53 protein-coding genes and 1 tRNA gene (2 of these 54 only partly in view) are annotated in these 57,671 nt (G+C 54.0%); 32 read left to right on the top strand and 22 right to left on the bottom strand.

Translation table 11 applies throughout. The features are described 5' to 3' along the window. A protein-coding gene (locus EAW52_RS10465; RefSeq protein ID WP_010794666.1) for a MarR family transcriptional regulator crosses the window boundary here: on the bottom strand, positions 1–135 show its start. The gene continues 309 nt to the left of window position 1, outside the view; only the first 135 of its 444 coding nucleotides appear in the window; the start codon lies at positions 133–135; the stop codon falls past the left edge of the window. 117 nt (positions 136–252) lie between these two features. Continuing rightward, the gene (gene recQ / locus EAW52_RS10460) at positions 253–2,388 is read right to left on the bottom strand and encodes a DNA helicase RecQ (RefSeq protein ID WP_122042349.1); all 2,136 of its coding nucleotides are present in this window, start codon (positions 2,386–2,388) and stop codon (positions 253–255) included. Positions 2,389–2,717: 329 nt separating this feature from the next. On the opposite strand from recQ, the gene EAW52_RS10455 reads away from it, so the two are divergent. The 4 genes from EAW52_RS10455 to EAW52_RS10440 all read left to right on the top strand — a co-directional run bounded on the left by EAW52_RS10455 (position 2,718) and on the right by EAW52_RS10440 (position 8,864). Further along, complete coding sequence (locus EAW52_RS10455; RefSeq protein WP_010794668.1) at positions 2,718–3,302, top strand: YecA family protein; 585 nt, start codon at positions 2,718–2,720, stop codon at positions 3,300–3,302. Positions 3,303–3,317: 15 nt separating this feature from the next. Continuing rightward, entirely contained in the window at positions 3,318–3,719 is a 402-nt protein-coding gene (locus EAW52_RS10450; protein ID WP_019367029.1) for a YbaN family protein, read from the top strand. Positions 3,720–4,399: 680 nt separating this feature from the next. Next, on the top strand, positions 4,400–7,315 hold the full coding sequence (locus EAW52_RS10445) for a ribonucleoside-diphosphate reductase subunit alpha (protein WP_019367028.1): 2,916 nt from the start codon (positions 4,400–4,402) through the stop codon (positions 7,313–7,315). A gap of 304 nt (positions 7,316–7,619) precedes the next feature. Then, on the top strand, positions 7,620–8,864 hold the full coding sequence (locus EAW52_RS10440; protein WP_019367027.1) for a ribonucleotide-diphosphate reductase subunit beta: 1,245 nt from the start codon (positions 7,620–7,622) through the stop codon (positions 8,862–8,864). 1,091 nt (positions 8,865–9,955) lie between these two features. On the opposite strand, the gene EAW52_RS10430 is transcribed toward EAW52_RS10440, so the two are convergent. After that, on the bottom strand, positions 9,956–13,822 hold the full coding sequence (locus EAW52_RS10430) for a DUF3427 domain-containing protein (protein WP_218567926.1): 3,867 nt from the start codon (positions 13,820–13,822) through the stop codon (positions 9,956–9,958). Between the two features lie 299 nt (positions 13,823–14,121). Here EAW52_RS10430 and EAW52_RS10425 point away from each other — a divergent pair, with 299 nt between their 5' ends. Then, positions 14,122–15,372: a serine hydrolase gene (locus tag EAW52_RS10425; RefSeq protein WP_122044770.1), complete on the top strand. Its 1,251-nt coding sequence runs from the start codon at positions 14,122–14,124 to the stop codon at positions 15,370–15,372. 76 nt (positions 15,373–15,448) lie between these two features. Here the strand turns inward: EAW52_RS10425 and EAW52_RS10420 are convergent, their stop codons facing one another. Next, complete coding sequence (locus tag EAW52_RS10420) at positions 15,449–15,859, bottom strand: septal ring lytic transglycosylase RlpA family protein (protein WP_122042347.1); 411 nt, start codon at positions 15,857–15,859, stop codon at positions 15,449–15,451. A gap of 315 nt (positions 15,860–16,174) precedes the next feature. On the opposite strand from EAW52_RS10420, the gene EAW52_RS10415 reads away from it, so the two are divergent. Next, entirely contained in the window at positions 16,175–18,583 is a 2,409-nt protein-coding gene (locus EAW52_RS10415) for a helicase-related protein (RefSeq protein ID WP_122042346.1), read from the top strand. Between the two features lie 46 nt (positions 18,584–18,629). Here EAW52_RS10415 and EAW52_RS10410 read toward each other — a convergent pair whose 3' ends face one another. From EAW52_RS10410 to EAW52_RS10395, 4 genes are all read right to left on the bottom strand, one after another. Continuing rightward, the gene (locus tag EAW52_RS10410) at positions 18,630–19,820 is read right to left on the bottom strand and encodes a sugar transporter (RefSeq protein WP_122042345.1); all 1,191 of its coding nucleotides are present in this window, start codon (positions 19,818–19,820) and stop codon (positions 18,630–18,632) included. A 1,160-nt stretch (positions 19,821–20,980) separates the two neighbouring features. Continuing rightward, positions 20,981–21,985 carry a DUF2167 domain-containing protein gene (locus EAW52_RS10405; RefSeq protein ID WP_122042344.1) on the bottom strand — a complete coding sequence of 335 codons (1,005 nt, stop codon included), beginning with the start codon at positions 21,983–21,985 and terminating at the stop codon, positions 20,981–20,983. A 375-nt stretch (positions 21,986–22,360) separates the two neighbouring features. Beyond that, on the bottom strand, positions 22,361–22,546 hold the full coding sequence (locus EAW52_RS10400; protein ID WP_019367020.1) for a hypothetical protein: 186 nt from the start codon (positions 22,544–22,546) through the stop codon (positions 22,361–22,363). 202 nt (positions 22,547–22,748) lie between these two features. Further along, on the bottom strand, positions 22,749–23,633 hold the full coding sequence (locus EAW52_RS10395) for a LysR family transcriptional regulator (RefSeq protein WP_122042343.1): 885 nt from the start codon (positions 23,631–23,633) through the stop codon (positions 22,749–22,751). Between the two features lie 88 nt (positions 23,634–23,721). Here EAW52_RS10395 and EAW52_RS10390 point away from each other — a divergent pair, with 88 nt between their 5' ends. The 7 genes from EAW52_RS10390 (at position 23,722) to EAW52_RS10360 (ending at position 30,647) form a co-directional block, all read left to right on the top strand. Then, positions 23,722–24,183, top strand: coding sequence for a multidrug/biocide efflux PACE transporter (locus tag EAW52_RS10390; protein ID WP_122042342.1), 462 nt, complete (start codon positions 23,722–23,724; stop codon positions 24,181–24,183). Between the two features lie 207 nt (positions 24,184–24,390). Then, positions 24,391–24,813: a GFA family protein gene (locus EAW52_RS10385; protein WP_122042341.1), complete on the top strand. Its 423-nt coding sequence runs from the start codon at positions 24,391–24,393 to the stop codon at positions 24,811–24,813. Between the two features lie 120 nt (positions 24,814–24,933). Further along, positions 24,934–25,389 (top strand): CBS domain-containing protein, encoded by a 456-nt coding sequence (locus EAW52_RS10380; protein WP_010794683.1) that lies wholly within the window; start codon positions 24,934–24,936, stop codon positions 25,387–25,389. A gap of 250 nt (positions 25,390–25,639) precedes the next feature. Next, a complete protein-coding gene (locus EAW52_RS10375) occupies positions 25,640–27,247 on the top strand; it encodes an MFS transporter (RefSeq protein ID WP_122042340.1) in 1,608 nt (535 codons plus the stop codon). 6 nt (positions 27,248–27,253) lie between these two features. Then, on the top strand, positions 27,254–28,471 hold the full coding sequence (locus tag EAW52_RS10370; protein WP_122042339.1) for an HlyD family secretion protein: 1,218 nt from the start codon (positions 27,254–27,256) through the stop codon (positions 28,469–28,471). Then, the gene (locus tag EAW52_RS10365; protein ID WP_122042338.1) at positions 28,468–29,850 is read left to right on the top strand and encodes an efflux transporter outer membrane subunit; all 1,383 of its coding nucleotides are present in this window, start codon (positions 28,468–28,470) and stop codon (positions 29,848–29,850) included. The genes EAW52_RS10370 and EAW52_RS10365 overlap by 4 nt, the downstream gene beginning before the upstream one ends. 92 nt (positions 29,851–29,942) lie before the next feature. Then, on the top strand, positions 29,943–30,647 hold the full coding sequence (locus tag EAW52_RS10360; protein WP_074824271.1) for a YebC/PmpR family DNA-binding transcriptional regulator: 705 nt from the start codon (positions 29,943–29,945) through the stop codon (positions 30,645–30,647). Positions 30,648–30,701: 54 nt separating this feature from the next. Here the strand turns inward: EAW52_RS10360 and EAW52_RS10355 are convergent, their stop codons facing one another. The 3 genes from EAW52_RS10355 to dcp all read right to left on the bottom strand — a co-directional run bounded on the left by EAW52_RS10355 (position 30,702) and on the right by dcp (position 34,307). After that, complete coding sequence (locus tag EAW52_RS10355; RefSeq protein ID WP_122044769.1) at positions 30,702–30,968, bottom strand: hypothetical protein; 267 nt, start codon at positions 30,966–30,968, stop codon at positions 30,702–30,704. Between the two features lie 140 nt (positions 30,969–31,108). Beyond that, a complete protein-coding gene (locus EAW52_RS10350) occupies positions 31,109–31,945 on the bottom strand; it encodes an inositol monophosphatase (RefSeq protein WP_122042337.1) in 837 nt (278 codons plus the stop codon). A 172-nt stretch (positions 31,946–32,117) separates the two neighbouring features. Next, positions 32,118–34,307 carry a peptidyl-dipeptidase Dcp gene (gene dcp / locus EAW52_RS10345; protein ID WP_122042336.1) on the bottom strand — a complete coding sequence of 730 codons (2,190 nt, stop codon included), beginning with the start codon at positions 34,305–34,307 and terminating at the stop codon, positions 32,118–32,120. Between the two features lie 266 nt (positions 34,308–34,573). Between dcp and EAW52_RS10340 the strand changes: the two genes are divergently transcribed. The 9 genes from EAW52_RS10340 to EAW52_RS10300 all read left to right on the top strand — a co-directional run bounded on the left by EAW52_RS10340 (position 34,574) and on the right by EAW52_RS10300 (position 41,269). Further along, a complete protein-coding gene (locus EAW52_RS10340) occupies positions 34,574–35,080 on the top strand; it encodes a GNAT family N-acetyltransferase (RefSeq protein ID WP_122042335.1) in 507 nt (168 codons plus the stop codon). 102 nt (positions 35,081–35,182) lie between these two features. After that, a complete protein-coding gene (locus EAW52_RS10335) occupies positions 35,183–36,778 on the top strand; it encodes an ABC transporter substrate-binding protein (protein ID WP_122042334.1) in 1,596 nt (531 codons plus the stop codon). Positions 36,779–36,876: 98 nt separating this feature from the next. Further along, entirely contained in the window at positions 36,877–37,077 is a 201-nt protein-coding gene (locus EAW52_RS10330) for a hypothetical protein (protein ID WP_122042333.1), read from the top strand. A 23-nt stretch (positions 37,078–37,100) separates the two neighbouring features. Then, on the top strand, positions 37,101–37,520 hold the full coding sequence (locus EAW52_RS10325; protein ID WP_122042332.1) for a GNAT family N-acetyltransferase: 420 nt from the start codon (positions 37,101–37,103) through the stop codon (positions 37,518–37,520). Between the two features lie 196 nt (positions 37,521–37,716). Continuing rightward, a complete protein-coding gene (locus tag EAW52_RS26175) occupies positions 37,717–38,331 on the top strand; it encodes a hypothetical protein (RefSeq protein WP_177411901.1) in 615 nt (204 codons plus the stop codon). A 222-nt stretch (positions 38,332–38,553) separates the two neighbouring features. After that, the gene (locus EAW52_RS10315) at positions 38,554–38,985 is read left to right on the top strand and encodes a nuclear transport factor 2 family protein (protein ID WP_010794696.1); all 432 of its coding nucleotides are present in this window, start codon (positions 38,554–38,556) and stop codon (positions 38,983–38,985) included. A gap of 89 nt (positions 38,986–39,074) precedes the next feature. Further along, entirely contained in the window at positions 39,075–39,812 is a 738-nt protein-coding gene (locus EAW52_RS10310; protein ID WP_372238913.1) for a DUF72 domain-containing protein, read from the top strand. Positions 39,813–39,926: 114 nt separating this feature from the next. Beyond that, positions 39,927–40,475 (top strand): non-canonical purine NTP pyrophosphatase, encoded by a 549-nt coding sequence (locus EAW52_RS10305; protein ID WP_074824241.1) that lies wholly within the window; start codon positions 39,927–39,929, stop codon positions 40,473–40,475. A gap of 2 nt (positions 40,476–40,477) precedes the next feature. Next, positions 40,478–41,269, top strand: coding sequence for an SIR2 family protein (locus EAW52_RS10300; RefSeq protein ID WP_122042331.1), 792 nt, complete (start codon positions 40,478–40,480; stop codon positions 41,267–41,269). Positions 41,270–41,294: 25 nt separating this feature from the next. Here the strand turns inward: EAW52_RS10300 and EAW52_RS10295 are convergent, their stop codons facing one another. Then, the gene (locus EAW52_RS10295) at positions 41,295–42,008 is read right to left on the bottom strand and encodes a glutathione S-transferase N-terminal domain-containing protein (RefSeq protein ID WP_122042330.1); all 714 of its coding nucleotides are present in this window, start codon (positions 42,006–42,008) and stop codon (positions 41,295–41,297) included. Positions 42,009–42,223: 215 nt separating this feature from the next. Between EAW52_RS10295 and EAW52_RS10290 the strand changes: the two genes are divergently transcribed. Continuing rightward, positions 42,224–42,460 carry a DUF2171 domain-containing protein gene (locus EAW52_RS10290; RefSeq protein WP_122042329.1) on the top strand — a complete coding sequence of 79 codons (237 nt, stop codon included), beginning with the start codon at positions 42,224–42,226 and terminating at the stop codon, positions 42,458–42,460. Positions 42,461–42,526: 66 nt separating this feature from the next. Here the strand turns inward: EAW52_RS10290 and EAW52_RS10285 are convergent, their stop codons facing one another. Further along, the gene (locus tag EAW52_RS10285; RefSeq protein ID WP_074824231.1) at positions 42,527–42,781 is read right to left on the bottom strand and encodes a DUF2789 domain-containing protein; all 255 of its coding nucleotides are present in this window, start codon (positions 42,779–42,781) and stop codon (positions 42,527–42,529) included. Between the two features lie 225 nt (positions 42,782–43,006). Between EAW52_RS10285 and EAW52_RS10280 the strand changes: the two genes are divergently transcribed. Continuing rightward, a complete protein-coding gene (locus EAW52_RS10280; RefSeq protein ID WP_122042328.1) occupies positions 43,007–43,531 on the top strand; it encodes a hypothetical protein in 525 nt (174 codons plus the stop codon). Here the strand turns inward: EAW52_RS10280 and EAW52_RS10275 are convergent. Further along, positions 43,491–44,387 carry a bestrophin family protein gene (locus EAW52_RS10275; protein ID WP_122042327.1) on the bottom strand — a complete coding sequence of 299 codons (897 nt, stop codon included), beginning with the start codon at positions 44,385–44,387 and terminating at the stop codon, positions 43,491–43,493. The two genes, EAW52_RS10280 and EAW52_RS10275, sit on opposite strands and share 41 nt — an antisense overlap. 411 nt (positions 44,388–44,798) lie before the next feature. On the opposite strand from EAW52_RS10275, the gene EAW52_RS10270 reads away from it, so the two are divergent. Together EAW52_RS10270 and EAW52_RS10265 are read left to right on the top strand one after the other, a co-directional pair. Next, entirely contained in the window at positions 44,799–47,234 is a 2,436-nt protein-coding gene (locus EAW52_RS10270) for a membrane-bound PQQ-dependent dehydrogenase, glucose/quinate/shikimate family (protein ID WP_122042326.1), read from the top strand. A gap of 445 nt (positions 47,235–47,679) precedes the next feature. After that, positions 47,680–47,892 carry a cold-shock protein gene (locus EAW52_RS10265; RefSeq protein WP_010794706.1) on the top strand — a complete coding sequence of 71 codons (213 nt, stop codon included), beginning with the start codon at positions 47,680–47,682 and terminating at the stop codon, positions 47,890–47,892. A 67-nt stretch (positions 47,893–47,959) separates the two neighbouring features. On the opposite strand, the gene EAW52_RS10260 is transcribed toward EAW52_RS10265, so the two are convergent. Further along, a complete protein-coding gene (locus EAW52_RS10260) occupies positions 47,960–48,190 on the bottom strand; it encodes a hypothetical protein (RefSeq protein ID WP_122042325.1) in 231 nt (76 codons plus the stop codon). Positions 48,191–48,339: 149 nt separating this feature from the next. After that, positions 48,340–48,681 carry an I78 family peptidase inhibitor gene (locus EAW52_RS10255; protein WP_010794708.1) on the bottom strand — a complete coding sequence of 114 codons (342 nt, stop codon included), beginning with the start codon at positions 48,679–48,681 and terminating at the stop codon, positions 48,340–48,342. A 529-nt stretch (positions 48,682–49,210) separates the two neighbouring features. Between EAW52_RS10255 and EAW52_RS10250 the strand changes: the two genes are divergently transcribed. The 4 genes from EAW52_RS10250 (at position 49,211) to EAW52_RS10235 (ending at position 51,405) form a co-directional block, all read left to right on the top strand. After that, positions 49,211–49,447, top strand: coding sequence for a hypothetical protein (locus tag EAW52_RS10250; RefSeq protein WP_122042324.1), 237 nt, complete (start codon positions 49,211–49,213; stop codon positions 49,445–49,447). A gap of 418 nt (positions 49,448–49,865) precedes the next feature. After that, positions 49,866–50,099: a hypothetical protein gene (locus EAW52_RS10245; protein WP_122042323.1), complete on the top strand. Its 234-nt coding sequence runs from the start codon at positions 49,866–49,868 to the stop codon at positions 50,097–50,099. A gap of 133 nt (positions 50,100–50,232) precedes the next feature. Further along, complete coding sequence (locus EAW52_RS10240) at positions 50,233–50,547, top strand: hypothetical protein (RefSeq protein ID WP_122042322.1); 315 nt, start codon at positions 50,233–50,235, stop codon at positions 50,545–50,547. Positions 50,548–50,712: 165 nt separating this feature from the next. Beyond that, a complete protein-coding gene (locus EAW52_RS10235) occupies positions 50,713–51,405 on the top strand; it encodes an endonuclease (protein ID WP_122042321.1) in 693 nt (230 codons plus the stop codon). A 65-nt stretch (positions 51,406–51,470) separates the two neighbouring features. Here EAW52_RS10235 and EAW52_RS25910 read toward each other — a convergent pair whose 3' ends face one another. From EAW52_RS25910 to EAW52_RS10210, 6 genes are all read right to left on the bottom strand, one after another. Then, a complete protein-coding gene (locus EAW52_RS25910; RefSeq protein ID WP_073450168.1) occupies positions 51,471–51,692 on the bottom strand; it encodes a hypothetical protein in 222 nt (73 codons plus the stop codon). A gap of 385 nt (positions 51,693–52,077) precedes the next feature. Then, positions 52,078–52,425: a hypothetical protein gene (locus tag EAW52_RS10230; protein WP_074824211.1), complete on the bottom strand. Its 348-nt coding sequence runs from the start codon at positions 52,423–52,425 to the stop codon at positions 52,078–52,080. Between the two features lie 164 nt (positions 52,426–52,589). Further along, a tRNA-Val gene (locus EAW52_RS10225) sits at positions 52,590–52,666 on the bottom strand. A 602-nt stretch (positions 52,667–53,268) separates the two neighbouring features. Beyond that, complete coding sequence (locus EAW52_RS10220; RefSeq protein WP_019366989.1) at positions 53,269–53,784, bottom strand: DUF2937 family protein; 516 nt, start codon at positions 53,782–53,784, stop codon at positions 53,269–53,271. A 43-nt stretch (positions 53,785–53,827) separates the two neighbouring features. Beyond that, positions 53,828–54,601: a class II glutamine amidotransferase gene (locus tag EAW52_RS10215; RefSeq protein ID WP_010794718.1), complete on the bottom strand. Its 774-nt coding sequence runs from the start codon at positions 54,599–54,601 to the stop codon at positions 53,828–53,830. A 246-nt stretch (positions 54,602–54,847) separates the two neighbouring features. Continuing rightward, entirely contained in the window at positions 54,848–55,315 is a 468-nt protein-coding gene (locus EAW52_RS10210; protein WP_256680819.1) for an MFS transporter, read from the bottom strand. Positions 55,316–55,445: 130 nt separating this feature from the next. Between EAW52_RS10210 and EAW52_RS10205 the strand changes: the two genes are divergently transcribed. Then, positions 55,446–57,467: a S9 family peptidase gene (locus EAW52_RS10205; RefSeq protein ID WP_122042319.1), complete on the top strand. Its 2,022-nt coding sequence runs from the start codon at positions 55,446–55,448 to the stop codon at positions 57,465–57,467. Between the two features lie 135 nt (positions 57,468–57,602). Then, on the top strand, positions 57,603–57,671 hold the beginning of the coding sequence (locus EAW52_RS10200; RefSeq protein WP_074824199.1) for an SRPBCC family protein. 690 nt of this gene lie beyond the right edge of the window; only the first 69 of its 759 coding nucleotides appear in the window; it begins with the start codon at positions 57,603–57,605; its stop codon lies off the right edge, out of view.

The raw sequence follows: 57,671 nt of genomic DNA, 5'->3' as shown, positions 1-57,671 counted from the left end.
TGCAAGGGTCAGCAAGACTTGCCAGCGCGCCTGGGATAAACCCAGATGGCTCAGACGGCGATCAAGCTCTGCCCGCCAGGCACGCGAAACATGGAAAAGCTGGCGACCAAAGAGATGGGGATCGTTTTGCGGCATGGACCAATGACCTTATCGTTTTGACGGTTATTATTGTTTAGCTATTAAACAGCCTACAATCTAGTTTTGGTAGTGAATTTATCCCCGCAATCAGTACATTTGGCAGCTTATCTCTCTTTACTCTGCGAGCTCTGCAGCCAGTGCAGCCCTTATGCAGTACAAAACACCGACAGGCACCTGGTCAGCGAATCGATCCGCCAGCGCTGCTGCTGGAGGCAAGTCGCCCTCTTCCTCCAAAAACGCATCCTGGATTTCGCCTACAAGATCATCGGGCAGCTCAAGCGCTTGCTCCAGTGAAAGCTGCTGTCGTGCAATGGCCTCCGCCAGAATGCTGTAAACATTTTTCTCAGAGCAGGAAAGCTGCCGTGAGATTTGCGGAGGCGTCATACCCGCACGGACCAGGGTAATGACCTCATGACGAACATCGGCAACAGGCTCCAGTGCTGCTGGGGCGTCTGTCAGCACGTCAAGAAAAGCCTGGCCATACCGTTCAAGCTTCCTCGCGCCCACACCACTGATACGCCCCATATCGTGCAAGGTCCGTGGCTGTCCCCGCAACATTTCCAACAAGGTTGCATCCGGGAAAATGACATAAGGAGGCACTCCGTGCTCTTCTGCCAGTTTTCGACGCAGCGTACGCAGGGCCTCCCACTGCTGACGCTCTTCAGAGCGTACCAACTGGCTGGCTGCGCTGGGGCCGGAATTGTTACCGCGTGTACGCTGCGGCTTGGGATCACGGCGTAGCTCGAGCGTCGTTTCCCCACGCAGAAGCGGACGGCATGCCTCCGTTAGGCGAAGACCACCAAAGCCGTCTACATCCACGTCAGCGAAACCACGTGCAACCAGCTGACGAAAGAGGGTTCGCCATTCATCTTCAGCCAGCGATTTACCAAGGCCGAAAACAGCCAGACGCTCATGCCCCAGACTTTTGATCTTGTCATTTTCCCGCCCCAGCAGGATATCGACCAAATGCCCTACGCCATACCGCTGACCGCTTCTATAGATGGCTGACAATGCCTGCCGAGCCGGCTGGGTGGCATCCCAGGTTTCGACACCGTCTACGCAGTTATCACAATGCCCACAGGGCTCAGGCAATGTTTCATCGAAATAGGCCAGCAGTACCTGCCGGCGGCAGCGTGTCTCTTCGCACAATGCCAGCATGGCTTCGAGTTTGTTGCGTTCTACGCGCTTATGACGCTCATCCCCTTCGGAGCTTTGCATCATCTGGCGAAGCAGCAGGACATCCTGCAATCCATAAGCCATCCAGGCATCAGAGGGCAAACCATCCCGCCCTGCTCGTCCAGTCTCCTGGTAATACGCTTCCAGACTCTTGGGCAGATCCAGGTGCGCGACAAAGCGAACGTTCGGCTTGTCGATGCCCATGCCAAAGGCAATAGTCGCGACCATGATGAGTCCTTCTTCGTTGAGGAAACGTTTCTGGTTAAACGCACGCAGCTCGTTGGAAAGCCCTGCATGGTAAGGCAAGGCGGGAAAACCCTGCGCAGAAAGGTACTCAGCTACCTCCTCGACCTTTTTACGCGACATGCAGTAAACAATGCCCGCATCACCCCGATGCTGCGTCAGAAACGACAACAACTGCTTGCGAGGCTGCTCCTTAGGAACAATACGGTAGAAAATGTTGGGTCGGTCAAAACTGGATAGAAACTGCTCGGCATTCTGCAGATGCAATCGCTGAATCATTTCATCCCGGGTACGCATGTCTGCCGTAGCGGTCAAGGCAATGCGTGGCACATCGGGAAACTGCTCTGCCAATTGGCCAAGCTGCAGATACTCTGGCCTAAAATCGTGCCCCCACTGGGAAACGCAGTGCGCCTCGTCGATGGCGAATAGTGCAATGTTGCCGAGTCGCTGCAGGAAATTCAGCATGCGCGGCTGCACCAGACGCTCCGGCGCCAGGTACAAGAGCTTGATCTCGCCGCGCTCAAGCCGTGCAGCAATGTCGCGCTGTGCCTCGGGCGAAAGCGTCGAATTGAGCGCGACCGCTGGCACGCCTAGTTCATCCAGCGTCGCAACCTGATCATCCATCAAGGCGATCAGTGGCGAGACGACAACGGTCAGCCCCTCACGCAACAAGGCGGGTACCTGATAACACAGGGATTTGCCGCCACCTGTAGGCATGAGCACCAGCGCATCTCCGCCGTTGGCAACGCGCTCGATGATCCGGGCCTGATTGCCACGGAACGCGTCATAACCAAAGACGTCTTTAAGAATACGCAAAGCTTGATCGAACATGCTGCCTCCATTTGATGGCGCGCATTATACGGGCACTGACAAGAAACGCCCGGTTATCCGTCACTCAGTGCCCAAGGCTGTAACAAAGCCCTGATAGAAGGGCCAGATTGGCTAGATTAATGACGTGCCTTTTGCCGCGGCGCACCGGCTCGTCTACAATCGGCTTCGTTGAGGCAGTTGCAGAACGTGACACCATGCACGTCGTCCGTGTGGCTTTCCCGAGTTCAGCATGTGAACAATATGGAACCCAATAGGCGATTTGCGGGAACATCATCGTAACGCGACTGCCTTTATCGTATATCCAGCCCGTTTTCCGAGGTAAGTAACCGATGTCCTTCGCTGAACAACTGTCCCGTCTCCGTGAGTTTCTTGATGCGGACGACCTGCATGAGGAAGCGCTCGACTATATCGCAGCGCACGGTTATCTAACCGCTCTGGCCATTTGCCCGGAAGACGTACCCGAGCGTGAATGGATCGATGCCCTTTTCGCCGAGCCGCCGCATTACACCAGCGATGCACAGCGCGAAGAAATCGAATCCACGCTTGTCCAGCTCAAGGCGCATATCCTGCGCATACTGGGCAGCGATGAGGAGCTTGAGCTTCCATGCGACCTGGAGCTAGGCGACGATCCGGATGACTCCGACCTGCGCGGCTGGTGTATCGGATTCATGGAAGGCGTCTTCCTGCGTGAAGCCGTCTGGTTCGAGCAGGCCGAGGAAGAAGTCAGCGAGCTGCTGTTGCCCATCATGGTTGGTTCAGGCCTTTTCGAAGAACAGGCTGAATTCAGCGATATCGCTGAAGACCCTGAACTGGTCGACAACATGGTTTCGCAGATTCCGGAAATCCTGACGCAGCTGTTCCTGCTGTGCCATGCCCCTGAAGAAAAGCCAGCGTTGCTAAAGCCTCGTCACTGAGGCTCTCAACATCGAATGCCTGAACGAGATGTACGCGTCAGCCGGCGGCCCTGGGTCCGTTATAGCCTGCTGACGCTGGGCTGGGTCAGTGTTGCCTTGGGCGTGATTGGCATTTTTCTGCCTCTTCTACCAACCACCCCTTTTCTCCTCCTTGCAGCGGGCTGCTTTATGCGCAGCTCGGAGCGCTTCTATGGCTGGCTGGTCAACCATCCTCGGCTAGGCCCCTGGATCAAGGATTATCTGGAAGGTGAAGGGATTCCGCTCAAGGGAAAAATCTACGCCATTTTCACCATGTGGATCAGCATTGGGATCTCCAGCTGGCTAGTACCCTATTTCTGGGCACGCGTGTTCCTGGTGGTCAGCTCGGCCTGCGTGACAATCTACATCCTTCGTCAGAAGACTCGTCCCGTCCCTTAGCGGGACTCATTTTATTGCTCTTAAAGAAGCGTTTTTCTACTTGACTTATCTTACTTATCTCTATCGCATCCAGTCATAAAAGCACCACTACATATAGTGTTAACGTTTGAACGAAATTTCATTTACCTGCTCTGACGAAAAGATGCGGAAAACGCGACTGACGGCGAACCTCAGAAGCCATGCGACCTGCGTCGACATATCCCAAAATTACCCACTTTTTATCCACAGGCTGTGGCGTTTTATCAACTTGCAAAGCAGCCGCTAGCGCATTATCTTGTACCTCGCTTTAACGAACATCCCTATATATTGGGGTTCGCCGAGCAACCGGACACTAGACAAAGTAAAACTTGTCAACCCGTCAAGCGTTCAGCCTCCGGTTGGTCGAAGCTCTTTTTCAATGACGATTGACGCAGCTTCGGAGACCAGCCAACCCGCTATTCCTCCCCGAAGCCCATACAGCCCCTACCACTACATGATGTGGTTAGCCGCCGGCTGGTATTGAATCGTTTTTTGAGCCTTTAACGCTTTATGGCTCATGTTTGAGTGATTAACGGGCCTGGCCATAAGCCGTGTCTGGTGTGAGCGTTTTGCAAAGCCAACCCGGCGCCGTTTTGCAAAACGCTTAAAGATAGGAGCCGTAGAGGCTCCATCGTACTTATAACGTTAGGAGACGAACCCGCATGCAGACTGATCTGTCCCGCGAGAAAGCAACGACCGACGGCTTCCCGGCCGACGACAACAACCTGGACGTCAAGGCCACTGCTCCCGGCCAACTGCGTGTCATCAAGCGTAACGGCACAGTCGTTCCCTACACTGACGACAAGATCACCGTTGCCATCACCAAGGCATTCCTGGCTGTTGAAGGTGGTACTGCTGCGGCTTCCTCACGTATCCATAACACGGTAAAGCGTCTGACCGAGCAGGTCACAGCGACCTTCAAGCGTCGCATGCCTTCCGGTGGTACGATTCACATCGAAGAAATTCAGGATCAGGTCGAATTGGCCCTGATGCGTGCCGGCGAACAAAAAGTGGCCCGTGATTACGTGATCTATCGCGAAGCACGCGCCCAAGAGCGCAAGCGCGCCGTTGCTGAAGTGGCAGAGCCGCATCCAAGCATCCGCGTAACCAAGGCTGACGGTACTCTGCTTCCGCTGGACATGGGTCGTCTGAACACCATCATCTCCGAAGCATGTGAAGGCTTGGCCGAAGTCAACGGCGAGCTGATCCAGCGCGAAACACTGAAGAACCTGTACGACGGCGTAGCCGAAAAAGACGTTAATACCGCCTTGGTCATGACGGCGCGTACGCTGGTTGAGCGTGAGCCGAATTACTCCTTCGTTACAGCCCGCCTACTGCTCGACAGCCTGCGTGCTGAAGGCCTGTCCTTCCTAAGCGTTGCAGAAAGCGCCACTCACCATGAGATGGCCGACCTGTATGCCAAGGCCCTGCCCGCCTACGTTGCCAAAGGCGTAGAGCTGGAGCTGCTGGATCCGAAACTGGCAAGCTTCGACCTGGAAAAGCTGGGCAAGGCGATCAACCACGAGCGTGACGGGCAGTTCACCTACCTCGGCCTGCAGACGCTATATGACCGCTACTTCCTGCACAGCAACGGTACCCGCTTCGAACTGCCGCAGCTGTTTTTCATGCGCGTCGCCATGGGCTTGTCCCACATGGAAGCCGACAAGGAAGCGCGGGCAATCGAGTTTTACAATCTGCTGTCCAGCTTTGACTACATGGCGTCCACACCGACCCTGTTCAACGCCGGCACCCTGCGCCCACAGCTGTCCAGCTGCTACCTGACTACCGTCCCGGATGATCTGTCGGGCATCTACGGCGCGATCCACGATAACGCCATGCTGTCTAAATTCGCCGGCGGCCTGGGTAATGACTGGACTCCGGTCCGTGCATTGGGCTCCTACATCAAGGGCACCAACGGCAAGTCCCAGGGCGTTGTTCCGTTCCTGAAGGTAGTGAACGACACCGCCGTAGCCGTTAACCAGGGTGGCAAGCGCAAGGGCGCCGTCTGTGCGTACCTGGAAACCTGGCACCTAGATATCGAAGAATTCCTCGAGCTGCGCAAGAACACCGGTGACGACCGCCGCCGTACTCACGACATGAACACCGCGAACTGGATTCCGGATCTGTTCATGAAGCGTGTATTCGATGACGGCAATTGGACCCTGTTCTCCCCTTCCGATGTACCGGATCTACACGACCTGTACGGCAAGGCATTTGAAGAGCGTTATGAGTATTACGAAGCCCTGATCGAATACGGCAAGATCAAGCTGTACAAGACCATCAAGGCCAAGGATCTGTGGCGCAAGATGTTGTCCATGCTGTTCGAAACCGGCCATCCCTGGTTGACCTTCAAGGACCCATGCAACCTGCGCAGCCCGCAGCAGCACGTGGGCGTGGTTCACAGCTCCAACCTGTGCACCGAGATCACCTTGAATACCAACAAGGACGAGATCGCTGTATGTAACCTGGGCTCGATCAACCTGGTGAACCACATCGTCGAAGGCAAGCTGGACATCGAAAAGATTGGCCGTACCGTAAAGACGGCCGTGCGCATGCTCGATAACGTTATCGACATCAACTACTACTCGGTTCCTCAGGCTCGCAACTCCAACCTGAAGCACCGCCCGGTGGGCATGGGCATCATGGGCTTCCAGGACGCGCTGTACCTCCAGCACATCGCCTATGGTTCAGATGCCGCCGTCGAGTTCGCCGACAAGTCCATGGAAGCGATTAGCTACTTTGCGATCCAGGCGTCCTGTGACCTGGCCGACGAGCGTGGTAGCTACGAGACGTTCGAAGGCTCGCTGTGGTCCAAGGGCATTCTGCCGATCGACTCTGAAAAGATGCTGATCGAAGAGCGTGGCTCCAAGTACATTGAAGTCGACCTGTCCGAGACATTGGATTGGGCGCCGATTCGCGAACGCGTTAAGAAAGGTATCCGTAACTCGAACATCATGGCCATCGCGCCGACTGCAACCATCGCCAACATCACCGGCGTATCGCAGTCCATCGAGCCGACTTACCAGAACCTGTACGTGAAATCGAACCTGTCGGGCGAGTTCACCGTGATCAACCCCTACCTGGTGCGTGACTTGAAAGCACGCGGCCTGTGGGATCCAGTCATGGTCAACGACCTCAAGTACTACGACGGCTCCGTCCAGCAGATCGAGCGCATCCCGCAAGACCTGAAGGACCTGTACGCTACCGCGTTTGAAGTCGAAACCCGTTGGATCGTGGAAGCAGCGAGCCGCCGTCAGAAGTGGATCGATCAGGCACAGTCCCTGAACCTCTACATCGCTGGCGCCTCGGGCAAGAAGCTGGACGTAACCTATCGCATGGCGTGGTTCCGTGGTCTGAAGACCACCTATTACCTCCGCGCCCTGGCTGCTACCAGCACCGAGAAGTCCACCATCAACACCGGCAAGCTGAATGCCGTTAGTGCAGATCCGATCACCGGCGTACAAGCCAGTGCCTCACCGGCGCCAGCACAAAAAGCCGAGGCAGCACCCGCTCCGGCTCCGGCACCAGTGCCCAAGGCCTGCAGCATCGACGACCCCGACTGCGAAGCCTGTCAGTAAGCCATAAGCCCTCTCTTCGGAGAGGATTCGGGGAGGGGTTTACCACCCTCCCCGAACGTAAATCCAAACACAACAAGTACTGAAAGTCGGCCTCACGAGACCGATTGGCCTGTCCCTGCCTTGAGCATGATTACAGGGGCTCACCTTGGCAGAGCAGGCATGATTGGGGCGTAACCACATAGTGCGGTCATCCGCTGCTTAAACGTGTGACGTCCGATCAAACACCGTGCCCCATGTGCACTCTAAAAGACATCTAGATTTTACCGACTGGCCGAGTGCCGGTCCTCAAGCAGGAGAACACACCATGCTGAGCTGGGACGAATTCGACAAAGACGAAGAAGCAACCGCCACCCCTGCCACTGCACAGCAGGACGGCGACATGCCGCTGGAAAAACTGGATAGCGTAGGCGGTGCTGCTGCCAACGAAGCACGCGCCGTAGATGCCGCCGACTCTGACGCCGTAGCCCGCGCCAAGGCCGCACTGAACGATCTCGACATTCAAGAAGGCCTGGATGATCTGGAAGGCTCCGCTGCCCGTGTACAGGTAGGCGACAAGCAAATGATCAATGCCCGCGCCGACTTGAACCAGCTCGTACCCTTCAAGTACGACTGGGCCTGGCAGAAGTACCTGGACGGCTGCGCCAACCACTGGATGCCGCAGGAAGTCAACATGACTGGGGACATCGCTCTGTGGAAGAGCGCTGACGGTCTCTCCGAGGACGAGCGCCGTATCGTGAAGCGTAACCTGGGTTTCTTCTCCACTGCCGACTCCCTGGTTGCTAACAACCTGGTGCTGGCCGTGTACCGCCTCATCACCAACCCCGAGTGCCGCCAGTACATCCTGCGCCAGGCATTTGAAGAAGCGATCCACACTCATGCGTACCAGTACTGCATTGAATCCCTGGGCATGGACGAAGGCGAAATCTTCAACATGTACCACGAGATTCCGTCAGTCGCGAAAAAAGCGTCCTGGGGACTCAAGTACACCCGCTCTATCTCCGATCCGGAATTCAAGACCGGCACACCCGAGACGGATCGTCAGTTCCTCAAGAACCTGATCGCGTACTACTGTGTACTGGAAGGTATCTTCTTCTACTGCGGTTTCACCCAGATCCTTTCCATGGGCCGTCGCAATAAGATGACCGGTACTGCCGAACAGTTCCAATACATCCTGCGTGACGAGTCCATGCACCTGAACTTTGGCATTGACATGATTAACCAGATCAAGATCGAGAACCCGCACCTGTGGGATGCCCAGATGAAGGACGAAGCCACCCAGATGATTCTCCAGGGCACGCAGCTCGAGATCGAATACGCGCGCGATACCATGCCCCGCGGCGTACTGGGTATGAACGCAGCCATGATGGAAGACTACCTGAAGTTCATCGCCAACCGTCGTTTGACCCAGATCGGTCTGAAGGAAGAATACCCAGGTACCACTAACCCCTTCCCGTGGATGAGCGAAATCATGGACTTGAAGAAAGAGAAGAACTTCTTCGAGACGCGGGTAATTGAGTATCAGACTGGCGGGGCTTTGAGCTGGGATTGACAACCTCTTGCTCCAGTAAAATTGGTCTTACACCGCTATGGGTGTTAGAAGCAAGCTAATAAAAAGCCCCGCCTATTGCGGGGCTTTTTATTAAAACTGATCATTAAGCTCTTTTCCGCTGTTTAAAATATTAATTTTTCGTTTAACAGAGGCCATTTAAAAATGGCCGGGACAGCAAAACTCGAGCATCTCATTGTATAGGCTATAACGCTTGCCTCCCTACGAATCGATATCTTTCTACAATAAAGCAATGTTTCTCAATGAGCCGACAGCTAATATCCAAGAATTTTAATAGAGAAATTTAAAGGGGATAAGAAAACCTTTTCCCTGACTAAAGTACCGGACTGCTTTAGTATTTTCATCTAGTGCAGCATAGTTACGAGAGCCGCAAGCCAAAAAGATTAACTTTCCTGATTCACCCGTTAACGTAATGAGTCGTCTCGAATCTTTTTGTCCTTCACTGAGTATATTTCTAGCCTTTTCTTCTCCGTTTCTTTCAACAGCCGCCAAAAAGGAGATAAACACGATCATAGCGATCACAGCAAAAAAAATTTCCCTGTTATCTTTTTTGACTTTTGCTCTATCGCCACATCCTCTCTTTTTCCAAGTATCTTTCTTTTCCAGAAAACATACCTACGACGAGATTTATACCCTTTACGCAAATGATCTATATAGCTAGGCAAAACTACATGCGACCAAACGAAGGAAATTAGGGAAACCACAGTAATAAATTTAAAAACAATACCAAATGAATTTAAAAGACCTGTGTATAAAACATTATGAAACCCTATATCCAAGACATCCGGGTCTAGCCTAAATACTGAGTAGTATCCTGGCTGTGCCCACGCAATAAAAAAATGCCGTAGTCAAAGCAAGGAAAACAGCGCTATCGAATATCTTTTTAAACATAGCATCTCCAAACAATATCACTAGACGCAAAGATTAAAAAATACTGAAACGCTGCATGCGGAAAACACCGCATTAATTTAAACGATAAACTAACTAGTTTGTAGTTAGTTCATCTATACGGGACTAGCTTATTTGAGCTACAGTTAACCGGAAATCATCTTTATTTTTGTATAAAATTGCGCTTATTTGGTTACGTTAAACACCATACTCATCGGCCCACTCCCCTCATGCCTCAGGTACCTCACCTTCCCGTAATAAATAAAAGGTGCCGCTTTTCCAGCCTCCAGCTTATGCTCCCGCACAAAAAGATGGATATCGATTCCCAGTCGCTCATGCTCAATTAGCTCCTTGCCTTTCTTGCTTTGAGGCGTGGTCGCGTTCTGGCTTTGCCAATGAAAAGTGTGCTGATCGACCCAATGATCCAGGTATTTATGCTCCTCGGCTTTGCCCTGCTTATTCAGCGTTACGAGCAATATGTGAGCCTTCTGTTCAGGTAGCACGACGTGGCCAACATTCCAGTTGCCTGGGTTGAACGCAACACCAAACAATGCAGGAATATCCTCGCGCAAAAAACGCTGACCCATCGCCATTTCCAACGGATCTAGCACTGCTTTAAGCCGAGCGAATGTACGCAATTGTTCACGCAGTTCTTCCGTTACCGATATATCAGCATAATCAGGGTTGTTAGCGCGTAATGTATAGCTGCCGTCCTTTTCCTTGAGGATCACACGCAAGAGGTACTGGTTGTCACCGGTCCCGTCCTGGCGCTCGATAGCCAAAGTTGAGCCAGTGATGCTGCCTGCTGACTTTGAGTCCATGTGTTCCAGCAACAGATAATCCCCATCGAGGATGGGTCGCTTCCCACCATTCATAGAATTACCAGACGCGCGGGCGATGAAGTGCCGGGTCGGGTCTAGATGGCCGAAGCCTTCACCAATAAGACGATACTCTTCGCTATCGGCATGACCCGTTTTGAAATGGCCGCATGCAATTTTCAGATTAGGGAAAAATGGCAACTCAGTGCCGCTTGGCTCTTCCTTTCGCAGTGGGATGACAGGTGCTAACACTCCAGACTGGCGAGCCGTGTATTGTGCCAAGCGATAGTCGAGCACCTCCTGTAGCAGATCGGTAAAGGTTTCTCGATCATCAGGCATAACGCTAAAGCGTGGCTGAAAACGGCCCTCATCTAATTTAAAAAAAGCATCAGCTTTACTTTTGTTACCACCGATCCAGGCATTGATGGGGTTGGCTTGCCAATAGCGCAACCATGCGTGATCGCTACCGTTAGCAAGCCTAGCCAATTCTGCAGGCAAGTCGCTCAAGAACGTGCGGCGGCGCTGCAGTACCGTCCAGGAACGTTCGGCCAGGTCTGCCTCGGTAGGCGGTAGCTGCCAGCCATCCAGCTCTTGGAAAGCTTCCAACAGGATCATCTTGAAGCTTTTAGTCATCGGCGTGGTCTCCAGCTCACGCAGGAAGACCTTATGCGTCTCGACCATTACAAGTTGCTTGCTGTCTAGGTCGCCTTGGGCTGCTACTAGTGCAAACCAATTGCCGTACTGCTTGCGCATCTGTTGCAGACTGGCACCCGCGCGATAGAACTCAGTAAGCGTTGGTCGGCGATTGAGGCTTTCGCGCAAGGCCAGGTAGTGACCTTGAATACCGTCACCATCCAGCGACTTGAGGAAGTCGATCAGCTGCAAGTCATAGTTTACAAAGCAGCCTTCGGGCAGTTCCAGCTGTTGCGACTGGGCCGCACGAGCATAATCGGCTAACTGCCGATGGGTCATACTCCGCCCCATAAGCGCCTGTGGTTTATGTAAAAAGCTCTGGTGGTTGCCGATGAAGTCCAGCACCACCAAATGGTCTTTACTTTCGGCCCGACGCAATCCTCGACCTAGTTGCTGGAGAAAGAGAATCTTAGACTCGGTTGGCCTTAGCATCATGACAGTGTCGATAGCAGGCAAGTCGACGCCTTCGTTGAAAAGATCGACCGAAAAAATTACTGCCAAACGACCATCGCTGAGTTGCTCTAAGGCCTCTCCTCGGGCGATCTCTGAACCAGCGTATACAGCAGCAGCTTGAATGCCCGCCTTGCGAAACTGCTTGGCCATGAACTCGGCATGGAGAATGGAGATGCAGAAGGCCAGCGTGCGTTTCTGCGCATACTGACGCCACGTGCGTAAAGCGTGACGGGCCCGTCCGAGCGTAGCAAGCCGGCTAGCCAGTTGTTCAGGATCGAAACGCCCATTGCGCCAAGGTATGGACTGATAGTCCACGTCTTCATCGAAGATACCGTAGTAGCGGAACGGCACGAGCAAGCGCGCCTGGATACCATGGAATAAATCCGTCTGGAAAACCAAGTTGTCATCGCATAACGAGAGTATGTCTGAACAATCGGTGCGATCTGGAGTGGCGGTGAGGCCGAGCAAAAAGGCCGGTAAGAAATGGTTGAGCAAATGCCGGTAAGTAGGCGCGGCGGCGTGGTGAAATTCATCCACTACGATGTAATCGAAATGGCGCGGCGAGAAGCGCTGCAGGTGCTCGTTACGTCCTAGCGTCTGGATCGATGCGCAAAGCACCTCGACTTCCACATCCCGCTGCCGGCCCATGTAGTAACCCACACGTAAACCAGGGCGAATACGTACGAAGGTTTCGGCCGCTTGGTGCAGGATTTCCTCTCGATGTGCTACAAACAACACACGTTTAGCGCCGAACTGCCTGGCGTCGAACGCAGCAAGCCAGGTTTTGCCTAAACCGGTCGCAAGAACGACTAATCCGCGCTGATAGCCTTCTGCACGGGTTTTATCGAGCGCGGCCAACGCCTCATTTTGTATTGATGTTGGGGTAGGAGGTGGCTTGATCTCCTCTTCCACGCCGATGGGCGCTAGAGTAGGCGGCTTCTTGCGCCGCGCCTCATAAGCATCAATCCAGGCGTGCGTTAGCGGCTTAGAACGTGGATCAGCGAATAACGTTTCGAAGCGGTCACAGGCTTCGAGAAATCCATTATCGCCAGGATAGTCGATGCGATAGTTCCACTCTAGGCCATCACGTAATGCCTTACGGCTGATGTTGCTAGAGCCAATAAAAGCCTGACCGTGCATGTTATTCGGGTCGTCCTGCGTCACGAATAGGTATGCCTTCAAATGGAAGCTGTGCGGTCCTTTGCATTCATAAACGCGCACTTCGGCACCAGCGTCCTGCAGCAGCATCAATCGACGCAGGGCCTCCACATCCGTTACATCAAAGTAATCACTGGTAAGGATACGTACACGCGCAGGCATAAACGCCGCCTCGTGCTCACCTGCGGGTTGAAGCTTGACGTGCAGGTCATCGATCAGCAGATCCAGCCCGCCCGTCATGACGAACGCAACGGCCATATCGATCTTTCTTGCACTATTGATAGCGGCGAGCAAGTGCGGCAGAAAATGGTCTTGGCCGCCTGTTACTAGGCGCTGCCTAGGTGCCTCAGCGCGGCAAGCCAACAGGTTTATCCATTGCTCATCACGACCAGGGCGCTGATCGCAGGTATGCCAGATCTTGATGTCAGCAACATCGTCCACAGTAGCCAGCCACTCACGTAGTTGTTCCTCGTCAGCATCTGTAAAGCGTCGTCCACCCTGCTCCCGCTCGCCCCGTCCAAGTTTGAAACTACAGTAGAAGGTTCCGCCCGGTTTCAGTCCCCGCCAGAGACTGGCTAGCACTTTGGGCATCTTTATCTGTGGAACATGCAATAAGCTGGCGCAAGCCCAGATGCCGTCATAAACCTGGAATTCACTGAACTGAGAGAAGCGAAGCACCTGTACCGGTTGCCCTAAATAATTGCTAGCGAGGTCCGCTAACACCGGCGAGGCATCAAAAGCCGACACTTGGTAGCCCAGTTGCATGAAGGCTTTGGCATCTCGTCCAGAGCCACAGCCAGCATCGAGTATGTAACCACCAGCCGGGATTCGGGCGAGAAATTGCATGTGTAACTCATGCATATCGACTTCGGCGGTTTCAGCGAAAAACTGTGCAGCATGTTTCTGGTAATAATCGTACGTACTGTTCAACGTTACGCCTCTGTGCAAGCGGCCCAATTCAGATATCGGCCCTAACAATAGCAGGTGAAGTTATAGATCCGAGTGCTATGTTCCTCCGGCATATCACCCTGCGTCGCATCTAAAACTTACTTAATCAATTATACGAGGATGGTCCTGTTTAACGGAGATGGATATCGCTCCGCTCAACCTATCCTACGGCTTTGGTCATCCTTTCTCAGGAACCGCCCCGCTTGTGGTCAGTTCTTAGCAAGCAGCTACAACCGCTATGCTTTACGCGGACCTAATCCATGCTGATTGCGAGACTAGTCATGACAATTATTCCAAAGACTGCCGCCCTCTCCCTTCTTGCCCTTTTTATGGCAGGCTGCTCTACGCCACAGGCCGATACTCAAACGTCTAAACCCGAGCTAATCGGGCGCGCTCAGGATCTTTATGATTTACCGCCGGCTTACCAGCCCGGAACGTATCGGCATATGGATCAGCTCTTCTTCACGCGCGAGGTACACCGCGGTCCGGCAGTTTATCCGCTGCCACGTCAGCACCAGATCAATGTGCGCTACCAAACAGATAATGGCACGCTGGGTGTTGATGAGTTCATGCAACGCAATCACGTGGGTGGGTTGTTGATCATCAAGAACGGCAAAATCGTTCTTGAGCGGTACGGCTTGGGAAATACGGAAGAGACGCGCTGGACGTCATTCAGCGTAGTGAAATCCATCTCCTCTTCCCTTGTTGGAGCGGCGGTACAACAGGGGCGAATCAAGAGTGTGAAGGAGCCTATTGCACGTTATCTGCCACAACTATCGGATGGCGCCTATGACAACGTGACGATAGAGCAGGTATTGCAGATGAGTTCAGGGGCTGCCTGGAACGAAACCTATCGTGATCCCAAGTCGGATCGGCGTCGAATGTTTGAGCTTCAGCTCGCTAATAAGCCCGGCGAATTGTTAAAGCAATTGTCAGGACTCAAGCGTGCTTCGGCGCCCGGTACAACCTTCAAGTACAGCACCGGTGAGTCGCACCTTCAGAGTGAATTGGTGCACGCCGCGACAGGCATGACCACAAGCGACTATCTCTCCGAGCGTATCTGGGCGCGTATGGGTATGGAGCGCGACGCCTTTTGGCAGCTCGACGCAAGAGCAGGCCAGGAAATCGGCAGCAGCGGCTTCTCGGCTACCTTGAGGGATTATGGTCGTTTTGGGCAGTTCATTCTCAATGATGGTGTGATTAACGGTGAGCGTATCCTGCCGGCGGGCTGGATTGATCAGGCGACTCGTGTAGACCCAGCATCCTATCTGGCTCCCGGAAAGCTATACGAGGGCGAGTATCCCTTGGGTTATGGTTATCAATGGTGGACATTCCCTGTAGGCACCAACGCCCTGCCCGGCCATGAGGGCGGAGCGTTCGAGGCACAAGGGATCTTTGGGCAGTTCCTGTATATCAACCGTAAGGAAGGTGTCGTTGCCGTGGTGTGGAGCGCTTGGCCTAAACCCGAAATGGATAAGCAGGAAATGGAGACCTATGCATTCTTGGGCGCTGCAATTAAAGCGCTGCGCTGACATTTGAATACAGTTTTGAGGGCGTTTGCTTAAAGCTTTCTTTGAGCAAATGCCCTAGGTCCTACATCTCTGGGTTTTAATCAATTCGCTCGATCTTGACTGGTCCTGTGCCGTCTTCTACAAGATCGACCCGCTTAGCCGCCGCACGAGACAAGTCGATAATACGGCCACGGATAAAGGGGCCCCGGTCGGTAATCCGCACCACCACCTGTTTGTTGTTTTCCAGGTTGGTGACACGCACCTTGGAACCCAGAGGAAGCGTTTTATGGGCAGCAACCAGCGTATTGTTATTGAATGTCTCACCGCTGGCCGTTTCTCTGCCATGAAACTTCTGGGAGTAGTATGAAGCTTTGCCCTTCTGTTCGAATGGCTTGGGCGCTTGCTTCGCCTCCTTGATTGGAACGGCCTCCGCTTTTTTATCCTGGCAGGCCACGCAACCCACCAGCAGACAGAAGAACAGCAGCAAACGTTTTGAATCGATAAGCATGCTTGAACCCTTCTTTATTATTGGTCTGCCTGTAAATGCTGCGCCTGGTTATCCAATCGCGGCGTGCATCTATTCAGGCAACCCTTAGTTTTTGGAAAGCAAAAGCACTGGCTGGATCAGGTCTTACTGCTACAAAGGTTTGAGCGCAGCGATAGCTGAACCGTTCTTGAAGATGGCACCCTAACATCACATTTGTGATGGGCTGCTCAGTTGCTTGCTCTCTTTCTCAGCCTTCCATCAGTCGCATGAAACGACCAAAGACCGCACAATCTTGTCCTAACGTCATAACTCACTGATTTTCGGGAAGTCCCTGCAATGCCTAAAGGTGACTATAGACAGCGTAAAGCGCTCCGCCTTGAACGTCTCAAGCGGTTTATTGAGTGGGCAACCGGGCGGTATCCCGATTTCATTCCCAAGAAGCATCATCAGGAAGAGTGGTACAAGCCCTATATTGGGTATGCCATTCCCAACCTGGGTCGTGCCGCTAAGGGTTTCTGGTTAGGGCTAGATGCCGGCACCATCGAGGCGACTATGGATGAGCCTGATCCAGAGCGGTTGCTAGGGCGTATCTTGTTACGCGACAGCAGCGACTATAGGTGCCTTATTGATATTTTTGGCGCTGAAAAGATCGTCTCGTTGGGTTCAGTACAGCTCTTGATCGAGCCAGAGTGGACGTTACGCCTGGAAGACAGTGATTCTCATGAGGCATTCGAGGATCAGGCTCGGCAAGCTATGGAGCATTATGTGCAGGAGCGGCTACGCATCCTGGAGCGCCCGTTCAGGGAGATGAGCGAAGACGATCGACTGGAAGTGCTTGAGCGGCTACGGCCGGAGCTTTCACGTATTGATGACTTTCTGGAACATGCGGTCGAGATCATCAATGAGGTTCGCCATGAGCTGCGCTTTGTAGTTGAGTTGCGCCACGGCGATCTGGCATTGGATATACAGCGCCGGATACCGGCAAACCAAGGCCATATTCTCAGCGAGGAAGAAGTCCTGACCCTGAAGGATGAAGACCGGCAGGAAGTTCTGGCCAAGTTCAATATGGTCCTTGAAGAAGCTGGCGACTTTGACCTGCTGCAACTGGGTCAGCATCGATTGACAGAACTGTTCATGCAGGACACCGGTCGGCTGCGCAAGACGATTCGTAGTACGTTGCGTAACTACAAGGAGAAAATGGCCTTCGCTACGCTCCTGCAGAACGATCCGCGCTTTTTGCATTATCACAAGCTGTATCCGGCTCGCCAATTAACGCGTAAGTGGATTGCCCTGCTCGGCCCTACCAACAGTGGCAAAACGCACCAGTCCATAGAAGCGATGACTTCGGTTACCCACGGTATCTACCTTTCACCGCTGCGCCTGATGGCCCTGGAAAATCAGGAGCGCATCGAGTCCATGGGCATTCCTTGCTCGCTTGTAACCGGTGAAGAAGAAATTATCCGGGAAGGTGCGACGCATTTTTGCTGCACGGTTGAGGAGTTTGCACGCTTTCGCCAGAAGCGCTGGGATGTGGTCGTGGTGGATGAAGTGCAGATGATGGCCGATTCGCAGCGAGGCTGGGCCTGGGTAGACGCGCTCGTCAGCGCCTATACGCCTGAGTTGATCATGACTGGGCCACCGCTGATCGAGCCGTCACTGAAAACGCTATGCGACTTGTGCGAAGACCGTCTGATCATCAAGCGCACCAAGCGGCTCTCCCCTGTCGAGGTTTCGAGACACTCCACCAGCCTGAAGAACCTGGAGCCCGGATCGATGCTGGTGGCTTTCAGCCGTCGTACGGTGCTGGATCTCAAGGCAATGCTGGAGATGACAGGCAAAACGGTTTCTGTGGTTTACGGTGCCTTGTCTCCAGAGGTACGGCGCGAACAGGCACGCCGGTTTCGCGAAGGTGAAGCAGACATCATGGTAGCAACCGATGCGGTGGGCATGGGCCTTAACCTACCGGCCCATACCCTGTGCTTTTACACGGATGAAAAGTTTGACGGCATTCAGGTGCGGCAGCTCAACGTGCAGGAGGTCAAGCAGATTGGCGGGCGCGCCGGGCGTTTTGGCCATCATGACGAAGGCGTTATCACTGCCTTGGAGCCACACGTACTCAAGTCCATCAAACGGTTGTTCAACAGCCCCGACAAGCCAGTAGACCTGTCTCAGTTTCAGGTGCGGCCTTCTATCGATCACCTGAAAGCCATTTCCGAGCTGATGAATGAACCCAGCCTACTCAGAGCGTGGCTGACGTTCAACCGAAACATCAATTATGGCGATGCGTTTGTATCTGTATTGCCCGATGAGCTGGCTGACTGGATCAAGGCAATCGATGATCCACGCATTCCCCTCTGGCTACGCTGGATTTTCGCCTGTACCCCTATCCGGGGAGGCCTGGAAAGCCCTGCCAGCAGCTTTGCACAACACTGGCTGAAAAAGGTTGCCCAGGAAAAGGTCATTGAGCTGCCACGCCTGATTCTCGAATCAGATCTTGCAACGCTGGAAAGCTCGCTGCATATCGTGGAGACCTACCTGCACCTTGCACGTACATTGCCGGAATATTTCCCGGACATCGAGCGTGGTGAAGAGCACCGCACCTTGCTGAACGAAGCCATTACACGTGAGCTTTCCAGGCGCAAACGCCCTCGTCGTTCAAGCCTGGGACGAGGGAATCAAAGTGGACGTGAAAAGCAGGGAGAAGCAGAAAAAAAACGCGCGCCTCGCTCGGCGCGTAGCCGTTAGCAGTGATGTGCCGAGAGCCAGCAGGCACCTCGGCACATCATTTGGCTTATAGCGGATTGGCGTTGAGCTGCTTGGAAAACTTGAGTGTCATGATGTAGCAGAACGCCAAACCGGCAAATGCCAGCAGACCGCCTACGACACCGATTTGGGTGAGCCCGAGTTGTGTCCCTACGACGCTTCCCATCAAGGCCCCTCCGCCGATCCCAATGTTATAAATACCTGAGAACAGAGCCATCGCCACATCGGTGGCATCCTTGGCCAACGCCAGCACTTTGGCCTGCAAGGCAAGACCAAAACACATGATGGCAACGCCCCAGACAACACTCAATCCGCCCAGGAGATAGGCATGCTGGGCGAACGGCAGCAGTACCAGCAGAGAAATAGTGATACCCGCGATAGCCGAGATCAGAAAGCCATTGGGATACATGATGCTGTACCGGCTGAACAGGACGGAGCCTATGACACCAGCGCCACCAAACAGGAGCAGCAGAACCGTTGTCATGTTTCCACTCAGATGGGCGATCTCCTGAGCGAAGGGCTCGATGTAGCTATAACCTGTGAAATGGGCTGTTACCACGAGCACTGTCAGGATATAGATACAGACCAAGGCAGGACGCTTGAAGAGCACGGGCAAGCTGCTCAGGGAACCGGAGTTATGGCTTGGCAGCAACGGTAATGCCCTGGCCAGCCAGATCACTATACCGGTGGCAAAGACCGCAATCGCCACAAAGGTCGCCCGCCATCCCAGGGTTTCTCCCAACACACGGCCTAGCGGAATACCCAAGACCATGGCGAGACACGTACCGGTCGCCAATAGGCTCAAGGCCTGCGTCTGCTTGCCTTCAGGAGCGATACGTACGGCCAGTGACGCCGTGATAGACCAGAAGATCGCATGTGCAATGGCGATGCCGATACGGCTCACAATCAATACAGTGAAGCTCCAGGCGAAGCCCGACAGGATATGACTTGCGACGAATACCGCAAAGACCAGAATCAGCAGCCGCCGCCGCTCGATATTACGCGTGAACAGCATCATGGGGAGCGAAATGAGCGCCACGACCCAGGCATAGATGGTCAGCATGATGCCCACCTGAGCTGGTGACATCTCGAAGGTTTTGCCGATGTCACTAAGCAGCGCCACCGGTACGAATTCAGTGGTATTGAAGATAAAGGCTGCCAGCGCCAGCGCAATTACGCCAAGCCAGGCACCGCCGCGTGAATCTACAGAGGTATTCATCAGCACTATCTAGTCTTCTGGTTTACAGGATGAGTCTTGGTCCGGCAGTTTAGGAACTGCCTGCCTGAAGCTTAGCCATCCAATGCCACTAGACCCGAAACGACAACACACCAACCCGCAGCATCACTGGCCGCGTATGGCATATATGTTATTCAGGAAGAACTGCAGAGCTTAGATGGGAAACTAAGTAACACAAATGATACGCTTAGTAACATCGACCGACAATATCATCAGGCGTTCCAAAAGACCTGATTCATCGGCTCAATGTAGTTCTCACGATAGCTTATTAGCGGACACGCTCTAATGCGGGGCTGTCTTGCTAAAGGAGCAGTGGCCTTCACGCAGGGTTTCGATAGAGTCCGCCATATACTGCGTTTCGCCAATGAACTGGCCTAGCTTTATTTGTGGTCTCTTCGAATCCATAAAGTCGACCGTAACGGTATAGTTGGATGTCTTATACCGATTTAAATCGGTCCTTATGCCTGGACAGTTGGAATAAAAGCCTGTTTCGTAACGGGTCTTTTTATCGCAACGCTCATCATCTTCATGCCTGTGATAGCCCTTGCTTCCGCTTGAATAGGATTTGCCGGATTTACATTCTAGTAGAGTGACCTCATGGGAGCAGATGCCTGGAGTAGTACAGCCTACCCGGTCTTCCTGTTCGAAAAGATGGGTGTTGTGGCGCGTCCAACTCACCTTCAAATTGTAAGGTAACGTGCTCTCTTCTCCAGACACGGTGAATGACTGACCGGCATCACGGTACACCTTCGCGCTGAACGAAAAGTCCCAGCCGTCAATCGTTATGGAGGTGTACCACCAGGGCGTTGGCCCGAACAGGATGGTAGCAGGGCCTGTTCTTAGCCGATTTTTATGCGCATTATCAAAGTCTGTCGGAAAACCTCTTCATAGACCTGCGTCTTACCTTTTGCTTCAAAGGTATGGGTGCAACCTATCAAGCAGAACAAAGTGACCATTAAACAGGGCGCAACGTTTCTTGTTTTCATTGACTCACCGGACTGCATACGCGGCGATACTCAGCCAGCAGGATGTTCTGCTGGCTGGTAGGTCATTCAATAGATTCAGGGAAATTGCGTTGACTGCTTGATGGCCAGCCACGCTACAGCCAGACCAGGAATCCGATCCGGCGGATAGGTTAAGCGTTACTTCTTGTCGTCTGTCTCGGAGCTGTTCATGTCCATGACAGTCCTGGCTGGGGTCTCAGGTTCATTCATGACCGGAGTCGGCGCTACGGGCTCGCTCTTTTTCTTACCCCGAAACCGGTTGAATATCCAACCAATCAGAAGCATGGGTAGCATCCACAGCTTCTTGAACAGTAATAGCGCTCCAGCCAGAATTCCCAACTTGGCCGCCGCCTTGCCTGCAATCAGTGCGCCTATGCCATAAGCTGCCACTTTGTCGATGTCAGGATTGAAATCGGCGTAACGGTTACCTTCATTGAAGTTGGTCATTGCCAGGACGGCAGGTGCGCTTTTCTGGATTTGAGGCAGCTGATCCATACCAGCGATGAAACTCAGCACCAGTACGCCTTTACGGCCCAGTACGCGGATATCGTAGTTGAGGCCATGCTCGGTATCATTGCCCAGCTTGAGCTCTTGAGCCCAATAGAGCTTTTTGCCTTCCTTGTCGTAACGCGGCGCAGCAGCCCAGCCTACCAGCTCAAGCGGCTCATACCCTTGTTCTTGACGCGCTTTGTTGCCATCGCGAACATCCTGCTGCATGTCCTTCAGCAGGTCGGCATAGTCGATGTCAGCCGCATCCTCATCAGATACGTAGCCGCTTTTTTCGTAATAGACCGTCATGCCCCATGACTCGCGCTCGAACGGCGAAATGCCGGCAGGCATCACCATCCCCATGGGCGGGTTCTGGCTGGGAGGATTGCCCCAAGCTTCCAGTACACGCTCGGCATCCTTACTGTTCAGAAAGACGAACTCTTTAGGCAAATCAAGCGTTGCAAGATTGCCATTCAGGACGATCTTGCCCGTCTTGAAGTTCAGCGACTTGAGGAACCTATCCACCGCCAGCTCTTGAGCGTTTGACGTAGCAGGCGCGGCGCTGACGGGTTCAGGCTGTGGATTGGCAGAATAAGCGGCAGGAATAACGGCCACAGCCAAAAGGCTGGCCAGGATCAGTTCCTTGATCGGCATAAAAGCTCCATGAAGATATGTTGTGCTATCCAGACGCAATCATATCATCAGCCCTACAAAGACGCTGCGGCGCAACGAAATTTTTTGATACATGTGGTCAAACACAACCTTGCCGATAGCTACAGGTTGACACAACCGCTTCAAGGCTCAGACGATTGAAAGAGCAGAGGTTGGGCCAGCACGATTAAAAGCCGGACTGGACGATGCGTCATGAGTTGATGAACTGGAGCCATACCGCGCAGCCAGATTGGTCCTGAAATGTGCCTAGCTGAGAGGTGGCCGTCCCGCCTGGGGACAGGCACACCCTCGTGGTGCTGTACTAGCGATGCTCATGTTCAGCGCGAACAAAGCGACTGACAAAACGGTACAGTGCGGTTAAGCGGCGTAAGCCTCTGACTTGGCCAGGATTCGACTGATTTCATAACGATTCTCAGTAGTCAGATGATCGGTCAAACGATGCAACTGCCTGACAATCAGTTGCTGACTGTCATGATCACGTGCTGCCCGTAGCTCTTTCATCAGCGAGCGGATGATTTGTGCAGTGAGTTCAAGATCGCTCATGGGCTTTCCCTCATGAAGGCTATAAATGGGATAGTTCGTAAGCCGGCTTACTTACTCTGTCCATTACATCCCTCAAACAGTTCTCGTTTAGCCGATGAGCGAACCCTCTGCCGATAACTGGCAGGTTACGATCCGCTGTATTCTTTTGATTGATTTACTGGATGCCCCTCCTCTTTGCGGCTGCCTGAGTAGTACGCATCCTTCAAGATCTATTCGTTTGTGTAAGACGCTCAAGCAGCCAGGCTGCAGCAGGACCAAGCGGCTGTTTACGCGACCACACCACATCCACCGATACCTGCTTGGGCCAGCCATTCATGACCAACTCATGCACCCGCCCCTGTGCATGGGACTCGACCAACCCCTTGGGTAACGCGGCCCACCCAAAGCCCAACGCCGCCATTTCCAGCAACAGCAGGTAGTCTGGAGTCGACCAGCATCGCGTACTGTGTGCAGGCAAGGTCGCGTCATCCAAATCGCTGCTGACAACACTGCTCAGACGCAGCATGCGGTAGTGAGCAAGGTCTTGAGGTTCAACTACCGCTTTCTGGGTAAGGGCATGACCTCGACTGACAAAAAGACCAAAGGAGGAATAGTAAGGCAGCCGGGAATGCGCAATATCCGGCCCGTACTCTGGCTGAGCAGCCAGTAGCCCCAGGTTGGCTCGGCCTTGATTGACCAGATCCAGCACATCGGCCTGTTCGGCAAAAAAGCACTCGAACTCCAGATCAGGATAGCGCTGGTCCAATTCGTGAAGACGCGCTTCATATTGGCTCTGCTGGTAGGTATCCGACAGTACCAGTGTCAGCTTGGCTTCCTGCCCGCGGCCCAAGGTAGCCGCGTGACGTTTCAATCGGTCTATCGCCGATAGCGTCTCCAGCGCATACCCCAACAAGCTGCGCCCAGGCTCGGTCAATGTCAGCTGGCGAGCGCCACGAACAAAGAGCTCAACGTCCAGTTCTATTTCAATGCGAGCAATGGTTTCACTGATGGTCGACTGGCTTTTACCAAGCGCCCTCGCTGCCGCGCTGAACGAGCCACTGGATGCGGCATGAACAAACGACTCGAGTGCTTCTATTGAAAGATTCATATCGGTCTAAGCGATACTAGCTAATTTTCGGTTATTGGTTAAACCGATGATAATAGATCATCAAATTTATCCCTAAGCGAGCTTTTCAATGTCTTCTACCTCATCACCTGATCGCAGTTTCTGGGAGCGGGCAGGTCATGCGCTGGCCTTCGAGCTGATTGCCCTAGGCCTCTGTGCGCCTGTGATTGCCTGGGCTATGGGCAAACCCATGGCACAGATCGGCGTGTTGACGCTTATGTTTTCGACCATAGCCATGTTGTGGAACATGATTTTCAACTTCTTGTTTGACCGTGCGCAGAACCGCTTGGGATTCAAACGCAGCTTTGCCGTCCGCCTGATTCACGGCTGTCTTTTTGAGGCTGGCTTAGTGGTCTTGCTGGTTCCGTTGGCAGCCTGGTGGCTTTCAATCAGCCTGCTCCAGGCGCTAGTGCTCGATATCGGACTGATCCTGTTTTTCCTGCCTTATTCGGTATGCTTCAACTGGATTTACGATACGCTTCGGGCCCGTTATGTACGTCGCCAGGGCATTGGTGCAGCGTACGAAAAGTGATGAACCGAGTAATAGAAAGGCGCCACGCCTCACGGTGAATGAGTCGGGCTGCCTTTCATACTTGGCAGAGCTTAAAGAGAGCCTGCTGACGACTCTACGTTGAAAAGCCCCCAATAGAGACAAAACGTCGCCCTACCCTCTTTTTTCCTTTTAATCGCCGATTTTCGACTACGCTTCTCATTCCACTCAGCGAAAGGCGGGATGGCTATGGCTGCTCGGGTCGAGAGACAAGGACGCTGCTTGTGCAGCGCGGTGCACGTAACTATCAGTCTGGAAAAAACATCTATCAGCGCTTGTCATTGCTCGATATGTCGGCGATGGGGCGGTGGCCCGCTGATGGTGGTCGAAAGCACGCTCCCTCCCCAATTGACGGGAGAGGAGCATGTTCACGTCTACGAGTCATCAGAGTGGGCTGAGCGAGGCTTTTGTCGCCAATGTGGTACTCACCTGTTTTACCGGTTAAAACACGGCGACTTTCATGCCGTCCCGGTTGGGTTGTTTGATGACCCGGATGACTGGACATTTGCGCTGCAGGTTTTCATAGAAGAAAAACCAGCTTTCTACTGCTTTGCCAACGATACCCGGACCCTGACTGGAGAAGAACTGATTGCGCAGTTCGGCTCTGAGTAAGGCATAGGCCATGCTCGTGCTTGAAAATTTTAATCGTACCCATGGATTACGTTGTTTGGTGACGGCCGGACAGGTCGGGTTATTTTCGTCCTATTGATTTGCCAGCAAGGGAGGAATGATATGAAGACGGTAGCGGATATCCTTAGAGCCAAGCAAAGTCAGGGTGTGTTTACGATCACCCCAAACGTTACGGTGCTTGATGCGCTTAAAGTCATGGCCGAGAAAAATGTGGGTGCCCTGCCCGTTACCGAGGACGGTAAGCTGGTCGGTATCATCAGCGAGCGCGACTATGCGCGCAAAGGCGTATTACAGGGCCGCTCCTCCATAGGAACCGCTGTTCGGGAAATCATGACCCGTGCTGTGATCACGGTGACGCCTCGGGAGAGCATTCGTGAGTGCATGTCGCTCATGACGGATCGCCATCTGCGCCACTTACCGGTGATCGACAATGATCAGCTGATCGGTCTGCTCTCCATTGGCGATATCGTGAAGGAAACGATTGCTGAGCAGGACGGGCTGATTCTGCAACTGGAGCAATACATCCGTGGTGAATATCCTACATCACTGGCCGGATGATCAGAGGGAGCAGCTAGGCCATGCGTTTGAGCATGGCCTGCGTTGACTAAAAGTCTGGTTGGGCTTTTTCGTAATCACGACTTCCTTGCCCGTCAGGCTGAACTGTTGCGGCGCCTTATGGACGAATCCATTGCCATCATTGATTAAACAGTGACTGGCACTTCTCAAGGATTCAATAAGGCGCCTATCTGCTGTGCCCGATAAATATCTGGAACCCCTGCCCAATTGGGAGCCGCACGAGCGGCCCTCGATGCCGGGCTCTCCGGCTACGCCACTGCATGCCCCACCGGTACGCCTTGCTTACGCGCTGGTGTCTGTGCTGCTGGGCCTGACAGGCGGCCTCGGTAATGCGCTGATCAGCGTGAACCTTCCTTATATCCAGGGTGATCTGGGTCTAACACCCACCCAGGGTGCCTGGCTGCCTGCGGCCTTTCTGATGGTAAACGTGTCAGCCAACCTGATTCTCGTGAAGTTTCGACAGCAATACGGGCTTCGCCGCTTTGCCGAGATCGGGCTGGCGCTGTATGCCGTATTCACGATCGCCCATGTGTTTGCCAACAACTTTCCCATGGCGGTGCTGGTCCGGGCCGCCAGCGGCTTTGCCGGTGCGACGATCACAACCCTGGGTACGCTGTATATGCTCCAGGCGTTTCGGAAGGCTCAGGTAGGCAAAGGTTTGGTCATTGGCGTTGGCATCTCCCAGCTGGCAACGCCTCTGGCTTGGCTGCTGTCGCCCGCGCTCAGGGATCTGGGCGAGTGGCATCGCCTGTATATCTTCGAGGCCGGCATGGCGCTGTGCTCACTCGCCGCCATCACCCTGCTCAAGCTACCTCCAGGCATACGCATCAAGGCGTTCGAGCGACTGGACTTTCTGACATTTGCCCTGCTTGGTCCTGCCCTTGCCATGATTGCCGCCGTCCTGGCACAGGGGCGCATTCAATGGTGGCTGACGCAGCCTTGGATGGGGTTTTCATTGGCAGCCGCTCTGGTGTTGATCATTATCGCGGTCGCCATTGAGCACCATCGACGCAATCCCCTGCTCCAGACTCGCTGGCTTGGCACCTCCGAGATGCTGCGCTTTGCCTTCGGGGCGATCATGCTGCGCTTTATCCTGTCCGAACAGAATTATGGCGCAGTGGGTCTGCTGCAAACCCTGGGGCTTACAGCCGATCAGTTACAACCGCTTTTTGCAGTGATCCTTGTCGGCATCGTGGCGGGCATTGCCGTCAGTGCTCTGGTGTTCAGCCCGAAAACGATGATCCCTCAGATTCTGGTTTCGATTGTATTGATCGGTATAGCCAGCTTCATGGATACCGACTCGACAAACCAGACACGCCCGCAGGACCTGTTTGTCAGCCAGGGTATTCTGGCCTTTGCCAGCGGCATGTTCCTAGGTCCGCTGATGATGATCGGCTTTTTGCGTGCCCTGCAGAACGGTCCGACCTATATCGTCAGCTTTACCGTGCTGTTTTCCTTTACGCAAAGCCTGGGTGGATTGGCCGGCCCGGCTCTGTTTGGAACATTCGAGACGGTGCGAGAGAAATACCATTCCAGTCACCTGATCGAGAACGTCAACCGTACCGACCCACTGGTGGTGCAGCGCCTGCAGCTTCAAAGTCAGGTTTATGCCCCGGTGCAGACTGACCCTACCCTGCAACAGGCGCTAGGCACCTCCCAACTCAGCCAGGCTGCCACACGAGAAGCACATGTGCTGGCCTTCAACGATGTCTTTCGGCTGATCGGCTTCGTATCGATCACCTTTCTGAGCTGGTCACTGTTCCATACCCTGCGCCTGTCCTATCGGCGAAGAAAGGCGGAACGGGCACAAGCCAACTCCTCTAATAACGCTGCTACGTGAGACGCCATGAGCGACGAAAAACCATTACCTGATGACGAGCGCAAGGGCTCAAGCGAAGCTGAAAAAACGCCGCCTCAAACCGAACAGGCAGCTTCCGTACCGGACGCCGGAGCGACAAATCCTGGGCCGCCCAAAGTGATCAAACCGTCACGGATGACGGTCATCATCATGCTGGTGGTAGCGCTGGCAGGCGTCCTGACGATCCTCTATGCGTGGCAGCTGTGGCCATTCACCAGTGGCATCGTGACAACCAACAATGCCTACGTCCGGGGACAGATTACCGTCATGGCCCCTCAGGTGAATGGTTATGTCGCCGAGGTACTCGTACAGGACTTCGAGCATGTAAAGCAGGGGCAACTGCTGGTTCGGATCGACGACCGAATCTATCGCCAGCGTGTTGAGCAAAACCAGGCACAGCTGGCGGCTCGGCAGGCGGATCTTGCTAACTCCATACAGACCCTGGCCTCCAACCAGGCCACGCTGGCGTCGCGCCGGGCGGAACTCCTGTCGGCGCAGGCCGAACTGGATCGCGCACGAGCCGATGAGCGTCGTGTCAACGAGCTCGCCTCCCGAGGCTCGGTTTCCCTGCGCGAGCGTGATCAGACACGTGCCTCGGCCAGGGCCGCCGCCGCTCAGGTCAAGCAGGCACAAGCGGCCATCAATATTGCCGAGGAAAACGTAAAGGCGACTCGCGTGTCACGCGGAAGCCTGGAAGCTCAGGTACAGATGGCAGAAGCGGCGCTGCATCTGGCACAGATCGACCTCGACAATACTTTGATCAAGGCGCCACGGGAAGGACAGCTCAGCGAGGTATCCGTACGCCTCGGGCAGTACGTGACGGCAGGCTCGCAACTCCTCTACTTGGTACCGGATCTGGTCTGGGTGGTAGCCAACTATAAGGAAACGCAGACACATAACATGGCGATCGGTCAGCCGGTCCGCTTCAACGTTGATGCCTTGGACGGCGCAGAGCTTACCGGCCGTGTCGAGCGGTTGGCGCCTGCAACCGGCTCGGAGTTCAGCATTCTTCGCCCAGACAACGCCACGGGTAATTTTACCAAGGTGGTACAGCGCATCCCTGTACGGATCACCATTGATCCTGACCAGCCCTTGGCGCAGCGGCTCAGGCCAGGGATGTCCGTTGTCACCCATGTTGATACGGATGCGGCCCGAGCGACCAGCCAGACAGAACGACCTGTAGCGCAACGGAGCGCTGCACCATGAGGGATGTTCGATTCCATCCTTTGCTGTTGGCCCTGGCGGTAAGCCTGGCCGCTTGTGTGCCACCCAAGAAACCGCTACCGCCCGAAGCTGCCATACAGCCTCCTGGGCAGTGGCGTGCAGCGAGTCAGCCGGAAAGCACCGTTCGAAGCGACTGGTGGCGCAACTTCAATGATCCCCAGCTGACTCGTCTGGTAGAAACCGCACTTGAGCACAACACTGACGTATTAGCCGCTATTTCCCGTGTAGATGCTGCCCGGGAGCAAATTGCGCTGGCACGCTCAGCTCTATTCCCTTCGGTAAATGCCTCGGTTGCCACACAAACCAACCGCAATCTCGGCACGCTGGGTATCACCCATACCCGTTCGGCTCAGCCACAGGTACAGATTGCGTATGAGCTGGATGTATGGGGGCGCCTGCGTACTCTCGAACAGGCCGCACGGCTCCAATATCAAGCCAGCCAGACCGATCGGGATGCTGTTCTTCTCACCGTGGCCAGCACGACCGCCCGGGCATACATCACCCTTCTCTCACTGGATGCTCAGCTGCAGGTTACCCATGAGACAGCGGAGTCTCGCCTTGGGGCGCTCAAGGTAGCAGAGGATCGCGCCGGTGAGGGCTACACGTCAGAATTGGAGTTGACGCAGGCCCAGTCCGAATATGAGGCCGCCATGCAAATGATTCCGCAGCTTCAACAGGCCATTCGCCGACAGGAAAATGCCATTCAGGTGCTGACGGGCGCCTTGCCGGCCCCAGTGGACCGTGGGCTGCACTTTCAGGACGTACACCCTCCCCACGTTCCTGGTGTATTGCCATCGGAGTTGCTGCGCAGACGGCCGGATGTCGCACGTGCCGAACAGCAGCTGGCTGCCAGTGACCTCAACCTAGAGGCCCGACGTGATGAGTTTCTTCCGCAGGTACAGCTGTCCGGCAGCGTCGGCCGGCTTTACGTCAATTCGCTGAACTACGATCCGGTCAAGGTCTGGAGCCTGGGCGCCAGCATCCTTGCTCCGATTTTCACAGCGGGTCGACTGGAAGCCCAGGTCAATATCGCTACCACTCAGCGTAATCAGGCCGCTTATGCGTATCGGGCCGCAGCGCTGAATGCGTTTGCCGACGTTGAAAATGCCTTGTCAGGCGTCACGCTGTATGCCGAACAGATTGATCGTATCCAGGCACGCCGGCGCACGCTGGCACGTTCGCTTGAAATCGCCCGGGATCGCTACCGCAGCGGTTACTCCTCCTACCTTGATGAGCTCGATGCCCAACGTAACCTCTTCAATCTGGATCTGGCGGCCGTACAGGTGCGCGAGAGCCAGCTGAACAATGTCATTTCGCTCTATCAGGCGCTGGGAGGGGGTTGGATACCTGCGCAGGATTAGCTGTGCATGGCACGCAGCTGATCATTTAGCTCCGCTCAAACCCGCGGTATGGACTAGAATTTGCGCCTTTATTCCCTCTTGAAGAGACAACTATGGGCGCACAGTGGAAAGCCAAACATAAAGAAGCCGCAGCCAATGCCAAGGGCAAGATCTTTGGCAAACTGTCGAAAGAGATCATGATCGCTGCGCGCTCCGGCCCGGACCCAGACATGAATCCTCGCCTGCGTCTGGTCGTCGAGCAGGCCAAAAAGGCCTCCATGCCTCGCGAAACACTGGAGCGCGCCATCAAGAAAGGCGCAGGTCTTTTGGGCGAAGCGGTCAACTATGAGCGCACCACCTATGAAGGTTTTACTCCCCATCGTGTGCCAGTCATTGTGGAATGCCTGACCGATAACGTGAACCGTACTGTCGCCGAGATTCGCGTACTGTTTCGCAAGGGCCAGCTTGGCGCGTCCGGCTCGGTAGCGTGGGATTTCGATTATGTAGGCATGATCGAGGCAACGCCCGATACGCCAGAAGCTGATCCGGAGCTGGCCGCGATCGAAGCAGGCGCTCAGGATTTCGAGGCGGGTGAGGATGACGCCACCCTCTTTATAAGCGACGCTACCGACATGGACGCCGTCTGCAAGGCGCTGCCAACTCTTGGTTTTACAGTACAGTCGGCCAATCTGGGTTATCGCCCCAAAAACCCGGTCACCGGCTTGAGCGATGCTGAAATGGAAGAAGTAGAAGCCTTTCTGGAAGCCCTGGATGCCCACGATGACGTGCAGAACGTTTATGTAGGTCTGGCAGGTTAAGCCATGCAGCCAGGGCGAAAAGCAATTCTTGCCTTTCGCCCTGTGAGATACGTATCAGGCAGCCTTGGGCTGATCAAACAGCATTCGCCCATGGTCCAGGCATTGGTCAACTAGCCATTTGCCGTGAGCAATGGACGCTCTCTGAGCCTGATCCAGTTCGGCCAGGAAGGCATGACTGACCGGAAGCGGCATGCGCCGGGTTACATGCCCGTGCAGGTCGCTTATCCGGCAACCGCCTGCCCAGGGTAAAGGGCTGCCTGGATGCTCCATGATTTCAGCCGTAATGACATGATCGCGGTAGGTACATTGCATGGTACTCATGGTCTGATCCTCGCTTTCGAATGGCATCGTCAGGTTCTCACAGGCATGCCCGCTTCGTACAAGTCCTGTCTCAAAGGATAGATGAACGGCGACAAAACCCTGTACCGTCATGCCCCCACGCGCAGAAAAACGCCAAAGGCTTAGTTACGGTCCAACGAGGGCCCTATCAGGCCTGCTAGCTGCTCATATACTCCGGGCGCAGCGACCAGAAGCGGATTCCCTTCCAGCAGCCCTTCGCCACGGAAGAAGTCACTCGACCGACCACCGGCTTCCTTGACCATGACAAGGCCTGCCAGGCAATCCCAGCTGTTGATAAGCGTCTCGTAATAGCCAATCAACCGACCCGCGGCCACATAAGCCGTCATCAGCGCCCCGGAGCCGTTGCGGATAAACATCCCACCCTCGTCCAACAGACCGGTCAGGAAAGGAATAAAGTTTTCCTTGCCACGGCGGTGCGTTGTACCTACCCCTACGACTCCTTCACGAACGTGTTGGGTAGCATGGGCCTTGAGCGGGACATCATTGACGAACGCGCCCTGGCCCAGGCAGGCATGAAAGAGTTCCTGATGGTTCGGATCGGCGATAGCGCCCAGATAGGGCTCACCGTCAATCATGAGTCCGATGGATACACACCAGCTGTGCAAGCCGTTTACGAAACAGCTGGTTCCGTCGATGGGGTCGATGACCCAGATGCAGCGCGCATCCAATGCTGCAGTACCGTTTTCCTCGCCGATAAAGCCATCCTCCGGAAAACGCTCCGAAAGCTGCGCCCGGATGAAGTCCTCCAGTGTCTTGTCGGCAACACTGACGACATCCTGCAGGTTACCGCCTTTGTGCATTACCGTCAGGCTCGAACGGCGCGCATAGAAGTCCATGCCCAGGCGTGCCGCTTCCTGTGCGATAGCCTTGGCGGCCTCATAGCGTGAATCGATATCGAGGCTATCCGGTGCGCTGGCGCCGGTAACAGTCGTGGTCATGACGGGTCCTTTTCAAAAACATGGTGCAATAATTGGGAGCGCCTAATCTAAGCGCTCCACTGTGACAAATACTGCGCGGCTCGGCATAGGATAAAAAGATGCACTTTAAGCCTAGGCCATGAATGCTGGCAGCAAGACGGACCTTCCAGGCCTATCTACTTATAAGGCAAGCTCAACCCTGGCTATCACCTTTCAGGCCGCGGTTAATCAGCATGGGCTCGATATCCGGTTCATGGCCCCGCCAGTCCCGGTAGACCTGCTCCAGATCGGTGCTGTTGCCACGAGAAAGAACCATGTCGCGGAAGCGTTGGCCGTTTTCAGGAGTAAGGCCGCCGTGTTCTCTGAACCACTCGAAGCCATCATCGGCCAGCATCTGTGTCCACAGATAAGCGTAATACCCTGCCGCATAGCCATTGCCCCAGATGTGCATGAAATAGCTGGATCGGTAGCGAGGCGGCACATAACTGAGGTTTATGCGGTCCTTCTCCAGCGCAGCCTTTTCAAATGCATCAACGTCTTGCTGAGGCGCTTCAGCTGCAATCATGTGCCAGTGCATGTCGAGTAGCGCAGCGGCCAGAAGCTCGGTCATGTCATAGCCCTTGTTGAAGCGAGACGCGGTCTTGATCTTCTCGACCAGCTCGGCGGGCATGGGCTTGCCGGTTGCGTAGTGCTTGGCATAGTTGGCGAACACCTTGGGGTCTTCCGCCCAGTGCTCGTTGATTTGCGAAGGAAATTCGACGAAATCGCTCGGCGTATTGGCGCCCGAGATACTGGCGTACATCTGGTCGGCGAACATACCGTGCAGGGCATGACCGAACTCATGAAACAAGGTTATGACATCGTCCCATGAAAGCAGCGCCGGTTGACCTGGGGCCGGCTTGGTGAAATTGCAGACGTTATAGACAACCGGCTTAGTGCCCAGCAGCCGGGACTGATCGACGAAGTTACCCATCCAGGCACCTCCGCTCTTGTTATCCCGAGCGAAGAAATCGGTGTAGAACAAGGCCATTGAAGAGCCATCCTTGTCGAACACCTCATAAACCTTCACATCCGACTGATACACCGGAATGTCCGTCAGTTCCTTGAACGTAATGCCGTAGAGCGCCTGCGCTGCGTAAAACACCCCGTTCTGGAGCACATTATTAAGCTCGAAATACGGGCGAATCTGTGACTCGTCCAGATCGTAACGGGCCTTGCGAACCTGCTCCGCATAATAAGGCCAATCCCAGGCCTGCAACTTGAAGCCGCCCCCCTGTTTGTCGATAACGGCCTGAATATCCGCCGCCTCGCGCTTGGCTCGGGCTGTGGCCGCCGGCGCGATGTCCCGCATGAAACCTAGCGCAGCTTCTGGCTTCTTGGCCATCTGATCCTGTAGCTTCCAGGTCGCATAGTCCGGGAACCCCAGCAGCCTGGCCTGCTCGGCTCTCACCTTGGCCAGACGCGCGATAAGCGAGCGGGTATCGTTGGCATCTCCCTTCTCGGCCCGATTCCACGAGGCATCGAACAAGGCCTTACGCGTATCGCGGTTGGCAAGAGACGCTAGCCAAGGCTGTTGCGTGGTGTTCTGAAGAGTGAGCAGCCATTGCTGGTCCAGATGACGGTCCTGGGCTGCCTGTTCGGCTGCCTTGAGCTCAGGCTCAGAAAGTCCCTCAAGCTGATCCTTGTTGCTGACAGCCAGGGCCCCGTTCTTGGCTGCAGCCAGCAGCCGATTCACAAACTGGGTAGTGAGCGTTGCCGCCTCCTGGTTGAGCGATTTGAGCTGGGCCTTATCAGTCTCAGACAGCCGGGCACCTGCCAATACGAAATGCTGATGGGTAATCTCGATAAGCCGCTTGTCCTCGGGTGTCAGATCAAGCGTTTCGCGCTGGTCGTAAACGGTCTGTAGACGGTCGAACAATGTGCTGTTGAGCGTGATCGCATCACCCAGTGCAGCCAGCTTGGGCGACTGCTCTTCATTGATCCGCTGAAGCGTGTCGGACGTATTGGCACCAGTGAGCGCGCTAAAAACTGTCATGACCCTGTCCAGCAGGGCTCCGGCTTTTTCCAGCGCAACGTAGGTATTCTCGAAAGTAGGCGGCTCGGGGTTGTTGGCAATGTGCTCGATTTCAGCCAACTTTTGCCGGATGCCTTCTGTAATGGCGGGCTCGAAGTCCGACTCCTCGATCAGGTCGAACCGAGGTGCCTGAAAGGGCAATGCACTCACCTGAAAAAAGGGATTCGCCTGAAGGGCCGAGCCGTTCTTATCTACCATGTTGACCTCCTGTACCGTCGTTCCGGCTTCAGTAACAGACTGGGTTTCGTTAGCAAAGGCATAGCTGCCAAGGGACGTACTGATAGCCAGAAACAGCAAAGATAGACGCATTAATGCTTACACTCCCTATTTTTCTTATTCCATGCAGCCACGACGCGGTCATACAAAATAGCGCGTCACATTGGGCACAGCGTAGTTTCAAATTGGCAGGCGAGTCTTGGCGATTGAACTCGAACAAAACGGTGTAAACCGCAGACCGCAATTTGTTATAAGCAAAGAAACCCGTCTGGGCCGGGCCTTGGGATAGTATCGCCTGCCCAAGGGATGCACTAGTCTTAAGAACTGCCCCTATCGTTTCAGCCTAATGGAAAGCCGCCATGCCTGTACGAGCAGCTACGTCTGAGGATGCCTCCGCAATCGCCATGATCCATATCGAATCTTGGCGCGCCGCCTATCAAGGCATCATGCCTCAGGTAGTGCTGGATAACCTCCAATACGAGTCCAGATATGCCCATTGGAAAGCAAGACTGGAAGCGGAAAATGCTCCGATATGGGTTGCTGAGCGCAGCGGGTCAGTAGCCGGCTGGATGGCGTGCGGCCCTGACCGTGATTGGCCGGAAGAGGCCTCCAGGCGAGAAATTCATGCGATCTACATAGCCCCACGACACTACCGTACCGGCCTCGGAACGGCGCTGTTACGGCATTATTTCTCTTCGCTGGAGTTGCCCGCGGTTAGTTGTGTATCCCTCTGGGTATTACAGGATAACCTTGCAGCAATGGCTTTTTATCGACAGCACGGCTTCGACCATACAGAAGCCCATAAAACCCTATCAAGAGGTGGGGTCGACCTGACCGAAGTGAAACTGACCAAGCGGCTTATCTGACGTGACCCTTGAAATATCTGCTTTCATTTAAATCCTGCCGGTATTCCGGAGCCGCGGTAGCGTACGCGTTTCGCTGAACCTCACGCTTCAAGGAAACGGCTCATGTTCAAGACGCTTTTTACGGCGTTGGTCACGGCTGGCTGCGTGTTCAACGTTTTATCTGCCCAGGCTGCAAGCAACCTGGTCTACTGTTCGGAAGGCAGTCCAGCAGGATTTGACCCCGGCCTGTACACAGCGGGAACCGATCATGATGCTGCGGCCAGTACGTTGTTCAACCGACTGGCCGATTTCGAGCGAGGCGGCACCAAGGCTATTCCTTCCCTTGCAGAGCGTTGGGACATCAGCGAAGACGGCAAGACCTATACCTTCTTTCTACGGCAGGGCGTAAACTTCCATACGACGGACTATTTCAAACCGACCCGCCCCTTCAATGCCGATGACGTCCTGTTCACCTTTCAGCGCATGCTGGATAAAGAGCATCCGTTCCGCAAGGCCTATCCCAGCGAGTTCCCCTACTTTACCGGCATGAGTCTGGACAAGAATATCGCTCGGGTTGAAAAGGTGGACGAGTATACAGTTCGCTTCATGCTGAATGAGCGCGACGCTGCTTTTGTGCAGAATTTGGCGATGCGGTTTGCCGGTATCCATTCAGCTGAGTATGCCGACCAGCTGCTCAAACAGGGCAAGGCTGAACAGATCAACCAGAAGCCTATCGGTACCGGCCCCTTCGTCTTCAGTCGCTACCAGAAAGATGCCATGATCCGTTTCAAGGGCAACAAGGATTACTGGCAACCGGGACAGGTCAAGCTCGACAACCTTATCTTCTCGATTAATACCGATTCTGCCGTGCGGGCGCAAAAGCTGCGCACAGGCGAATGCCACGTCAGCGTTTACCCTAATCCGGCGGATATTGCCTCGCTGGAGAAAGACCCCAACCTGAAGGTCATGAGTAGCCCTGGCTATAACATTGGCTACCTAGGCTATAACGTTCAGCATCCGCCACTGGACAAGCTGGAAGTTCGCCAGGCGCTCGACATGGCGATCAACAAGCAGAACATCATTGAAGCCGTTTTCCAGGGCGCAGGGCAGCTTGCCGTCAACGGGATGCCGCCCAGCCAGTGGTCCTACAACGAAACGATAAAGGATCTGCCGCGCGACCCGGTCAAGGCCAAGGAGCTTCTCAAGCAAGCTGGCGTCAAGGAAGGCACAAAGATCACCTTATGGGCTATGCCGGTCCAGCGGCCGTATAACCCGAACGCGCGCCTGATGGCCCAGATGATCCAGAACGACTGGGCCAAGATTGGCATCAACGCCGAGATCGTGACGTACGAATGGGGCGAATACCTCAAGCGCGCCAAGAGCGGCCAGCAGGACACCATCCTGGTGGGCTGGACAGGCGACAATGGTGATCCGGACAACTGGCTGGGTACGCTGTATGGCTGCGATGCGATTGGCAGCAACAACTACTCCATGTGGTGCGACAAAACCTACGATGACCTCGTGAAGAATGGCAAGCGTGTCTCCGATCAGGCCGAGCGGACCGAGTTTTACCGTCAGGCTCAGGTGCGCATGAAGGAACAGATCCCCAATACCCCAATCGCCCACTCCACGGCGTTCATGCCCATGCGCAAGAATGTGCAAGGCTATGTAATGAGCCCGCTGGGCCATAACGCTTTCGTTGGGGTCAGCGTTGACTGATGTTGATACGGCGAGCCGTTAATCGCTCGCCGTGTCGCTCGCGGTAGGTAAATACGTCGGTTCGGTTTTATCATGACGGGTTGCTGCAAGAGATCATCATGAGCCGAGCCGATTTTCATCAAGCACATGCCACACAAGCCGTTGCCGAGGCACAGCGCCTGCTTTCCAGACGAGACGAAATGGGCGCACGCTGGCTACCCTGGGTCGCTACTGAGATCTATAGCCTCAGCCCTACTGAGTACGCCTCGATGGTGAGGCGTGCCTTGGAGCAGCTGACCGGTAATACGCCCAATACCTGAATGCTATTTGTCCTCAGAGAGCTATGAGCAAACTGCAGTACGGCCTCCTCTCACCTGAACTCCGCCCGCTTATCGATAAGTTTTATCGCGCCCATGGCAGCACCATGCGAACCGCCAGAGGCGATAGCGTGCGCTATTGGGTAGCCAGGCGACAGAGCATTCTCGGTGTCCTGAACCTTAGTCCCATCGAACAGGGCTTTTGGCTGACGGGCCTCTTCGTTGCACATGAGGAACGCGGTCAGGGTATTGCTGGCAGATTGCTGGAGCATGCCGTAAACCATGCGGCATCGCCTGTCTGGCTGTTCTGCCACCCTGAGCTCGTCCCTTTTTATCAATCCAATGGATTTCAGACACTAGCATTCTTGCCAGAGTCGCTTAGCGATAAACTCCGGCGCTATCAGCAAAGCAAACCCCTGATAGCCTTGGAATACAGCCCGTCGTGATTGCCTTCTGATTCATGTTTCGGTCACATGATGAAGCTATGTTGAAGAAGTATATTACGGCTGCGGCAGCCTCTTACCCGCACAGTCGCCCTGCTATCCGTTTCGCGCAGATGGAAATTTCTTTGCCAGCCTTGAAGCAAAACGGTTGGCTTCGGGTCTTAAGACCATATAGTCCAGACGCGCGCCAGGAGGCCCCATGACTTTGCACCCCCAGCTCCACGGTACCGGTTTTCTCCTTTTGCTAAAGCGTCTGGTCTCCAAGCGCACCTTCGAGGATATTGATCGTCAGCTTGAGCAACTAGGTACCGAATTCCCCCTGTTCGACCACCCGCCACTGAACATCGACCAGGAAGGCGCAGAAAGCCTTGAAGGGCTTGGTATCCGAGCGTATCAGTTCCAGGTCATGAGTTGTCACCAAGGTAAAATGGGTTTGGGTGCCGCCTTGATGAAGCTGGGCTTTACTCCTGTTTCGAGCACTCCTGAACAGACGCTGTATCGCAACGAGGCGGGTGAAAAACTGATGCTGCGCATGCAGTCCGAATTTGGCGGTGTGCTGCTCAATCTGGTCACGGACTCACCGGCTCTACTGACTTCTATTCATGCACAAAAAATTGCACCGCCAGCTCCCTGGCAAGCATTTCCTACGGTCGATGTGGGTTGCATGGATACGCTACAAGGCGAGTTGGCGTTCTGGTGGAGCCAGCACTGGACGCCTTATTGGAGCCGCCTGGATGAAAACGAGCGTCTTCAGTACCTGCAACTCAACAACGTGCCCGCTGCCTGGAAAGATTTCCTTTCGCTACACGCCTAAGCCACCCTGCTTTGCTGCTTGACGAGAACCTTTTCGCTCAAGCAGCGCTTGCTCTGTTGGCAAAGACAACACGCCAATTGACGCCCTCTCGTGAAACGTCTACAACACATCATGTTGTACGACGACCTATGACCGCTGTGCTTCTTCCATACTCGAACGAGATCCACAGCCATCACGTACAACGATCCATTCCGCATCGCTTACAACAACAAGGAAATGCTCATGCGAAATATCAAGCTGATCGTTGGCTTTCTGTGCCTTTTCAGCGGCTATGCTATGGCCGCCACGTCTTCGGATGAAACGGCGGTAGCTGAGGCCGTGGACAAGCTTACCCAGGCCATGTGGCACAAGGATATTGCCAGTCTGAATGCCCTGACGGCCGAAAATCTTACCTATGGCCATTCCAGCGGCAACATCCAAGATAAGAAAGCATTCATTGCGGATATCGAAACAGGCAAAAGCGCATTCAAAGAGCTGAAAATGCTCAACCAGAAAATCACAATGTCGGGTGATGTGGCCCTGGTTCGCAATCATTTCTCTGCACAAGCCATCAATAGCGGCAAGTTGACGCCTACTGAAATTGAAAACTTTCAGATCTGGCAAAAACAAAATGGAAAATGGCTGTTGATCGGCCGTCAGGCTTTCCGCTTCTAACCAGGCACCTGCCGCTTCCCCGCCACGAAGCGGCAGAATCAATCACCTGATCCGTTAGTCAAACACAGATCAGACACGACTGGCTTAAACTGATCTTGAACACACTTCCCTATATTGGATGTGCTGGCTGGAGCCTGCCGCGTTCACAGTGGCCCGACTTTCCGGCAGAGGGCACCCACTTGCAGCGCTACGCTGCCCGCTTCAATACCGTTGAAATCAACTCTTCGTTTTACCGCCCTCACCAACCGGCGACCTACGCCAAATGGGCTGACTCGACGCCAGAGGGTTTTCGCTTCGCAGTAAAGGTCCCCAAGCAGATCACTCACATTCAGCGCCTCGCTCACGGCGGAGCACTGTTGAACGGCTTTCTGTCGGAGTGCAGTCACTTGGGAGAGAAACTGGGCTGCCTGCTGATCCAGCTTCCTCCTTCACTGGCATTCAAGGCAGAACTTACCCGTGACTTTCTGGAGGATCTTAGGGCTCGCTACAATGGACACGCCGTTCTTGAACCCCGCCATGCCAGCTGGCAACGTGATGATGCCCAGTCCATGCTGATGGCTTATCGAATCGGCCAAGTAGCTGCCGATCCCTCTCCATTGGCGAACGGCAACATGCCCGGTGCATCGCCGGAGGTGGTCTACTACCGCCTTCACGGCTCGCCCCAGATCTATCACTCCTCCTATACCCATGATGCCCTTGCGTCTCTTGCCCAGACCTTGGCACATCATCATGAACGGAGCGTTCTCACATGGTGCATTTTTGATAACACTGCCAGCGGCGCAGCCGTACTCAACGCATTGGACATGCAACGTCTGCTTGCAGGCTGATGGCGCATGCCGACCGCCGGACCTTTTGAAGGCGAACCCTTGGTTATCCACTTCCCTCTAAATCAGAGAGGTAGCGAGCCGCCCTGAGAATCGTAATGCCTTTGCAGGCCAGCCATGAAAATTCGATTTATTTCCAGCAACACGCGAAAGATTGAAGAAGTCTCTCACCTGCTCGCCAAAACGCGAATCGAGATTGTCCCCTACCAGATCAAAATCGATGAACTGCAAACCGAGGATGTGTGCCAATTGATCAGCGACAAGCTGCTCAAAGCCTTCCGCCTCGTTGGGAAGCCTGTATTCGTTGAACACACTGGGCTTTACATCAAGAGCCTGAATGATTTCCCTGCCGGCCTTACGCAGCTCTTCTGGGACAAGCTACTGGCAGAACGCTTCTCCTCTGTCATAGGCGGCCTTGAAGATCCCTCAGCCGTGGCCAAGACGCTGATCGGCTACTGTGACGGTCGCAAGAAATACTTCTTTGAGGGCGCCGTTCCTGGGCGAATCACAGAGCAGCCGGCCGGTGATAGCAGCTTTGAATGGGACTGTGTGTTTATGCCTGATGGCCTTGATCAAACCTTTGCCCAACTGGGGCCACGCAAGCATGAGTACTCCATGCGACGGCAGGCGCTGGAAAAATTCGTCAGCTTTATCGAGGAGTCCTGAAAATGGAAAGCCTCAAGGACGCTTACCGTAGCAATCGGCTGATCCTGTTCGTAGGGGCTGGAGTATCAGCCAACCTTGGCTTGCCGCCCTGGAAACAACTGATCGAAGAAGTTGCCGTCCAGCTGGATTATGACCCTGACGTCTTCAATACCTACGGCAATTTTCTTGCGCTAGCCGAGTATTACCGTATCAAGAAAGGCAACATCGGTGCGCTCAGAAGCTGGATGGACCGGGAGTGGCACAAAGATATCGATATCATGGCATCAGAAATACATCGGCTGATCGTACAAGGCCGGTTCTCGGCGATCTACACCACCAACTATGACCGCTGGCTGGAATATGCCCACGATGCCTATCAACGAGAGTACATCAAGATCGCCAATGCCAGCGATCTGGCCAAGGCGCAGGACAACATTAGACAGATCATCAAATTTCATGGGGATTTCGACGATGACTCGTCGATTGTGCTGGCCGAAACAAGCTATTACGAACGGCTTCAATTCGAGACGCCGCTCGATATCAAGCTGAGAGCCGACACACTGAGCAAAGCCGTTCTATTCATTGGCTACAGCCTTTCGGATACCAATATCCGGCTGCTCTTCCATAAGCTTTCAAAGATGTGGAGCAAGTATGAGCCCTCCGGCGTCAGGCCCATCTCCTATGTCTTTTCTCACATGCCCAATCCGGTACAGGAAGAGATCCTGAGCCAATGGGGCATTCGCATGATTTCGTCTGATCATGACGATCCCGGCCATGCCTTGACGTGCTTTCTCAAGGAGCTGGTTGATTCCTGAGGCAGGCATCCATGCCCTATCCATTTTACAACGAGCGAGCGTACTGACCGCGGCCGAATATACGGTCATAGTCATCCGGTGTGGCCTCTGCACGAGAGGCCGCGCCTTCCGCCTGAATCTCCTTAGTCATCTCGACTAATCGAATGGCCGCAGGTCGCTTTGAGATTTCACCCAGCCAGCGTGCCAGATGGGTATAACGCTCATGGGGTAAGCCAAGGAACTCGAGAATGGCCATCCAGGGATACGTTGCGATATCGGCAATTGAATAAGTATCGCCGCCAAGATAGGCGTGGGTAGCCAGACGCTGGTCGATAAGCTCAACCAGGCGCAGCACTTCAGTAGTATAGCGCGAGCGCGCGTACTGAGAGACTTCAGGCTCGAAGCGCGTAAAGTGAACATACTGGCCGAACATAGGGCCGACTCCAGTCAACTGGATCATCAACCACTGCATGACGTCATAACGTGCCGTACCGTTTGCAGGCAGGAATTTCCCTGTCTTCTCGGCAAGATACTGCAGAATTGCACCCGACTCGAACACACGGTAGGGCTCTCCGTTGGGCCCGTCAGGATCAATCAACACAGGAACCTTGCTGTTTGGGTTAAGCGCCTTGAAGGCGTCGGTGAACTGCTCACCCTTCCAGACATGTACATGCTTGAACCGGTAAGCCAGTTGCAGCTCCTCCAGCATCAGCACTACTTTCAGGACATTAGGACTACCCATGCCATAGAGTTCAATCATTACGTTTGCTCCTTATCAGGTCCATTCGCTACAGCCTTGGACAATGCTGTACACCAGTCAGAAAAAGGGGGTATCGGACAGTTCTGCTCGCTCATCAGGAGAGTTGAAAAATGCCTCCTGTCGCTCACTCAGAACGTTAGCCATTCGGCAAACCTCTGAATAGATAGCGGATGATTACCTACAGAACCCTTTGTCCTATTGCCGGAGAAACCCGCATGGTTGATGTCGATAAAATCCCTGTTCAAGCGGACGTACTAGGCTCCGATGGTCAACACGTCGGCAAGGTCTATGACATTGTGGATCGCAATAAACTCAAGCTTGAGCGAAGTGATCCAGATGCTCAGGGGCAATATCACCTGATTCCTCTGGAATGGGTGGCCCGCGTAGACGGCGCTACCATCCACTTGGCACGAACATGCGAAGAGGCACAGCGGGATTGGCAGACGGGATAAGCAGGAATCTGAAAAGCAAAACGGTGGGCTTGAACCCACCGTTTTATCACCTGCCAGGCCTACCACTCAGGTCGCTTGAAACGGCTTATTCTCGTGCAGCAATACGTTGAGTTCATCAACGATCGGCTCCCACTCGGCATCGTTCATGATTTCCTCTTTCAAAAACGCCGCCTGGCTGGGCGTCCAAAAAGGTGCTTCGGAAATCTTGACGTCATCGGGAAGCGGATAGTGCTTGGCGACAAACGCGTCAATACTGGCCTTATCTGAGTCCAGACCCAATTGATCGAATAAGGTCGTGAGATCTTTTACAGGAAGTTCCATAGTCATCTCTCCAGGCTTTCGAACCGGTCCATAGCAGGATGGGACGTAACGCAGTGTCGTCCCTCAATCTGCTTACAGCGCATTACCAATAGAGAGGCAGCTGAGCGCATCGGTTCAATCACAGGCCATTAGCAGATGCATTTGATCTGGAAGCAGCCGAGCAAGTGAGAAAGATCACAAAAACGTAGTCATACCGTCATAAGAGCTTAAAAAGGCGGCCTGCATATGCGCTATCAAAAACAAGCGGTTGCGCTCGTAGTGGCTTGGTTCATGGTAGGTGGTTTCGCCCACCTGTTCATGGCCGGCTTTTTCGTCAAACTTGTTCCCATCGACGTACCCTACCGGTTTGCCATCGTTTGCTTTGGCGGCATTCTGGAAATGACGGTAGCGGTTGCGGTGCTCTTTAAAGAGCTTCGTCGTTACGCGGGCAGCGTTCTCTTTGTCTGTACGCTCCTTATGCTGCCTGTACACTTCTACACTTGGCAACATGCGGGCCTGTTTCCAGCGCTTCCTGAGTGGGCCCTGGCAGTACGTCTTGTACTGCATGCGCTTTTTCCAATCGTCATCTGGTATGGCTGTATTCATTACACCCCACCTGCCGAACTGGTAGACAGCGAAAAAGGGGCCGATAAAGGTGTCCACGGCCAGCTCCAGACTGGCGTTAGCCAGCCTGTTATGCGCACCGTAGGCGTAACGCCGGCTTCCAATGCTACTCAGTGGAGCGAAGAGAAGCGTTCTCCGACTCCCTGAACATGGACGAAAGATTCTTCTCGATGTTCGCGCAGAGATCGGTCATCTGTATCTGGTGCTGGCTTTCGGAAAACGGGCTTTGTAGATCAGTTCCGATTTTCTCGAGCGCCAGCAACATAAAGCCCACTACCGTAGAGGCCAGAGGTGTAAACCAGCCTAACGACTCTACCAACCCTACCGGGACGATCAAACAGAACAGCGAGATGAACAGGCGTGGAAAGTACACATAAGGATACGGCAACGGAGTATTAGCGATGCGCTCCATACCTCCCTGCCAGTTGGAAATATCCACCATCGTCGATTCAAGACGTGCCAAACGTATGCTGTCGAGACGCCCTGCCTTGTATTCCTGGGCAATCAAAGCTGCCGAGCCGCTTAGGATGTCGTTGGGAAAATTATTGGTATCACCGCTTCGAGCCACTTCCTCAGCAGGCAACAACTCTGCAAGTCGCTCTGGAATCGGAGCCTTCTTGAGATGCGCGGCTAAAGCATTGACATAGGCCACATGGCGGCGAAACAGCACCTCCTTGATAGGGTTTAAAGCATCGCCCGGGTCATCAACCAGAATCAGAACCTGACGGGCAAAGTTGCGCGAGCTGTTAACCATCCCTCCCCATAACGTACGAGCTTCCCACCAGCGGTTGTAAGCGCTGGTGTTCCGAATACTCACCAGCATGGCCAGGGCAGAGCCCAGCAGCGTCAATGGCATCGAAGGAAGGCTCATTCGATCATCGACGAACAGCATGAAGTCAACGGTGACAACAATGTCCCAGATAAGCAGCCAAAACAGCGACCAACCTGTATAGGAAAGGGTTTTATGCAGGAATCGGTACTTACGGCGAATAAGGGTTGGCAATGCAGCGCTACTCCAAAATAAAAACTTACTAGCGCTATGACCACTATGTTTGAAACCTGGCTCACGGAAACCATCTCAGGAAGTTGATTCAAGATTCTTCCGGGTCAGCCTAAGCCGAGACATGTCTCCTGATCGCAGCGGCAATGGAGGCAGATCAACATGACTTATTGCGATCGTTTTTTGACGATTCACGGCCGAATTTCAAATATACGTAATAATTCAAACCATCTCTCACTTTCGCCTTTGCACAAATCCACAAAACACCTTTGCCTAACTTGAATATGCGCAGAGGGTGACAGACGGTATAAGATTGCTGTTATAAGAATTCCAACATCCTTCACCGTGCAACTCCCGGGCGACCCTTGCGGTCCAGTCCGGTGAATCCTATTTTAAGAATTTGGTATTGCCTTCATGAACGAAACGACTGGACCGTTTGCAAAAACGCGTCTTTTTTCTACGTTAGTCGGCATCGTCCTTGTGTTGATTGGTCTCGCCATGCTTGTAGGTGGCGTCAAACTGATCACTGTAGGAGGATCCTTCTATTACGCCCTCGCGGGTGCCGGTATTTTCATCACTGGTATCCTTCTCGTGCTTGCCCATCGTGCAGCACTCCCATTGTTTGCGCTCGTTCTGTTTGCCTCAACGCTGTGGGCGCTGTACGAAGTCGGTCTGGACTGGTGGCAACTGGTTCCACGTCTGGCACTGTGGTTTGTAGTAGGCATCGTTCTGCTTTTGCCATGGATACGTCGCCCCATGGCACGTAAGGCGGGTGTCAGCTCAGTAGGCGCCGTGCCACTGACCGGCGCGGTCGTTCTGGCCGGTGCTGCTGCAGTCGCCAGTCAATTCACCAATCCACATAACATTGAGGGCAGTCTGGATCGTGCCAGTGCAGGTACAGTGAACGCTGCCCCCACCATGCCCGATGGCGATTGGCAGTCGTATGGGCGTACGTCATTTGGCGACAAATATTCCCCGCTGAATCAGATCACCCCGGAAAACGTGAATCAGCTGGAAGTCGCCTGGACCTATCGTACCGGCGACATTCCCGGGCCGAACGATCCGCAGGAAACCACGGCTGAAAATACACCCCTCAAGGTCAATGGAAAGCTGTACGTCTGTACGCCGCACAGCCAGGTCATTGCCCTGGACCCCGACTCCGGCAAGGAGCTATGGCGCTTTGATCCCAAGCTGAGCACTCAGAGTGCCGACAGCTTCAAGGGCTGGGCACACATGACCTGCCGTGGCGTGGCCTACCATGATGATGCCGCCTATGCACAGGCGGATGCTCAGGACAATGCGCAGGCAGCGTCTGCCCCAGCAGAGGCTACACCGGTCAGCAACTCCTGCCCTCGCCGTCTGTTCCTGCCCACTGCCGATACTCGCCTGATCGCCATAAATGCCGACACTGGCAAAATGTGCGAAGACTTTGGTGACAAAGGCTCCATCAACCTGGGCGCCAACATCGGCGGCTTCACTGCTGGTGGCTACTACTCCACCTCGCCGCCGTCAGTTACCCGTGATCTGGTCATCATTGGTGGCCATGTAACGGATAACGCCTCTACTGACGAGCCTTCCGGCGTTATTCGTGCCTATGACGTGCACGACGGCCATCTCGTCTGGAATTGGGACAGCGGTAACCCTGAAGCTACCGAGCCGATTCAGCCAGGCCAGACCTACACCCGCAACTCCGCGAACGTATGGTCCGTCATGTCAGTGGACGAAAAACTGGGCCTGATCTATCTGCCAATGGGTAACCAAACGCCGGATCAGTACGGTGGCATGCGTACGCCAGAAGCCGAGAAATACAGCGCCGGCGTTGTCGCTCTGGATGTCAATACGGGTAAGGTACGCTGGAATTACCAGTTCACTCACCATGACCTATGGGACATGGACGTAGGTGGGCAGCCCACGCTGATGGATATCAAGACGGCTGACGGCATCAAGCCAGGCCTGATTGCATCCACCAAGCAAGGCAGCCTCTATGTGCTGGATCGCACCAATGGTCAGCCCATCGTTCCCATACACGAGACACCCGTTCCGCAGGGCGCAGTGGAAGGCGATCATACGTCCCCTACGCAGCCAATGTCCGAACTCAACATGATGCCGCAGACACTCAAGGAAGCGGACATGTGGGGTGTGACACCTCTGGATCAGATGCTGTGCCGTATCACGTTCAAATCGCATCGCTATGAAGGCATCTACACGCCGCCTTCCCTGCAGGGTTCGATCGTTTATCCGGGCAACTTCGGTGTATTCGACTGGGGTGGCGTCGCCGTGGATCCTATCCGTCAGGTGATGTTCCTTTCGCCTAGCTACATGGCCTTTACATCCAAGCTTGTCGCACGCGAGGACGTCGAGGGCGGTCCGGCTCGCAAAAGCGAGACAGAGGGCGTTCAGCCAAACAAAGGCGCACCGTACGGTGTGATCATGGGGGCACTGCTGTCCCCGATGGGCCTGCCTTGCCAGTCACCACCATGGGGTTATGTGGCTGCTGTCGACATGACCACCAATCAGGTCATCTGGAAGCACAAGAACGGCACTGTTCGTGACAGTGCGCCTGTTCCAATGCCGCTCCCCATGGGTGTTCCAGCATTGGGTGGGGCTTTCATGACATCCAGCGGCCTGGCCTTCCTGAGCGGTACGCTAGACCAGTACCTGCGTGCCTACGATGTTCGTAATGGTAAGCAGCTGTGGGAAGGTCGCCTGCCAGCAGGTGGCCAGACAACTCCCATGACCTACACCGGCAAGGATGGACGTCAGTACATCCTGGTTTATGCGGGTGGGCATGGCTCTTTGGGCACTCGTCAGGGCGACTATGTAATCGCCTTTGCACTGCCTCAGAAGTAAAAAGCTGATAGCAGGCGGGGCTTATCTGTAGCCCCGCCTGCCTTCACCCTTCAAGCTGACATCTCTTCAAACTGCCCCGCCTTACGTCTTTCTCTCTCAACTGTCGTTTCGCTGTACCAGACGTCACATTTTCAAAAAAAAATGATCACTGTACTTTTCTTTGAATTTTTAGCCAGTTCAAGGAAATAAATACGTTTTTTAGCGGTCTATATCGCTGACCGGACAGCCTGCAATCATGGGTTTGATCATTAGATGAACTTTTGGTCTTTTCAAATGCTCATATATGATCGTAATATGATCCTGCTGTGCCCGTGCATTACTGTGAATCGCAACATGGTGTTTAGATACAGATCCAACATCGTTACGACTCCGTTACACTCAGTGCTCAGTCTCGGTCAAGACTTCCCTTTACCGAAACTTAATTTTTGAAAAGGTAAAAAACACCATGGCTAATCGCGAAACCGGTACTGTTAAGTGGTTCAACGATGAGAAAGGTTTTGGCTTCATCACCCCGTCCTCTGGCGGTGCTGATCTGTTCGTTCACTTCCGCCAGATCAAGGCTGCCGGCTTCAAGAGCCTGAAAGAAGGTCAGGCTGTATCTTTCGTGGCTGCCAAAGGCCAGAAAGGTATGGAAGCACAAGAGGTTGAAGTGGTTTAATCCACTTCCCTTGAAAAAGCCCCGTCCATGACGGGGCTTTTTTTATGCCTGAATTAAATACAAAGACTTAGTCAAACAGGGGTTGGCTGTCTGCACTGATACCCGTCATCTTCTGCAGAATCTCATCCGCCGCACGCTCGGCCTCCATAAGGTCCGTAAAGGTACGGTCTATCGCTACTCGGTGCAGAGCTTCCTCTTCCTTTCCATGCCCTTGTATGGCAATAAAGGCTTCGATGCCTGTTTCGCTTTCTACCGCACTTGCCCAGGCGCGGTGATCGCCAAAGATTCGCAATCCCATTAATCTCTCCTCTCGTCTAATCCGTGTTCATAAGATAGACACAGGCCAAAGCCATCCTATCCACAACGAGAGTAGATTGATCGATTCAGAGTAGACTCAGGCAGACCAACCTGATTAAAGGCATCAGTGTCGGCCCGCCCTTGGATGTATCAGCCACAACGAGCCGTCTTGATCACAAGCGCCTCATCAGTGGTAACCGTCAGGCGCTCAGAGTTGAAATCCATCGTCATGGCATCATCCGGACGCACAAGACGTGTAATCCTTGCACCAGAACGCTCTTGAAGCTGCTTGAAGAGTTCAGGAGTAGCCGTCTTACCTACCGCATATTGTGCAGCATCGGAATTACAACCACTTCCAAGTGCGGATGATGATGCAGTTGCATCACTGCTTCGGGTACGTTCGTTACTGCCAGACTCTGGAGAGCTGCTACAGGCACTTACAAGAACCAAGGAAGAAATTAACGCTGCCAGGGAACTCAACTTCCAAGTCATTACACTGCCTTATCGTTTACATAAAGCTCTACCATACGGACTCGAAGCACCTGGCAACAAGGGCTACTTTGTAAATATGGCTTACCGTCTTCAAGAGGGAGCGTGCGTGCTCCACCGTACCAGAAAGAAACCGACCAGTAGCAAGAAACCAACAACCAACGTATTAAGCTCGAAAAGACTTTGAATACCTAGACGGGAAGCAATGCGGCGAGCTATGAAATAGCGCCACGTCATTTGAGGGCCAAACATGGCCATCAGAAGACAGACAAAGAGAATCCCTTGAACTACCCATCGGCATGTATACATGCAGCATTAAACCCTCTCCTAAATTAGGGCGAGATTTTCAGTGCGCCTATCAATGCTCACAATTCACATCAGTCGAAAGTGTGACGTACTTACCTTAGCAGAATGCAAAACCCATGCATTTACGCCTGGAAGCCATTCAGGCTGCCTTTGTAAGGAATGAATTCATTATTAGCCCGTCAAAAGAGACGGCTTCATCGAATTACACCACTAAGGGAGTACGATCATGAGCAATGCAGGCAACCTGGTTATTACCTATGAAGAGGCAGGAGAACCAAGAGAACTGGCAATAGCCGACGCTCCAGCTGATGTCGATGAAGGCATTGTCCTTTTGTACGTACTGAAACAGCATGGAGGCGAAAGTCTGGAACTGGATTTCCCCCCCTATAGTGACGAACTCAACAAGCGTCGTCTGCGTGCACAAAAGCTCAACCTGCTTAACATCGACTGGGCTTATCGCTAGGCATCCGCCTGCCCTGCTAGATGGGCCTTGCTACGCTTGACAGCCTGTCCTGCTTTTTCGAATCATGCGCGACTCATTTATAAAATCAGTTCGTTATAAATGAGTCGGCAACGTCTGGTTATTTGTTCTCTGCGTCCTCATCAGACTCCAGAGGAACAGGAGCCTCTTTAGGGTTAGGCTGAATCTCAGGGTCAACGTCGATCTGGTCAGGATTTATATGATCAGTTTCAGGCATGTTGGCATCTCCAAGAAGTAAGCAGCAATATTTTGGGCATTCATACCGGGTATTGGTTCTTACCTTTCTCTGCCCTTAAGCGCGTTATAATGAAAATAGAGGTAAGCCAATACGCATCGAGTCATGTCTTTCGTATCGCCTACTGCCTGATCAGCATTCATTCGCTTTACCTAGAGAGTCCATATGTTACGCACAGTATTGTTTTTGGCGTTGACTGCATTCATCGCCTGCGCCTTTGGGATGTTACTTCTGGGTAATGCCTACTGGTTTACAACAGGCGGCTGTCCTTCGCATGGCGGTGTTGCTGAACTATGTGATCAAACCAAAGCCAGAATTCAGCTGGGCTTCGGTATTGCAACGATGATTGTGGCTACTATCGCCATGATTGTCTGCATCGTTAGAGACACCAGAAAATAGAGATTCTTAACGTCTTCAACCTGCAAAATAGATATCTTTAACAATTAAAGGCTCAAACAGCGCTCCCTATCGAACTACTGTATAAACTTAATGTCAGTGTGCCATCCTAAATAGTCGTTCTAAGCATACTGACATGCAACCCTCTCGCTATGATGCCGCCCGCTCCAGAATACAAGCTGCCCTGGCACCCTTGGAATGCCATTTCACCAACCGTGATTCTCGCGGTACCTTTGCCTTTAAAGCGATAGATCCTCAGGGAATTATCCACTTTGAATCCGGGCGTATCCGTACCGCGATCTACTGCAATCCTACTTCCCTACACCACCTTCTGGTCGCCGCCCGTAAAAAACTGCTGGCTCAAAACATTGAGCTGGAATCCTGGGACGAGCGCCTTACTCTTGAGATGATTGGGCAGTGGGAAAAGGCAGCCAAGCGTACACGTCGCTAATCCTGTCGCTAGCGGGTTACATGACAGTAAGTCGCTAGCAATTACCCTCTCGCCAAACAGCTGTCTATCCATACAGCGAACCATTTCTCATTTTAGTCCTACTGCCTTCCTCAAACCCAACGCTGCCCGTTACCATCCGCGCCGATTTACTTATCGAGCACGGCCATGTTTCGTATTTTTTCTCTGATTTCTTTCTTCTTTTTTATCATTCCGGCTCATGCAGAAGCGCCTCGCACGTTTCGCGAAGCCAAAGTGATAGGCGCCAAAGTCTACAAGCAGCAACCTGTAGATTTTTATTGCGGCTGCCACTACTCCGGCAAGACGGTGGACCTGAAAAGTTGTGGCTATGTGCCCCGCAAAAATGCGACCAGAGCCTCTCGCATCGAATGGGAGCACATCGTGCCTGCCTGGGTTATCGGCCATCAGCGCCAGTGCTGGCAAAAAGGAGGAAGAAAAAACTGTACTTCAAGCGATCCGATTTACCAGAAAGCCGAAGCTGATTTGTTCAACCTGGTACCGGTCATCGGTGAAGTGAATGGCGACCGCAGCAATTTTGCGTTCGGCTGGCTGCCACAGAAACCGACCCAGTATGGGGCCTGTCAGATGGTGGTCGACTTCAAAGCCAAGAAAGCCATGCCCCGCCCAGAAATCCGCGGCATGATTGCGCGCACCTACCTGTACATGAGCGAACGGTATGACTTGCGCTTATCCAAGCAGGACCAACAGTTGTATTCAGCCTGGAACAAGCAATACCCGGCCGAGCGGTGGGAGCGCCAACGAAACCAGCGCTTGGCGTGCATTATGGGTCACGGCAATAAATACGTTGGAAACGTCGATCTCAAGGCCTGTCGTACCTAAGATCACTGATCATCCTGTAGCGCTGACTGCTAACCAACGCTACAGGACAGGCGACTTGAAAGAGTTTAGGCAGGAGGGGAAGAGGAAAGAATCTGAATGGTCATTGCTACCAGAAGTGTTACGAGACCAAACAGAAGCAGTACGACCCGCCCCCACCATGTATGGTTATTTTTGACACCCACGATCAGCGCTATTCCCAGAATAGCCAGCGTAGCCGGCAGGTAACGAACCGCCCAGAGCATTACCCAAAAAATCCTTTCCCACACGTGGATCAACACGTCCTGCATTCCTACTTCCCGCGAAGAGTTATTGTCAGGCTTTCATTTTACAGACCGGACATTCATGCACCCAGCCTGAATGCCTACCGATGCCGCGACCATTCATCTGCCATTGCGGCCGCCCTTACCTGCCCACTTCAAGTTTCGCCTGTTACGCCGATATGTCATGTAGCTCAGGCATATTTCCGGCCTTAATGCCCCACTCATCACATAGCGAATTCATACAGGTAGTCACTCGCGATGATCAGTAAAAAGCCCTTCACGCCCACCGAAAAATTTCTCTACGTTTCCGTCCCGGTCGTTTGGGTCATTTTATTCGGCGCACTTTTCTCATACCTCTAGATGGCTGAAAGCGTGCTCTCGAAACAACCTGAAGGGCACGCTGCTTAACCCGTTAGTCAATACAATACTTGACCGCCTCGCGAACATCGCTGGGCCGAAGAGGATTGTTAGCCATGCGTTCGTGCAGTGTGATGTGACTGCCACGAGAGCTATCGTCTACATGGATAACCGCAGCAGGAATAGAAGAAACCTTGGATGGCACAATAATTCTTTGCTCGCTAGCTGTTCCTGCCAGCGTTACAGGCGCCCGACTTTTAGCCAGTCGATCAACCAGGCATTGGGTATAGGCCTGAACGTCCTTACCTGATCTGACATCCATTGAAGGCGGACTTTGCTCCAGATCTTTTACGCTTGCACACCCGGCGAGTAGAAGCACGGCTCCTACACAAAACCATTTCATTACCCACTCCTGGCACCGTGACTCGTCAGTCAGAAGACCTGACGTTATACGTCAATTTGAGAACATTATTGAGCTGTGTTTGAGACGAAATGTTTTAACGACCCAAACAAAAAAGCCGATCCTTTCGGATCGGCTTCTTGCCCCGCCAGCAGTGCGGGAATATTTGGTAGGCACGATTGGACTCGAACCAACGACCCCCACCATGTCAAGGTGGTGCTCTAACCAGCTGAGCTACGTGCCTGCTGTGGGTGCGCATTTTACGGAATCAGACTGGGTCGTCAAGCCTTTTTTCTTCTAAATTACTGAAAAGACGAAAATTTATTGGCATAGCCTGAAATCAGGTAATCCCCCAGTGAGAGAACTGAACCTTAAATGGCTTGGCAACCGGATAGGCTAGATCTTCTCCCTTGCATACCGATAACCTCCGCTCAAACAGCCCCTCAGCCAACTTGATGACTACAGTAACTTTCGCCTACGGAGAAACCTGTTGCCTCTGCCAGAGGCCGCGCAAGTCTGCCATTCCACCATACCTTGGGACGATGGCCTATCACCTCGCGCCCTGCCTTGCGCCCTTCTTCAGCGACTCGCTCAGTCGACCGCGGACTTGTATCTTTCAAAGCCACTACCGGCTCATCTCTACACTTGGCCAACGCATACAAAGTACCTATGCCGTATCGGTCAAGAAGATGCTCGGCAGTGATACAGATGTGGATCAGCGTCATTGTTATCACGAAGCGTACTGAAATCAGGCTCACCAAAGCAGGCGACTGCGGTCGATAGAGGCAGTTGCCCACACTGCAGGCTGAGCGACACAAAAAGGCCGGAATTTTCCGGCCTTTCAATTTAGACGAGACGTCGCGCTGGCCTACGCCGCGGCATGATAAGTACAGCCAATGCCAAGGCGATGGCCTCGATGATCCAGGACAGTAAAAAAGCACAGGCCAGCCCCCAACCGATACATTCAGGCGTCAGGACAACCTGATAACGGTAGCCTTGCCACGTCTCTTCAAGTATTGCTGGGTTAGCCTTGGTAAAGACATGCCAAGCGCGCTCATACCAGCGGCCCTGCAATGCCTGCCATTGCGAATCGAGCATTTGCTCACGGCGCATCAGCATGCCAAGGCTATCGGCATCGCTCTGGAAGACCGGATCATCACTGGCACGATAATGGGCTACCAGACGATCCATATCACCGCCAAAAAACTCGCCTGCCGTTTTGCGATACCCTTCCAACGCCTGATGGGCTTCAAGGCGATGGGCCTCGATACGCTGGCTGTAATCAGTGATAAACCCTGGTATCTGCACACCAACCAGAAGGCCTAGCGCAAACAGGATTAGCCGGATATAACTACGCAGCATCGTAACTCCTTGCGTACTGAATGGCAGGCTTCGCTACAACCGTTTAGACCCGCCCCTGGGTGACGATTTCGCCATCCCACCATAATTTCCACTCACCAGGCTGATGAAGCGCCCAGGTTTCGTTGGCCGTCAAAGGCTCTGTCGCAATCACTGTAACCACATCATCAGGCGTTGTTTCAGCCTTGAAATCTACCGTCAGGTCGGCGTCCTTCAAGTGCGCCGGACCAAACGGGGCCCGTCGCGTAATGTGGGCCAGCTTGGTCGAGCAAAACGTGAACAGCCAGTCACCATCACTCAGCAGACAGTTGAACACACCAAAGCGGCGAAAGTGATCGCAAGTTCCGACCAGAACAGGCAGGAGCATTTCGACAGGCACCGGATCGGGAAAACGCCGCCTGACCTCATTGAGCAGATAACAGAATGCCGCCTCACTGTCCGTGTCCCCTACTGGCTGGAACAGACCGGGATCTGGTGCGAACTCGTTGAGTTGGCCATTATGGGCAAAACACCAGTAGCGCCCTCCCAGCTCCCGAACGAAAGGGTGTGTATTGGCAAGGTTTACCGAGCCGACGTTGGCATGGCGAATATGCGCGATAACCGTGCGACTCTTGAGCGGATAGCCCTGGATCATGCGAGCCACTTCGGAATCCGCTCCCGGCATGGAATCCTTGAACATATGCAGTCCGCGTCCTTCGTACAGCGCCACGCCCCAGCCGTCCCGGTGGGGGCCGGTACGTCCTCCTCGCTGCATCAGCCCTGTCAGGCTGAAGGTGATATCGGTAGGAACATTGGCACTCATGCCCAACAATTCACACATATCCTGACCTCATTCGATACGGCACGAGAGATGCTCTAATAGCAGGCCCTCTGCCAGACAATGAGTATGTCCAAGAAACAGTTTCGAATCAGCTGTTTGACGACGATACGGCAATAAAACGGCTACCTGACGGTACTCCCGGCGGCTTCCTATCATTCACTTGTCTTATGAACATACATAGAGATGGACCCAGCCAGACGGAGAACATTCGCCCCAGCCTGCAAACAGACAAGGGCGGCGTGATAGCTACAGGCGCGGCTCGATGCGCGTACGACGCTCTGGGACCCGTGATGGTGGGAATGATGGCGAGGGGTTGTTCGCTGCCGTGGGAGCAGGCTGGTCGGCAGGCGGTGGTGTCTGGTTGGCAGCCTCATCATTGCGTCGGGAGCGTTGAAACAGCCAGCGGATCAGCGCGAAGATGAAATATGCCGCGAATGCGATACACCCATACAACGCCATTTCCGCCACAGCCCGCCAGGCGCTGTTTCCTACATGGAAGCCGAGATCCATGACGACAATGGCGCTGGAGGGTGCGTAAAAGCTGTGCTCAGGGTCTGCTATCGTCGGAGAGAACAGTATCAGGGCAACAATCAAACGGATGGGTTCTCGCAGCCAACGCCACATCCAGCCGGTCGCTTTGAAACACACCCATAGACAGCCTAGTGCGGCAACACCATAGACAGCCCAGGCAATCAGGTAATCGTGCTCAGTCATTTCGATACATGGCGGGTCTATAAAAAGGATGCCTATGATAGCGACTTTTGCACGGTTGGGCGCCCCTACTCGCGCCCTGCCCATGCACAGGCACCTCAAAACCGGTCCACCGACACCTAAGGAGTCACCCATGATACAACCTCCTCTCGCTCAACGTACGCACGGCGCAGATCCCTACGTTTGGCTGGAGAAACGCGATGATCCTGAAGTGCTGGCCTATCTGAAAGCTGAAAATGCTTATCTGGACGAGGTATTGCAGCCGGAAGCCGCGCTGCGTGAGACACTTTTCCAGGAGATAAAGGGACGCATCCGGGAGACGGACCTGTCACTGCCGGTACCGTATAAAGATTACCTCTACTACCACCGAACCCGCGCCGGTGATGAATATGCGCGCCATTACCGCTGCCCTCGCCCCCAGGACGGCTCGCTGACCATCGATGAGTCCCAGGAGGAATTGCTACTCGACGCCAATGAACTGGCCGGTGGCGGATTTCTGTCAATTGGCCGTTTCACGCTCAGCCCTGATCAGACCAAGCTGGGTTACAGCCTGGACCAGACTGGTGACGAAACCTATCGTCTGTTTATAAAAGACCTGGCATCAGGCGACTTGACCGAACTTCCTTTCAATGACTGCGATGGCAGCATGACCTGGGCTGGCGATAGCCAAACCCTGTTTTTCGGAGAGCGTGACGAGGCTCATCGTCCTCACAAGCTCTATCGCTACCGCCTGGGTGACCAAGAGGCGCAAATGGTCTTCCACGAGACGGATGGCCGCTTCTTTATCGGATGCTACCGCTCAAGCTCCGAGCGCAAGCTGATTCTCCTGTCCCACAGCAAGACCACCAGTGAAGCCTGGGTCATGGACGCGGACCGGCCAAGCGAGGCTTTCGTCTGTGTAGCCCCTCGTCAGGAAGGTCATGAGTACTTCCCTGATCATGGAGCTGATGGCTGGATGATTCGAAGCAATCAGGCAGGTATCAACTATGCCCTGTATCAAGCGCCAGATGACATGCCCAGCCGCGAGCACTGGGAGCTGCTGGTTCCACATGATCCCGAGCGCATGCTTGAAGAGGTAAACCTCAATGCCAACGGCTATATCCTGAATCTGCGCGAGTCAGGCCTGCCGGTGCTCGAGGTACGCCCCAAAAACGCACCTGCCTATCGGGTACAGTTACCTGACGAGATTTACAACCTTGGGATGATCGACGTGCTGGAGTTTGACAGCCCGGTCATGCGTTTGCGTTATGAGTCACTCAATCGCCCTGCACAGGTACGCCAACTAGACCTTGCCACCGGCGAACAACAGGTCTTGAAGGAAGTCCCGGTAGAGGGGCCGTTCAATGCCGACGACTATGTCAGTCGACGTTTGTGGGCTACGGCGCCAGATGGCACGCAGATCCCGATCAGCCTGGTCATGCGCAAGGATCGGGTGGGCCAGCCTACCCCGCTGTACCTATACGGTTATGGCGCTTATGGTCACAGCCTAGACCCCTGGTTCTCCCATGCACGCTTGAGCCTGCTGGATCGTGGTTTCACCTTTGCCATCGCGCATGTGCGAGGCGGTGGCGAATTGGGTGAAGCCTGGTATCAGGCGGGCAAGCTGGAAAACAAGCAGAACACGTTTGATGACTTTATTGCCTGCGCCGAACACCTGATCGATCAAGGGCACACCACCGCCTCGCAGTTATGCATCAGTGGCGGCAGTGCTGGCGGCCTGTTAATTGGCGCCGTGCTCAATCAGCGGCCTGATCTGTTTGCAGCGGCCATTGCAGAAGTCCCGTTCGTGGATGTGCTCAATACGATGCTCAAGCCCGACCTTCCCCTGACCGTCACCGAGTACGATGAATGGGGCAATCCAGGTGAGGCCGATGTATACGCCCGCATCGCTGCGTATGCGCCTTACGAAAATGTAAAGGCCCAGGCTTATCCAGCCTTGCTGGCCGTAGCAGGCTATCACGACACTCGCGTGCAGTACTGGGAAGCGGCCAAATGGGTAGCCAAGCTCAGAGCCACGCGCACGAATGATGCCTTGCTGCTACTCAAGACCGAGTTTGGCGCAGGTCACGGCGGCATGAGCGGCCGTTATCAGGCGCTACGTGACGTAGCACTTGAGTACGCTTTCCTGCTCAAGGTTCTTGGACTGAGTCACTGATACGCTTCCAGCAGGCAGAGCATCAGACCCTGCCTGCTGGAAACGCTCCGATCTGTTAACCAGCTATCGATCCCACCGGAACAGCTTTGCCTTGGCGCGGTCTTTTTGTAATTGCCTGTCATCAAGGAGCTTGCCATGTTGGGCCGCCGTGCTACCCGGAACAGCCATCTTTCAGACCGCGTGCAAAATGTGGGGGGACTTGAG

The sequence above is a fragment of the Pseudomonas sp. LTJR-52 genome, from assembly GCF_003691465.1.
Classification (GTDB): domain Bacteria; phylum Pseudomonadota; class Gammaproteobacteria; order Pseudomonadales; family Pseudomonadaceae; genus Chryseomonas; species Chryseomonas luteola.
Note: the sequence above shows the minus strand (reverse complement) of the source record. Positions and strands in the feature narration are given on the sequence as shown.

Bases quoted from the DNA above. Each gene is read 5' to 3' on its own strand.
- recQ (WP_122042349.1), bottom strand. From the start codon at position 2,388: ATGTTCGATCAAGCTTTGCGTATTCTTAAAGACGTCTTTGGTTATGAC.
- EAW52_RS10455 (WP_010794668.1), top strand. From the start codon at position 2,718: ATGTCCTTCGCTGAACAACTGTCCCGTCTCCGTGAGTTTCTTGATGCG.
- EAW52_RS10450 (WP_019367029.1), top strand. From the start codon at position 3,318: ATGCCTGAACGAGATGTACGCGTCAGCCGGCGGCCCTGGGTCCGTTAT.
- EAW52_RS10445 (WP_019367028.1), top strand. From the start codon at position 4,400: ATGCAGACTGATCTGTCCCGCGAGAAAGCAACGACCGACGGCTTCCCG.
- EAW52_RS10440 (WP_019367027.1), top strand. From the start codon at position 7,620: ATGCTGAGCTGGGACGAATTCGACAAAGACGAAGAAGCAACCGCCACC.
- EAW52_RS10425 (WP_122044770.1), top strand. From the start codon at position 14,122: ATGACAATTATTCCAAAGACTGCCGCCCTCTCCCTTCTTGCCCTTTTT.
- EAW52_RS10420 (WP_122042347.1), bottom strand. From the start codon at position 15,859: ATGCTTATCGATTCAAAACGTTTGCTGCTGTTCTTCTGTCTGCTGGTG.
- EAW52_RS10415 (WP_122042346.1), top strand. From the start codon at position 16,175: ATGCCTAAAGGTGACTATAGACAGCGTAAAGCGCTCCGCCTTGAACGT.
- EAW52_RS10410 (WP_122042345.1), bottom strand. From the start codon at position 19,820: ATGAATACCTCTGTAGATTCACGCGGCGGTGCCTGGCTTGGCGTAATT.
- EAW52_RS10405 (WP_122042344.1), bottom strand. From the start codon at position 21,985: ATGCCGATCAAGGAACTGATCCTGGCCAGCCTTTTGGCTGTGGCCGTT.
- EAW52_RS10400 (WP_019367020.1), bottom strand. From the start codon at position 22,546: ATGAGCGATCTTGAACTCACTGCACAAATCATCCGCTCGCTGATGAAA.
- EAW52_RS10395 (WP_122042343.1), bottom strand. From the start codon at position 23,633: ATGAATCTTTCAATAGAAGCACTCGAGTCGTTTGTTCATGCCGCATCC.
- EAW52_RS10390 (WP_122042342.1), top strand. From the start codon at position 23,722: ATGTCTTCTACCTCATCACCTGATCGCAGTTTCTGGGAGCGGGCAGGT.
- EAW52_RS10385 (WP_122042341.1), top strand. From the start codon at position 24,391: ATGGCTGCTCGGGTCGAGAGACAAGGACGCTGCTTGTGCAGCGCGGTG.
- EAW52_RS10380 (WP_010794683.1), top strand. From the start codon at position 24,934: ATGAAGACGGTAGCGGATATCCTTAGAGCCAAGCAAAGTCAGGGTGTG.
- EAW52_RS10375 (WP_122042340.1), top strand. From the start codon at position 25,640: ATGCCGGGCTCTCCGGCTACGCCACTGCATGCCCCACCGGTACGCCTT.
- EAW52_RS10370 (WP_122042339.1), top strand. From the start codon at position 27,254: ATGAGCGACGAAAAACCATTACCTGATGACGAGCGCAAGGGCTCAAGC.
- EAW52_RS10365 (WP_122042338.1), top strand. From the start codon at position 28,468: ATGAGGGATGTTCGATTCCATCCTTTGCTGTTGGCCCTGGCGGTAAGC.
- EAW52_RS10360 (WP_074824271.1), top strand. From the start codon at position 29,943: ATGGGCGCACAGTGGAAAGCCAAACATAAAGAAGCCGCAGCCAATGCC.
- EAW52_RS10355 (WP_122044769.1), bottom strand. From the start codon at position 30,968: ATGAGTACCATGCAATGTACCTACCGCGATCATGTCATTACGGCTGAA.
- EAW52_RS10350 (WP_122042337.1), bottom strand. From the start codon at position 31,945: ATGACCACGACTGTTACCGGCGCCAGCGCACCGGATAGCCTCGATATC.
- dcp (WP_122042336.1), bottom strand. From the start codon at position 34,307: ATGCGTCTATCTTTGCTGTTTCTGGCTATCAGTACGTCCCTTGGCAGC.
- EAW52_RS10340 (WP_122042335.1), top strand. From the start codon at position 34,574: ATGCCTGTACGAGCAGCTACGTCTGAGGATGCCTCCGCAATCGCCATG.
- EAW52_RS10335 (WP_122042334.1), top strand. From the start codon at position 35,183: ATGTTCAAGACGCTTTTTACGGCGTTGGTCACGGCTGGCTGCGTGTTC.
- EAW52_RS10330 (WP_122042333.1), top strand. From the start codon at position 36,877: ATGAGCCGAGCCGATTTTCATCAAGCACATGCCACACAAGCCGTTGCC.
- EAW52_RS10325 (WP_122042332.1), top strand. From the start codon at position 37,101: ATGAGCAAACTGCAGTACGGCCTCCTCTCACCTGAACTCCGCCCGCTT.
- EAW52_RS26175 (WP_177411901.1), top strand. From the start codon at position 37,717: ATGACTTTGCACCCCCAGCTCCACGGTACCGGTTTTCTCCTTTTGCTA.
- EAW52_RS10315 (WP_010794696.1), top strand. From the start codon at position 38,554: ATGCGAAATATCAAGCTGATCGTTGGCTTTCTGTGCCTTTTCAGCGGC.
- EAW52_RS10305 (WP_074824241.1), top strand. From the start codon at position 39,927: ATGAAAATTCGATTTATTTCCAGCAACACGCGAAAGATTGAAGAAGTC.
- EAW52_RS10300 (WP_122042331.1), top strand. From the start codon at position 40,478: ATGGAAAGCCTCAAGGACGCTTACCGTAGCAATCGGCTGATCCTGTTC.
- EAW52_RS10295 (WP_122042330.1), bottom strand. From the start codon at position 42,008: ATGATTGAACTCTATGGCATGGGTAGTCCTAATGTCCTGAAAGTAGTG.
- EAW52_RS10290 (WP_122042329.1), top strand. From the start codon at position 42,224: ATGGTTGATGTCGATAAAATCCCTGTTCAAGCGGACGTACTAGGCTCC.
- EAW52_RS10285 (WP_074824231.1), bottom strand. From the start codon at position 42,781: ATGGAACTTCCTGTAAAAGATCTCACGACCTTATTCGATCAATTGGGT.
- EAW52_RS10280 (WP_122042328.1), top strand. From the start codon at position 43,007: ATGCGCTATCAAAAACAAGCGGTTGCGCTCGTAGTGGCTTGGTTCATG.
- EAW52_RS10270 (WP_122042326.1), top strand. From the start codon at position 44,799: ATGAACGAAACGACTGGACCGTTTGCAAAAACGCGTCTTTTTTCTACG.
- EAW52_RS10265 (WP_010794706.1), top strand. From the start codon at position 47,680: ATGGCTAATCGCGAAACCGGTACTGTTAAGTGGTTCAACGATGAGAAA.
- EAW52_RS10260 (WP_122042325.1), bottom strand. From the start codon at position 48,190: ATGGGATTGCGAATCTTTGGCGATCACCGCGCCTGGGCAAGTGCGGTA.
- EAW52_RS10255 (WP_010794708.1), bottom strand. From the start codon at position 48,681: ATGACTTGGAAGTTGAGTTCCCTGGCAGCGTTAATTTCTTCCTTGGTT.
- EAW52_RS10250 (WP_122042324.1), top strand. From the start codon at position 49,211: ATGAGCAATGCAGGCAACCTGGTTATTACCTATGAAGAGGCAGGAGAA.
- EAW52_RS10245 (WP_122042323.1), top strand. From the start codon at position 49,866: ATGTTACGCACAGTATTGTTTTTGGCGTTGACTGCATTCATCGCCTGC.
- EAW52_RS10240 (WP_122042322.1), top strand. From the start codon at position 50,233: ATGCAACCCTCTCGCTATGATGCCGCCCGCTCCAGAATACAAGCTGCC.
- EAW52_RS10235 (WP_122042321.1), top strand. From the start codon at position 50,713: ATGTTTCGTATTTTTTCTCTGATTTCTTTCTTCTTTTTTATCATTCCG.
- EAW52_RS25910 (WP_073450168.1), bottom strand. From the start codon at position 51,692: ATGCAGGACGTGTTGATCCACGTGTGGGAAAGGATTTTTTGGGTAATG.
- EAW52_RS10230 (WP_074824211.1), bottom strand. From the start codon at position 52,425: ATGAAATGGTTTTGTGTAGGAGCCGTGCTTCTACTCGCCGGGTGTGCA.
- EAW52_RS10220 (WP_019366989.1), bottom strand. From the start codon at position 53,784: ATGCTGCGTAGTTATATCCGGCTAATCCTGTTTGCGCTAGGCCTTCTG.
- EAW52_RS10215 (WP_010794718.1), bottom strand. From the start codon at position 54,601: ATGTGTGAATTGTTGGGCATGAGTGCCAATGTTCCTACCGATATCACC.
- EAW52_RS10210 (WP_256680819.1), bottom strand. From the start codon at position 55,315: ATGACTGAGCACGATTACCTGATTGCCTGGGCTGTCTATGGTGTTGCC.
- EAW52_RS10205 (WP_122042319.1), top strand. From the start codon at position 55,446: ATGATACAACCTCCTCTCGCTCAACGTACGCACGGCGCAGATCCCTAC.